Annotated in this window: 51 protein-coding genes (2 of these 51 cut by a window edge); 31 read left to right on the top strand and 20 right to left on the bottom strand. The window is 66.7% G+C overall.

Annotated elements, in window-relative coordinates; translation table 11 throughout:
* The 9 genes from QKY98_RS12965 to QKY98_RS12925 all read left to right on the top strand — a co-directional run.
* A protein-coding gene (locus QKY98_RS12965; protein ID WP_007159514.1) for a KpsF/GutQ family sugar-phosphate isomerase crosses the window boundary here: on the top strand, nt 1-657 show its 3' portion. Its footprint begins 318 nt before the window's first position; the window shows 657 of its 975 coding nt (coding positions 319-975); the start codon falls outside the window, past its left edge; the stop codon is at nt 655-657.
* Nucleotides 658-741: 84 nt separating this feature from the next.
* The gene (gene lptC, locus QKY98_RS12960) at nt 742-1314 is read left to right on the top strand and encodes an LPS export ABC transporter periplasmic protein LptC (protein ID WP_007159515.1); all 573 of its coding nucleotides are present in this window, start codon (nt 742-744) and stop codon (nt 1312-1314) included.
* Nucleotides 1301-1843 (top strand): lipopolysaccharide transport periplasmic protein LptA, encoded by a 543-nt coding sequence (gene lptA / locus QKY98_RS12955; RefSeq protein WP_007159516.1) that lies wholly within the window; start codon nt 1301-1303, stop codon nt 1841-1843. The genes lptC and lptA overlap by 14 nt, the downstream gene beginning before the upstream one ends.
* Complete coding sequence (lptB, locus tag QKY98_RS12950) at nt 1840-2568, top strand: LPS export ABC transporter ATP-binding protein (RefSeq protein ID WP_027597094.1); 729 nt, start codon at nt 1840-1842, stop codon at nt 2566-2568. Before lptA ends, lptB begins: the two co-directional genes overlap by 4 nt.
* A gap of 102 nt (nt 2569-2670) precedes the next feature.
* Nucleotides 2671-4170 carry an RNA polymerase factor sigma-54 gene (locus QKY98_RS12945; RefSeq protein ID WP_007159518.1) on the top strand — a complete coding sequence of 500 codons (1500 nt, stop codon included), beginning with the start codon at nt 2671-2673 and terminating at the stop codon, nt 4168-4170.
* An 89-nt stretch (nt 4171-4259) separates the two neighbouring features.
* Complete coding sequence (gene hpf, locus QKY98_RS12940; protein ID WP_007159519.1) at nt 4260-4568, top strand: ribosome hibernation-promoting factor, HPF/YfiA family; 309 nt, start codon at nt 4260-4262, stop codon at nt 4566-4568.
* 18 nt (nt 4569-4586) lie between these two features.
* Entirely contained in the window at nt 4587-5051 is a 465-nt protein-coding gene (ptsN, locus tag QKY98_RS12935; RefSeq protein ID WP_007159520.1) for a PTS IIA-like nitrogen regulatory protein PtsN, read from the top strand.
* 1 nt (nt 5052) lies between these two features.
* Nucleotides 5053-5907 carry an RNase adapter RapZ gene (gene rapZ, locus QKY98_RS12930; protein WP_007159521.1) on the top strand — a complete coding sequence of 285 codons (855 nt, stop codon included), beginning with the start codon at nt 5053-5055 and terminating at the stop codon, nt 5905-5907.
* A 31-nt stretch (nt 5908-5938) separates the two neighbouring features.
* Nucleotides 5939-6211 carry an HPr family phosphocarrier protein gene (locus QKY98_RS12925; protein WP_007159522.1) on the top strand — a complete coding sequence of 91 codons (273 nt, stop codon included), beginning with the start codon at nt 5939-5941 and terminating at the stop codon, nt 6209-6211.
* A 72-nt stretch (nt 6212-6283) separates the two neighbouring features.
* Here QKY98_RS12925 and QKY98_RS12920 read toward each other — a convergent pair whose 3' ends face one another.
* On the bottom strand, nt 6284-6898 hold the full coding sequence (locus QKY98_RS12920) for a superoxide dismutase (protein WP_007159523.1): 615 nt from the start codon (nt 6896-6898) through the stop codon (nt 6284-6286).
* Nucleotides 6899-7121: 223 nt separating this feature from the next.
* Nucleotides 7122-8471, bottom strand: coding sequence for a metalloprotease PmbA (pmbA, locus tag QKY98_RS12915; RefSeq protein WP_284671022.1), 1350 nt, complete (start codon nt 8469-8471; stop codon nt 7122-7124).
* 92 nt (nt 8472-8563) lie between these two features.
* Here pmbA and yjgA point away from each other — a divergent pair, with 92 nt between their 5' ends.
* On the top strand, nt 8564-9088 hold the full coding sequence (gene yjgA / locus QKY98_RS12910; RefSeq protein ID WP_007159525.1) for a ribosome biogenesis factor YjgA: 525 nt from the start codon (nt 8564-8566) through the stop codon (nt 9086-9088).
* A gap of 35 nt (nt 9089-9123) precedes the next feature.
* On the opposite strand, the gene tldD is transcribed toward yjgA, so the two are convergent.
* The 8 genes from tldD to mreB all read right to left on the bottom strand — a co-directional run bounded on the left by tldD (nt 9124) and on the right by mreB (nt 20430).
* The gene (tldD, locus tag QKY98_RS12905) at nt 9124-10569 is read right to left on the bottom strand and encodes a metalloprotease TldD (RefSeq protein WP_007159526.1); all 1446 of its coding nucleotides are present in this window, start codon (nt 10567-10569) and stop codon (nt 9124-9126) included.
* A 111-nt stretch (nt 10570-10680) separates the two neighbouring features.
* Nucleotides 10681-11520, bottom strand: coding sequence for a carbon-nitrogen hydrolase family protein (locus QKY98_RS12900; RefSeq protein WP_267398121.1), 840 nt, complete (start codon nt 11518-11520; stop codon nt 10681-10683).
* Nucleotides 11521-11578: 58 nt separating this feature from the next.
* Nucleotides 11579-15415, bottom strand: coding sequence for a YhdP family protein (locus QKY98_RS12895; protein WP_284671021.1), 3837 nt, complete (start codon nt 15413-15415; stop codon nt 11579-11581).
* Nucleotides 15416-15427: 12 nt separating this feature from the next.
* Nucleotides 15428-16882 carry a ribonuclease G gene (rng, locus tag QKY98_RS12890; protein ID WP_007159529.1) on the bottom strand — a complete coding sequence of 485 codons (1455 nt, stop codon included), beginning with the start codon at nt 16880-16882 and terminating at the stop codon, nt 15428-15430.
* A 55-nt stretch (nt 16883-16937) separates the two neighbouring features.
* Nucleotides 16938-17546, bottom strand: a complete 609-nt coding sequence (locus QKY98_RS12885; protein ID WP_027597099.1) for a Maf family protein — start codon at nt 17544-17546, stop codon at nt 16938-16940.
* Between the two features lie 62 nt (nt 17547-17608).
* Nucleotides 17609-18097 carry a rod shape-determining protein MreD gene (mreD, locus tag QKY98_RS12880; RefSeq protein ID WP_007159531.1) on the bottom strand — a complete coding sequence of 163 codons (489 nt, stop codon included), beginning with the start codon at nt 18095-18097 and terminating at the stop codon, nt 17609-17611.
* Nucleotides 18097-19305 carry a rod shape-determining protein MreC gene (mreC, locus tag QKY98_RS12875; protein ID WP_144946913.1) on the bottom strand — a complete coding sequence of 403 codons (1209 nt, stop codon included), beginning with the start codon at nt 19303-19305 and terminating at the stop codon, nt 18097-18099. The genes mreD and mreC overlap by 1 nt, the downstream gene beginning before the upstream one ends.
* A gap of 87 nt (nt 19306-19392) precedes the next feature.
* Nucleotides 19393-20430, bottom strand: coding sequence for a rod shape-determining protein MreB (gene mreB / locus QKY98_RS12870; protein ID WP_007159533.1), 1038 nt, complete (start codon nt 20428-20430; stop codon nt 19393-19395).
* A gap of 232 nt (nt 20431-20662) precedes the next feature.
* On the opposite strand from mreB, the gene gatC reads away from it, so the two are divergent.
* From gatC to QKY98_RS12850, 4 genes are all read left to right on the top strand, one after another.
* Complete coding sequence (gatC, locus tag QKY98_RS12865) at nt 20663-20950, top strand: Asp-tRNA(Asn)/Glu-tRNA(Gln) amidotransferase subunit GatC (protein ID WP_027597101.1); 288 nt, start codon at nt 20663-20665, stop codon at nt 20948-20950.
* An 8-nt stretch (nt 20951-20958) separates the two neighbouring features.
* Complete coding sequence (gene gatA / locus QKY98_RS12860) at nt 20959-22410, top strand: Asp-tRNA(Asn)/Glu-tRNA(Gln) amidotransferase subunit GatA (RefSeq protein WP_044341479.1); 1452 nt, start codon at nt 20959-20961, stop codon at nt 22408-22410.
* Between the two features lie 14 nt (nt 22411-22424).
* Nucleotides 22425-23873, top strand: coding sequence for an Asp-tRNA(Asn)/Glu-tRNA(Gln) amidotransferase subunit GatB (gene gatB / locus QKY98_RS12855; protein ID WP_027602558.1), 1449 nt, complete (start codon nt 22425-22427; stop codon nt 23871-23873).
* A gap of 89 nt (nt 23874-23962) precedes the next feature.
* Nucleotides 23963-24361, top strand: coding sequence for a septal ring lytic transglycosylase RlpA family protein (locus QKY98_RS12850; protein ID WP_115945906.1), 399 nt, complete (start codon nt 23963-23965; stop codon nt 24359-24361).
* A gap of 8 nt (nt 24362-24369) precedes the next feature.
* Here the strand turns inward: QKY98_RS12850 and QKY98_RS12845 are convergent, their stop codons facing one another.
* The 6 genes from QKY98_RS12845 to QKY98_RS12820 form a co-directional block, all read right to left on the bottom strand.
* A complete protein-coding gene (locus tag QKY98_RS12845; protein ID WP_231500972.1) occupies nt 24370-25389 on the bottom strand; it encodes an alginate lyase family protein in 1020 nt (339 codons plus the stop codon).
* A gap of 224 nt (nt 25390-25613) precedes the next feature.
* On the bottom strand, nt 25614-26525 hold the full coding sequence (gene kdgD / locus QKY98_RS12840) for a 5-dehydro-4-deoxyglucarate dehydratase (protein WP_007159539.1): 912 nt from the start codon (nt 26523-26525) through the stop codon (nt 25614-25616).
* A 133-nt stretch (nt 26526-26658) separates the two neighbouring features.
* Complete coding sequence (locus QKY98_RS12835) at nt 26659-27411, bottom strand: FadR/GntR family transcriptional regulator (protein ID WP_027597104.1); 753 nt, start codon at nt 27409-27411, stop codon at nt 26659-26661.
* Between the two features lie 83 nt (nt 27412-27494).
* Entirely contained in the window at nt 27495-29228 is a 1734-nt protein-coding gene (locus QKY98_RS12830; RefSeq protein WP_267398129.1) for an ABC transporter ATP-binding protein/permease, read from the bottom strand.
* 123 nt (nt 29229-29351) lie between these two features.
* The gene (locus QKY98_RS12825) at nt 29352-29912 is read right to left on the bottom strand and encodes a response regulator transcription factor (protein ID WP_007159542.1); all 561 of its coding nucleotides are present in this window, start codon (nt 29910-29912) and stop codon (nt 29352-29354) included.
* 16 nt (nt 29913-29928) lie between these two features.
* Nucleotides 29929-31188, bottom strand: coding sequence for an ATP-binding protein (locus QKY98_RS12820; protein ID WP_284671020.1), 1260 nt, complete (start codon nt 31186-31188; stop codon nt 29929-29931).
* Nucleotides 31189-31364: 176 nt separating this feature from the next.
* Here QKY98_RS12820 and QKY98_RS12815 point away from each other — a divergent pair, with 176 nt between their 5' ends.
* The 11 genes from QKY98_RS12815 (at nt 31365) to QKY98_RS12765 (ending at nt 44580) form a co-directional block, all read left to right on the top strand.
* Nucleotides 31365-32072 (top strand): SIMPL domain-containing protein, encoded by a 708-nt coding sequence (locus QKY98_RS12815; protein ID WP_007159544.1) that lies wholly within the window; start codon nt 31365-31367, stop codon nt 32070-32072.
* A gap of 246 nt (nt 32073-32318) precedes the next feature.
* Entirely contained in the window at nt 32319-33917 is a 1599-nt protein-coding gene (locus QKY98_RS12810) for an ABC transporter substrate-binding protein (protein WP_007159545.1), read from the top strand.
* Nucleotides 33918-33987: 70 nt separating this feature from the next.
* Nucleotides 33988-35586: an ABC transporter substrate-binding protein gene (locus QKY98_RS12805; RefSeq protein ID WP_284671019.1), complete on the top strand. Its 1599-nt coding sequence runs from the start codon at nt 33988-33990 to the stop codon at nt 35584-35586.
* A 42-nt stretch (nt 35587-35628) separates the two neighbouring features.
* Complete coding sequence (locus QKY98_RS12800) at nt 35629-37221, top strand: ABC transporter substrate-binding protein (RefSeq protein WP_077171853.1); 1593 nt, start codon at nt 35629-35631, stop codon at nt 37219-37221.
* A 144-nt stretch (nt 37222-37365) separates the two neighbouring features.
* On the top strand, nt 37366-38784 hold the full coding sequence (locus QKY98_RS12795; protein WP_027602554.1) for an OprD family outer membrane porin: 1419 nt from the start codon (nt 37366-37368) through the stop codon (nt 38782-38784).
* Nucleotides 38785-39144: 360 nt separating this feature from the next.
* Nucleotides 39145-40155, top strand: a complete 1011-nt coding sequence (locus tag QKY98_RS12790) for an ABC transporter permease subunit (RefSeq protein WP_007159549.1) — start codon at nt 39145-39147, stop codon at nt 40153-40155.
* A gap of 22 nt (nt 40156-40177) precedes the next feature.
* Nucleotides 40178-41089: an ABC transporter permease subunit gene (locus QKY98_RS12785; RefSeq protein WP_027602553.1), complete on the top strand. Its 912-nt coding sequence runs from the start codon at nt 40178-40180 to the stop codon at nt 41087-41089.
* On the top strand, nt 41086-42117 hold the full coding sequence (locus QKY98_RS12780; protein ID WP_144960077.1) for an ABC transporter ATP-binding protein: 1032 nt from the start codon (nt 41086-41088) through the stop codon (nt 42115-42117). The genes QKY98_RS12785 and QKY98_RS12780 overlap by 4 nt, the downstream gene beginning before the upstream one ends.
* Nucleotides 42104-43129, top strand: coding sequence for a peptide ABC transporter ATP-binding protein (locus QKY98_RS12775; RefSeq protein WP_284671018.1), 1026 nt, complete (start codon nt 42104-42106; stop codon nt 43127-43129). Before QKY98_RS12780 ends, QKY98_RS12775 begins: the two co-directional genes overlap by 14 nt.
* Nucleotides 43130-43343: 214 nt before the next feature.
* Nucleotides 43344-43763 carry a GNAT family acetyltransferase gene (locus QKY98_RS12770; RefSeq protein ID WP_284671017.1) on the top strand — a complete coding sequence of 140 codons (420 nt, stop codon included), beginning with the start codon at nt 43344-43346 and terminating at the stop codon, nt 43761-43763.
* Nucleotides 43764-44109: 346 nt separating this feature from the next.
* Nucleotides 44110-44580 (top strand): helix-turn-helix domain-containing protein, encoded by a 471-nt coding sequence (locus tag QKY98_RS12765; RefSeq protein WP_027597112.1) that lies wholly within the window; start codon nt 44110-44112, stop codon nt 44578-44580.
* A gap of 232 nt (nt 44581-44812) precedes the next feature.
* Here the strand turns inward: QKY98_RS12765 and QKY98_RS12760 are convergent, their stop codons facing one another.
* Nucleotides 44813-45931, bottom strand: a complete 1119-nt coding sequence (locus QKY98_RS12760) for a hypothetical protein (protein ID WP_223855415.1) — start codon at nt 45929-45931, stop codon at nt 44813-44815.
* A gap of 142 nt (nt 45932-46073) precedes the next feature.
* On the opposite strand from QKY98_RS12760, the gene QKY98_RS12755 reads away from it, so the two are divergent.
* The 5 genes from QKY98_RS12755 to QKY98_RS12735 all read left to right on the top strand — a co-directional run bounded on the left by QKY98_RS12755 (nt 46074) and on the right by QKY98_RS12735 (nt 51137).
* Entirely contained in the window at nt 46074-46379 is a 306-nt protein-coding gene (locus QKY98_RS12755) for a nucleotide pyrophosphohydrolase (RefSeq protein WP_007159555.1), read from the top strand.
* Nucleotides 46376-47131: a methyltransferase domain-containing protein gene (locus tag QKY98_RS12750; protein WP_027602550.1), complete on the top strand. Its 756-nt coding sequence runs from the start codon at nt 46376-46378 to the stop codon at nt 47129-47131. The genes QKY98_RS12755 and QKY98_RS12750 overlap by 4 nt, the downstream gene beginning before the upstream one ends.
* Before the next feature lie 47 nt (nt 47132-47178).
* A complete protein-coding gene (locus QKY98_RS12745; RefSeq protein WP_027597114.1) occupies nt 47179-47790 on the top strand; it encodes a DUF4136 domain-containing protein in 612 nt (203 codons plus the stop codon).
* Nucleotides 47791-47851: 61 nt separating this feature from the next.
* Entirely contained in the window at nt 47852-48436 is a 585-nt protein-coding gene (locus QKY98_RS12740) for a DUF4136 domain-containing protein (RefSeq protein ID WP_284671016.1), read from the top strand.
* A gap of 160 nt (nt 48437-48596) precedes the next feature.
* Nucleotides 48597-51137 (top strand): bifunctional diguanylate cyclase/phosphodiesterase, encoded by a 2541-nt coding sequence (locus QKY98_RS12735; protein WP_284671015.1) that lies wholly within the window; start codon nt 48597-48599, stop codon nt 51135-51137.
* A gap of 4 nt (nt 51138-51141) precedes the next feature.
* Here QKY98_RS12735 and QKY98_RS12730 read toward each other — a convergent pair whose 3' ends face one another.
* From QKY98_RS12730 to nirB, 3 genes are all read right to left on the bottom strand, one after another.
* Entirely contained in the window at nt 51142-51351 is a 210-nt protein-coding gene (locus QKY98_RS12730; protein ID WP_007159560.1) for a hypothetical protein, read from the bottom strand.
* A gap of 263 nt (nt 51352-51614) precedes the next feature.
* Nucleotides 51615-51971, bottom strand: a complete 357-nt coding sequence (gene nirD, locus QKY98_RS12725; RefSeq protein ID WP_027602546.1) for a nitrite reductase small subunit NirD — start codon at nt 51969-51971, stop codon at nt 51615-51617.
* Nucleotides 51972-51973: 2 nt separating this feature from the next.
* The gene (gene nirB, locus QKY98_RS12720) at nt 51974-54523 is read right to left on the bottom strand and encodes a nitrite reductase large subunit NirB (protein WP_284671014.1); all 2550 of its coding nucleotides are present in this window, start codon (nt 54521-54523) and stop codon (nt 51974-51976) included.
* A 581-nt stretch (nt 54524-55104) separates the two neighbouring features.
* Between nirB and QKY98_RS12715 the strand changes: the two genes are divergently transcribed.
* Nucleotides 55105-56807, top strand: partial view of a bifunctional nitrate reductase/sulfite reductase flavoprotein subunit alpha gene (locus QKY98_RS12715; protein ID WP_284671013.1) — the 5' end (the start) only. It continues 2329 nt past the right edge of the window; only the first 1703 of its 4032 coding nucleotides appear in the window; its start codon is at nt 55105-55107; the stop codon falls past the right edge of the window.

Genomic DNA, 56807 nt, shown 5'->3' with positions numbered 1-56807 from the left:
ATCCTGACCCTGCTGCCGCTGATCAAGCGCCTGGGCGTCCCGCTGATCAGCTTTGCCGGCAATCCCGCCTCGCCCCTGGCCAAGGCCGCGGACGTCAATCTGGACACCAGCGTCGCCACCGAGGCCTGCCCGCTCAATCTGGCACCCACCTCCTCCACCACCGTCGCCCTGGTACTGGGCGATGCCCTGGCCATCGCGCTGCTCGAGGCGCGCGGCTTCACCGCCGAGGATTTCGCCTTTTCCCACCCGGGTGGCGCCCTCGGCCGGCGCCTGCTGCTCAAGGTGGAGAACGTCATGCATGCCGGCGCCGACCTGCCGCAGGTCGGCGAGGACACCCTGGTCTCCGACGCCCTGCTGGAGATGTCGCGCAAGGGCCTGGGCATGACCAGCGTGCTGGCCGCCGATGGCCGTCTCGCCGGCATCTTCACCGACGGCGACCTGCGTCGCGCCCTGGATCGTGGCATCGACGTGCGCACCACGGCGATCGCAACCGTGATGACCCGCGGCGGTCGAACCGCCAGGGCGCAGATGCTCGCCGCCGAGGCGCTGAAGATCATGGAGGAGCACAAGATCAACGCCCTGGTGGTGATCGATGACGAGCGCCGCCCGATCGGCGCCCTCAACATGGGTGACCTGCTACGCGCCGGGGTGCTGTAGGCCGGGTTATACTGCTCGACTAAATGCGCCGACATCTCGTGTTCAACCCGCCGCCCCCTGGTGCGGCCCACCACAGGTACCCTCATGTTTCGCAGCTTGCGCCGCCCCGTGCTGTTGGTCCTGATCGCCGCCGCGCTCATCGCGATCGGCTACTGGAACATCCTGCCGCAGCGCTTCGTCGATGCCCCGGCCTCGTCGACCCCGCAAGACAGCGCCATCGACGGCTATGCCCTCAATACCCGGACGATTCAGTATCGCCTGGACGGCAAGATCCAGTACGAACTCAAGGCCGAGCGCAGCGAACACGTCAAGGCGACCGACGTCACCCTGGTGACCCGCCCCGACATGCTGGCCTTTCGCGGTACCGACTATCCCTGGCACATTCGCAGTGCCCGCGCCGAGGTCGCCCCCGGTGGCAGTCAGGCGGAGCTGATCGATGACGTGCGCGTCGAGCGTACCGATGAGAAAGGCCGCCCGGTGGTGTTGACCACCACCCGCATGACCGTCTTTCCTGACAAACAATATGCGCAAACCGAGCAAGCCGTTAGAATCGAGGCCGCCAATGGGGTGACCACGGCCAATGGCATGAAAGCGTATCTAGAAGACGGCAGAATGCTCCTGCTGTCCAACGTAAGAGGCCAGCATGAGGTTCGTTAAAACCCTCCCCTTCCTGTTCACCCTCGGCGCCACCTTTGGCAGTGCCGCGGCTTGGGCCCTGCCGACCGATCGCACCCAGCCGATCCGCGTGCAGGCCGATAGCGCCGAGCTCGATGACAAGCAGGGCGTGGCCGTGTACCGCGGAGACGTGGTCATCACCCAGGGCAGCATGAAGATCACCGGCAACACGGTGACCCTGACCCAGGACAACCAGGGCAACATCAAGGTCGCCACCGCAGTGGGCAAACCGGCCTACTACGAGCAGAAGCCCTCGGCGGACAAGGACATCGTCAAGGCCTATGGTCTGACGATCCAGTATTTCGCCCAGGAAAATCGCATCATCCTGATCGATCAGGCCAAGGTGGTCCAACAGGGCAACACCTTCGAAGGCGAGAAGATCGTCTACGACACCCAGCGCCAGATCGTCAACGCCGGGCGTGCCAACGGCAGCAAGGTCACCACGCCGCGGCCGCGGATCGACATGGTCATCCAGCCCAAGGATCAGCAGCAGTCGGGGCAGGGACAATGACGGTTACGCTCAAAGCCCAGCATCTGGCCAAGAGCTACAAGGGTCGTCAGGTCGTTCGCGACGTCAGCGTCAGCATCGACAGCGGGCAGATCGTCGGCCTGCTCGGTCCGAACGGCGCCGGCAAGACCACCTGCTTCTACATGATCGTCGGCCTGGTCAAGGCCGATCAGGGTCGCGTGCTGATCGACGACCAGGACGTCACCGCCCTGCCCATGCATGGCCGTGCCCGTGCCGGGATCGGCTACCTGCCCCAGGAAGCCTCGATCTTTCGCAAGCTGACCGTGGCCGACAACATCCTCGGCATCCTGGAAACCCGCAAGGACCTAGACAAGGCCGGCCGCCTACGCGAACTGGAGAGCCTGCTGCAGGAATTCCACATCACCCACATCCGCGACAACCGCGGCATGAGCCTGTCGGGTGGCGAGCGGCGCCGTGTCGAGATCGCCCGCGCCCTGGCCACCGCGCCCAAGTTCATCCTGCTGGACGAACCCTTCGCCGGCGTGGACCCCATCTCGGTGGGCGACATCAAGCAGATCATTCGTCACCTCAAGGCCAAGGGCATCGGTGTCCTCATCACCGACCACAATGTCCGGGAAACCCTGACCATCTGCGAGACGGCCTATATCGTCAACGATGGCCAGCTCATCGCCGAGGGTACCGCCGAGGAAGTCCTCGCCAACGAGCTGGTGAAGGAAGTCTATCTGGGCCACGAATTCCGCCTCTAGGCAAACCCGGGGAAACAAGGCATATAATTTGCTAACGCTCGCAGGGTTCGCGAGGTTCGGTGGCGCTGTTCGCGTCGGTAGACAAGGTGTATTTCCGCAGCCATGAAACCATCGCTAGTCCTCAAGATGGGCCAGCAGCTGACGATGACGCCGCAGCTGCAACAAGCCATACGTCTGCTCCAGCTCTCGACGCTCGACCTGCAGCAGGAGATCCAGGAAGCCCTGGAATCCAATCCGATGCTGGAACGCCAGGAAGAAGGTGAAGACTTCGACCAGAGCGACGCCTCGGGCGAAGGCGACGAGCTGGCGAATCCCGGCGGTACCGAAATCAACTTCAAGGAAACCTCGGTCGCCACCAACGAGATGGCCGACGAGTCCGAGTGGAGCGAACGCATCCCCAGCGACAGTGAGCTGCCGGTGGATACCGCCTGGGAAGACATCTACCAGACCAGCGCCAGCAGCCTGCCCAGCAACGACGACGACGAGTGGGACTTCACCACCCGCACCTCGGCCGGCGAAAGCCTGCAGACCCACCTGCTCTGGCAGCTCAACCTGGCGCCCATGTCGGATCTCGACCGCCTGATCGCCCTGGCGATCATCGACGGCATCGACACCGATGGCTATCTGCAGGAAAGCCTGGAAGACATCCATGCCTCTCTCGATCCCGAGCTGGAAGTCGATCTCGACGAAGTCGAGGTGGTGCTCCGACGCGTCCAGCAATTCGAGCCGGCCGGCGTCGCCGCGCGCAATCTGCGCGAGTGCCTGCTGATCCAGCTGGCCCAGCTGCCGGCTAACCTCCCCCTGCTCGGCGAGGCCAAGCGCCTGGTGGGCGACTACCTGGATCTGCTCGGCAGTCGCGACTATGCGCAGCTGATGCGCCGCATGAAGATCAAGGAAGACGAACTTAAGCCCGTCATCGAACTGATCCAGACCCTGCACCCGCGCCCCGGCTCGCAGATCGAGTCCGGCGAGGCCGAATACGTGGTACCGGACGTCATCGTGCGCAAGCACAACGAGCGCTGGCTGGTGGAGCTCAACCAGGAAGCCGTGCCGCGCCTGCGGGTCAATCCCCAGTACGCCGGCTTCGTCAAGCGCGCCGACAGCAGCGCCGACAACACCTACATGCGCAACCAGCTGCAGGAAGCGCGCTGGTTCATCAAGAGCTTGCAAAGCCGCAACGAGACCCTGATGAAGGTGGCGACCCAGATCGTCGAGCACCAGCGGGGCTTTCTCGAATACGGTGAAGAGGCCATGAAGCCGCTGGTCCTGCACGACATCGCCGAGGCGGTGGGCATGCACGAGTCGACCATCTCCCGGGTGACCACCCAGAAGTTCATGCACACCCCGCGTGGCATCTACGAACTCAAGTACTTCTTCTCCAGCCACGTCAGCACCGCCGAGGGGGGCGAATGTTCCTCCACCGCGATCCGCGCGATCATCAAGAAATTGGTGGCGGCGGAAAACGCGAAAAAGCCGTTGAGTGACAGCAAGATCGCTGGTTTACTGGAATCGCAAGGTATACAAGTCGCTCGTCGCACGGTGGCTAAGTATCGGGAATCCCTGGGTATCGCTCCGTCCAGCGAACGCAAGCGTCTCATCTGACGCGTCCTGATGTGACCGTGCCTCGATCGACCCTTGTCATGTCGGCGAGCAGCTTCGCCGATCGTAGCCCGGCAATAAGGAGAAGCGGTATGCAAGTCAACATCAGTGGCCATCAGCTTGAAGTGACAGAAGCCCTGCGTGACTACATCGGCGAGAAACTCGCCCGCCTCGAACGGCACTTCGACCGTATTACCAACGTCCAGGTGATCCTGGAAGTGGACAAGCTCAAGCAGAAAGCCGAAGCCACCCTGCACGTCGCCGGCGCCGCAGTGGTCGCCAATGCCGAGCACGACGACATGTATGCCGCCATTGATCTCCTGGCCGACAAGCTCGACCGCCAACTGATTAAACACAAGGAAAAATCGATCGAACGCCAGCAGGGCGTCGGCGTCCGCTGAGGTTTCGATCGCCGCTTTATGATCAGACTCGAAAACATCCTGACCCCCGGCCGCACCCAGACGGGTGCGCCGGGCGGCAGCAAAGCCGCTGTACTGGAACGCATCGCCGAGCTGGCCGCGCAGGAACTGCCCGGCCACGACGCCGCGCACATCCACGAATGCCTGATGGCGCGCGAGCGTTTGGGCTCCACTGGTTTCGGCAATGGCATCGCCATTCCCCACTGCCGCCTGGCGGGTCTGCAGCAACCGCTGTGCGTGCTCTTCCACCTGCAGCAACCAGTGGACTTCGATTCCCTCGACGGCGCGCCGGTAGACCTGGTGTTCGTCCTGCTGGTCCCGGAAGCCGCCACCGAACAGCACCTCACCCTGCTGCGCCAGATCGCCGGCATCCTGGATCGCGCCGACATCCGCGAGCGGCTGCGCAAGGCCAAGGATAGCCAGGCGCTCTATCAGATCGTCGTCGAGGCCCAGAGCGGACACTGACATGCACCTCATCATCGTGAGCGGACGTTCCGGGTCGGGCAAGAGTACTGCGCTCAACGTGCTTGAGGACAATGGCTTCTATTGCATCGACAACCTGCCGGCCAGTCTGCTGCCCGATCTGGCCCAGCATGCCCTGACCGACATGGAGCGGCCCCAGCCCAAGGTCGCTCTGTCCATCGATGCCCGCAATCTGCCCAGCCAGTTGCAACGCTTTCCCGAATTGCTCGAACAGGTACGCAGCCGCAACATCCGCTGCGACATCCTCTATCTGGACGCCGATGACCAGACGCTGCTCAAGCGCTTTTCCGAGACGCGTCGCCGGCATCCGCTGTCCAACCAGGAAAGATCCCTGGCCGAGGCCATTCACGACGAGCAGGTGCTGCTGTCGCCCATCGCCGACCTCTCCGACCTGAAGATCGACACCACTCACCTGAATCTCTATCAGCTGCGCGACATCCTCAAGTTGCGCCTGCTGAACGCCCCAGAGCCCGGCACCGCCTATCTGGTGGAATCCTTCGGCTTCAAGCGGGGCCTGCCGGTGGACGCGGACATGGTGTTCGACGTGCGCTTTCTGCCCAATCCCTACTGGAAACCGGACCTGCGCGACTTTTCCGGACTGGATGCCCCGGTGCGGGACTATCTCGAGCAACAGCCCGAGGTAGAGACCCTGTACAATGACATCCGCGATTACCTGGTGAAGTGGTTGCCGCGTTTTGCCGCCAACAACAGGTCCTATGTGACCGTGGCCATTGGTTGTACCGGTGGTCATCACCGCTCGGTCTATCTGGCCGATCGCCTGGGTCGCGAACTCAAGAACCTGCTCAAGAACGTCCAGATCCGTCACCGCGATCTCTGACGCCCGTTTTGTTTCGACAAGGACAGACTCAATGCCTGCCCAACAGATCACCATCATCAACAAGCTGGGCCTGCACGCCCGTGCGGCGGCCAAATTCGTCGGCGTGGCCGGCCGCTATCCCGCCAGCGTCCGCGTCGGCCGCAGTGGCGAATCGCCGGTCGATGGCAAGAGCATCATGGCGGTCATGATGCTGGCCGCCGGCAAGGGCACGGTCCTGCAGCTGGAAACCGAGGGTGAGCAGAGCGACGAGGCCATGCGCGCCCTGGTCGAGCTGATCAACAACTACTTCGACGAGGGCGAGTGACAGGCCCCCTGCGCCCGTCGCAGCTCCGATAAAAAAAGCCGCCCGAGGGCGGCTTTTTCATTGGGCGTCGACTCAGGCGTTCAGCGCCGCTTCGTAGCGACGGGACACTTCCGGCCAGTTGATGACGTTGAAGAAGGCACCGATGTACTCGGGACGACGGTTCTGGTAGCGCAGGTAGTAGGCGTGCTCCCAGACGTCCAGGCCGAGGATCGGGGTGTTGCCGGTCATCAGCGGGCTGTCCTGGTTGCCGGTGCTCTCGACCACCAGCTTCTTCTCGGGGGTGACGCTCAGCCAGGCCCAGCCGCTGCCGAAGCGGGTCAGGGCAGCCTTGGTGAAGGCTTCCTTGAAGGCGTCGAAGCCGCCCAGCTGGGACTCGATGGCTTCGGCCAGGGCGCCTTCGGGCTTGCCGCCGGCATTGGGGGCCATCACGGTCCAGAACAGGCTGTGGTTGGCATGGCCGCCACCGTTGTTCTGCACGGCGCCGCGCTTGTCCTGGGGCAGCTTGTCCAGCTGGCGAACCACGTCTTCGGCGGACAGGTTGGCGAACTCGGTGCCTTCCAGCGCCGCGTTCAGGTTGTTGATGTAGGTCTGGTGGTGCTTAGTATGGTGGATTTCCATGGTCTGGGCATCGACGTGCGGTTCCAGCGCGTCGTAGGCGTAGGGCAGCTGAGGCAGAGTATGCGGCATGCGGATTGTCTCCATGGTGGCTTTGGTATGGACCCACCGCCCTTGGGCGATGGGGTGTACGGCTGGTGCGCCACGGCGCACCGTCTGAAGCCTTGGCCGTCCGGTCAGCGGATTCGACCGCACGGCTATGTCCTAGTGCATTGCTAGGATACTAACGAGTAACGGGGTGGGCTGTCTCCCGTTCGACAGGATTTTCCTCATCGCGACGGCTTCCACCGCGCTTCTAGCTGCCCGCCAGGGTCATGCCATCGATCAGGACCGAACCGGTGCGCAGACTGCCGCGGCGTTCCACGTCGCTGCCCACCGCCAGGATCTGGCGGAACATGTCGCCCAGCCGCCCGGCGATGGTGACCTCCTGGACCGGAAACTGGATCTCGCCATTCTCGATCCAGAAGCCGCCGGCGCCCCGGGAATAGTCACCGGTGACCAGGTTGGTGCCCTGCCCCATCATTTCCGTGACCAAAAAGCCCGTGCCCATCTGCCGGATCAGCTCGGCCTGGTCGGCCGTGCCATGGCTGACGTGCAGGTTGTGCACGCCGCCGGCATTGGCGGTGCTTTGCAGGCCCAGCTTGCGCGCGGAATAGCTGCCGAGCATATAGGACACCAGTTGGCCGTTCTCGACGAAGGGCTTGGCGTAGGTGGCCAGGCCTTCGCCGTCGAAGGCGGCGCTGCCCAAGGCGCGTGGCAGGTGCGGCCGCTCGTCCAGGGTCAGCCAGTCGGGAAACACCTGCTGGCCCAGGGCGCCTTCGAGGAAGGACGACTTGCGATAGAGGTTGCCGCCGGAAATGGCGGCGAGAAAGGTACCGAACAGGCCGGCGGCCATTTCCGGCGAAAACAACACCGGGACCTTGGCGGTGGGCACCGGCCTGGCCCCCAGGCGACTCACGGCGCGCTCGGCGGCGCGGCGACCGATCTCCTCGGCGCTCATCAGCTCGTGACCGATCCGATTGACGTCGTAGTAGTAGTCGCGCTGCATGGCCTCGCCGCTGCCGGCGATCATCACGCAGCTCAGGCTGTGCCGGGTGCTGGCATAGCCGCCGACGAAGCCGTGGCTGTTGCCGTACACCCGGCAGCTCTGGTGGGTGTTGAGGGTGGTGCCGTCGGCATTGCCGATGCGGCTGTCGGCGGCGTAGGCCGCGGCTTCGCAGGCCAGCGCCTGCTCGATGGCCTGCTCGGGGGTGATGTCCCAGGGATGATAGAGGTCGAGATCGGGCAGTTCGCCGCGCGCCATCAGTTCGGCGTCGGCCAGACCCGCGCAGGGATCCTCGGAGGTGTGCTTGGCGATGGCCAGGGCCGCGGCCACGGTTTCGCGGATCGCCTCGGGACCGGTGGCGGAGGTACTGGCCGAGCCCTTGCGCTGACCGGCATAGAGGGTGATGCCGAAGCCCTGGTCGCGATTGAATTCGACGGTTTCCACCTCGCCCTTGCGGACCGAGGTGGACAGACCCTGGTCGACCGAGACGGCCACTTCACCGGCACTGGCGCCCTGGCGCCGGGCCTCGGCCAGGATGGCCTCGACCTGTTCGCGCAATTCGGGGAGCGCAGCGGGACCCACGGCGGCGTTGCGATTCATGACGTTCTCCTTACGGACGGCGCCGGCCAGGCCGGACAACCGTGCGGCAACTCGTTATGATGGCGCCCATTCTTAGCTGGACCCCATAGTTCATGGTTGATTCTTACGACGACGACGCGCCGCTGGGCGAAAAGAGCAAGACACAGGTCAAGCGCGAGCTGCATGCGCTGCAGGATCTGGGCGAACGCCTGGCCGGGCTGCCAGCCGAGCAGCTGGACCGCCTGCCGCTGACCGATCCGCTGCGCAAGGCCCTGGCCGAGGCGCCCAAGCACAAGACGCACATCGCGCGCAAAAGGCATGTCCAGTACCTGGGCAAGCTGATGCGCGACCAGGACCTGGAAGCCATCCTGGTGCTGGTCGACCAGATGGACACCTCGACACGGCAGTACAACGAGCGCTTCCACGCCCTGGAGCGCTGGCGCGACCGGCTGATCGCCGAAGGCGACCAGGCGTTGGAGGCCTTCGTGGCGCTTTACCCGGAGACCGACCGCCAGCACCTGCGCGGCCTGGTGCGGCATGCCCAGCACGAAGCGGCGCACAACAAGCCGCCGGCGGCGGCGCGCAAGGTCTTCAAGTACATCCGCACCCTCGACGAAACCCAGCGCGGTCTGCGCTAGGTTTCCGTCCGCGATGGCCACGGCCGGCGCCCGCATCAGGCGCCGGTGCCGCCCACGGTGATGGCATCGATCTTCAGCGTCGGCTGCCCCACACCCACCGGTAGTGACTGGCCGTCCTTGCCACAGGTCCCTACCCCCGCATCCAGCGCCAGGTCGTTGCCGACCATGGACACCCGGTTCATGACCTCGGGGCCGTTGCCGATCAGGGTGGCGCCCTTCACCGGGCGTCCGAGCTTGCCGTTCTCGATGAGGTAGGCCTCGTTGGTGGTGAAGACGAACTTGCCGCTGGTGATGTCCACCTGACCGCCGCCCAGGCTGGCGCAATAGATGCCCTTCTCCACCGAGGCGATGATCTCGGCCGGATCGCTCTGGCCGGCCAGCATGTAGGTGTTGGTCATGCGCGGCATCGGCAGGTGGGCGTAGGATTCACGGCGGCCATTGCCGGTGGGCGCCACGCCCATCAGCCGAGCATTGAGCTTGTCCTGCATGTAGCCCTTGAGGATGCCGTTCTCGATCAGCACGTTGTAGCCGCTGGGCGTGCCCTCGTCGTCGATGGATAGCGAGCCGCGGCGATCCGGCAGGGTGCCGTCGTCGACGATGGTGCACAGCGAGGACGCCACCTGGCGACCGAGCTGGCCGCTGTAGTTGGAGCTGCCCTTGCGGTTGAAATCGCCTTCCAGGCCATGGCCGACCGCCTCGTGCAGCAGCACGCCGGACCAGCCGGCGCCCAGCACCACCGGCAGGGTGCCCGCCGGGGCCGCGGTGGCTTCGAGGTTGACCAGCGCCTGGCGCACCGCCTCGCGGGCGTAGCCCAGGGCACGGTCATCACGCTGGAAATAACGGTAGTCGCAGCGACCGCCGCCGCCGCTATTGCCGCGCTCGCGGCGGCCGTTCTGCTCGACGATGACGCTGACGCCCAGGCGCACCAGTGGGCGCACATCGGCTGCCAGGGTGCCGTCGACCGCGGCCACCAGGGTGCGCTCCCAGACCCCGGCCAGGCTGATGGTGACCTGCTGGATACGCGGATCCAGGGCACGGGTCGCCTCGTCCAGCTGCTTCAGGAAGGCGACCTTGGTGGCGCGATCCAGCACGTCCAGCGGATTGTCCTGGCCATAGAGACGCTGCGCCGGCTCCACCGCGCGAAACGCCTGGACCTGACCCTCGGCGCCGCTGCGGGAAATGGACCGCGCGGCCTGGGCGGCCAGATCCAGGGCCTCGCCGGTGATGGCGTTGCTATAGGCGAAGCCGGTCTTCTCGCCGGACAGTGCGCGCACGCCAACGCCCTGGTCGAGGTGGAAGCCGCCTTCCTTGACGATGCCGTCTTCCAGCAGCCAGGATTCGGAGACGATGCTCTGGAAATACAGGTCGGCGGCGTCAATGCCGGGACCGGCCAGACGCTGCAGCACGGGTTGCAGATCGTCCACCGCGAGTCCGCCGGGACCCAGCAGGGCCGAGCCGACGCTATTCAAGTAATCACTCATGGAAACTCCAGACGACGCCACAGTGGGCGTCGGAACGATGAAAGGGTCGCGACCTGGCCTCTAGCCTACTCGCGGAAGTCTCGGTGCCCTGATGCAAAAGACCAATGGTGGTCATTGCCGTTCGGCCAGGCGCGCCGGCAGGAAGCGGCGGTGCCGGGTCACCGGCATCCGCTGACGCAACGCCGCCTGGCGCTCGGCATCGCGCTCGATGAGCAGCACCGCCTCGCCGCTGGCCTGGACGGCGAGCACCTCGCCCCAGGGATCCACTGCCATGGCGTGCCCCCAGGTGCTGCGGCCATTGGCATGGACCCCGCCCTGGGCGGCGCCCAGCAGATAACTCTGAGTCTCCACCGCCCGGGCGCGCAGCAGCAGCTCCCAGTGGGCCTGGCCGGTGGGCACGGTAAAGGCCGAGGGCGCGCTGATCAGCTCCGCCCCGGCGGCGCGCAGGGCGCCGTAGAGTTCGGGAAAGCGCAGGTCGTAGCAGACGCTCAGGCCCAGGCGGCCGACCGGGGTGTCCACCACCGTGAGGGTCTCGCCGGCGGCATAGTGGTCGGATTCGCGATAGCTGCCCTGGCTGTCGCTGACGTCGGCATCGAAGAGGTGCAGCTTGTCGTAGCGGGCGACGCGGCGGCCCTGGTCGTCATACAGCAGCGAACAGGCGCAGGGCTTGCCCTCGGTGGCGCCGTCAGGCAGCAGCGGCAGGGTCCCGGCGAGCACCCAGAGCCCCAGCTCGCGCGCCCGGCTGGACAGCCAGGGCAGGATCTCGCCCTGACCGAGCGCCTCGGCCCGCGCCAGCTCGGCGGGCGCCGGATGGCCGATGGCGACGAAGTTTTCCGGCAGCACCACCAGGCGCGCGCCCGCCCCGGCAGCGCGTTCGAGCAGGCGCTCGGCGGCGCGCAGATTGGCCGTCACCGCGGGGCCGCTGACCATCTGCAGGATGGCTATGGACATGCAGGCACTCCAGAAGGGAGCGTCCATCCTAAGCAGCGGGGCGGTCGCAGGGCAATGCTCAATCGCGCTTGCCCGTGGTCATGGTCGGATTCTGCCAGGGGCCTTCGATGTGATAGTTGATGCTGGCCATGCGGGTGATGCGATCACCGATCAGCCGATCGACGATGAACAGCGCGCCACCGATGGCCGGGGCCCCGGCGATCAGCGCGGCCAGCGGCAGGGAGTTGCTGACCGGCAAGCCGACCTTGAGATTGGCGTCGACGCGGTTGCTGGCCATGTCCAGCAGGCCCTGCAGACTCATCTCGGCACCCGGCCCGCTGAGGCTGATGGGCTTGCGGGTACGGAAGGCGCCCTGCTGGGCGTCGAGCACGCCGGTGATGCTGTCGTAGCTCAGGCCCTTGCCGAACAGATCGGAGAAATCCAGTCGCAGGCGGCGGCGGATGGATTCGAAGTTGAGCAGGCCGAAGATGCGCAGCGCCGAAGCCGTGCCCTCCACCTGGCGCAACTGGCCGTCGTTGAAGCGGGCATCGAGGCTGCCATTGAGGCGGGCCAGGGCGACATAGGCCGGCGAGCCGGGCCAGTCGACCCGGGCATCCAGGCGGAAATCGCGACTGGTGACGCTGGAGGCGAAATTCCAGCCCAGCAGGATATCGGCGATGTTGCCGCCCGCGAGACGCCCCTGGTAGTAGCTGTGGGTCGTCCCCGGCGCCCCTTCCCAGCGCAGGGCGCCCTGCACCTTGAGGCCGCGCAGGTCGAGATCCAGGGCGTTGAAATTGGCGCCTGACGGCGAGGGCCTGAGCTGCAGGCGCTGGGCGCCGACCAGCCTGCCGCCCAGCTCCAGACGGTCGATGGCCAGATTCAGCGCCGGCAGGGCGCGCGGATCGACGTCGGCCAGGGGATCGGGACGCGGCGCAGCGCTTTCCACCGAGGGATCCGCCGGCGTCTGGGGAATGCGCAGGTGCTGCAGGTTGATGTCGATCGGCTGGCCGGTCTGGCGCGGAATGCGTACCTGGCCGGCGATGGTCTGACTGGCCAGGCCGAGTTGCCAGGCATTGCCCTGGGGTTCATAGGTGAGGCGCAGGTTGTCGATCTGCTGACCGAACGCCAGGAAACGACCGAAGCCGAGATCGCCCCGCCCGAGGCTGGAGATGTCCAGGGTGTTGCCACCGCCCTGCCCTGCGCCAGCACTGCCACCGCCACTGGCCTTGCCATAGCGCTGATAGACGTCCTGCCAGGCCGCCAGGTCGAATTCCGCCAGTTGGCCGCGCAGGTCGTAGCCGGCCGCCGTGGGCAGATTGGCGGTGCCGCCGCCCAGCACGATCTCGCCGCGGCCCTTGGCGATGGCCTTGGGGTCGAGCATCAGCACGGCATCCGCGAGGCCCTTGTAGGTCGCCTCCACCCGCCGCTCGCCGTCGTTGAGCGCCAGGCTGAAGAAGCCTTCGCGCGACTCGTCGGCCTTCTTGCCGAAGGGGGCCGGCAGGTCGACGGTCACTCCGCGCAGATCCGATGTGACCGCCAGCTCACTGTGCTCGGCCAGGATCAGACCGAGGCGATAGCCGAGCAGGCCGCGCGCCGGGATGGGTCGGCCTTCGCTGCCCAGCCAGCGTGCCAACTGGTCGACGTCGACGCGGCCATCCACTACCAGCCGCGTGCGGGGATCGTCGGGTTTGCCTTCGGCCAGGGCCTGGCCGCGGATGGGCTGGTCGAAGACCCGCGCCTGGATGTCGGGGGCGCTGAGGCCGCTGCGGGTGTCGTAGCGAAAGCTGCCGCGCAGGTCGGTGAGGGTCAGCTGGGGATCGGCCAGATCCAGACGCGCCTTGTCCGGTGTCAGCTCGACCACCACCACCGGTGGCTGTCCCTTGGCCAGGGGAATGTCCAGATTCAGGCTGCTGTTGGCGAGCGCACCCTCGCCCTTCCAGCCGGCGAACACCTTGGCGGTCGGCAGTGGCGTGTCCTGGAGGATCTTCAAGCCATCGCGCACGCTGCTGTCGAGTCGCGCGCCGAGCCGCAGGTGCGGCGCGCTGCCATCGTGCAGCAGCGGGATGCGCGCCTCGACGTCCCGGACCCGGGTGTCGAGGATGCGTCCTTCGGGAACCTGCACCTTGACCCCGTCGCTTTCGATAAAGACATCGCCGCGGGCCTCGCGCAGGGCGGGCCAGCCGGGCTGATAGGCCAGTTGTGCGTCGTGCACCCGGAAGAACAGGCTCATGGTGCGCGAATGCGCCGGCGAGCCGTGGCGCAGCGAGCCCTGGTACTGGTAGATCCCCTCGTCGATGCGACCACCGACGATGGCAGTGGTCAGCCACTGGGCCAGCTCCGGACTGAAATCCGTGGCCGGCAGCTTGGTCGGCAGGTACTTGCGGGTGTAGCTGGCGTCGCCATCCTTGAGGCCGACGCGCAGGTCCATGTAGCTGTCCACCTCCGGATGCAGGCCAAGCTGGATATGCATGTCGCCACTGGCGGCGCCTTCCGGCCCGGTGACCTGCATCAGGGCACTGCCCAGGGTGAAGCGCTGGTCGTCGAGACTCCAGGTCAGCCGTGCCCTGGCGGTGCGATAGCGCCAGGGTTCGGGAAAGAGATCGTTCAGGTGCAGCATGAAATCGGTAGTGTCCAGGCGCAGCTCGCCGCCGCCCAGGCTGCCGCTCAGGCTGCCGGTAACGCCCTCGGCGGCCGGCGCACCGTGATAGGCGGCGAAGCCCACCCGCTCCAGGTTGGCCGCATAGGAAAGGCGCTCGCGCAACGGCTTCTGCGGATAGAAGTCGGCGTTGAGATTGCGCAACTGGCCATGGGGCGCCAGGGCCTGGAGCGCCTGGGCGACGGGTGCCGGCAGGGGCGCCAGATCCCGAGCCAGCCGGGCAGCCTGCCTGAGATCCAGCTGGTCGCCGCGCACCTGCAGGTGCTGGGCGGCGCTGTCATAGCCCAGGCCATAGCGGGCCTCCAGCGGCTTGCCATCGAGCTGGGCCTTGAGCGCCAGGGACCCCTGGTACTGGCTGGCGTCGCCGGCCTGCTGGTCGGCGTCCAGGGTCAGGGCCTGCAGGCGCACCGGAGGATGGTCGGCATAGGCGAGCGTCAGGTCATCCGCCTTCAGCCGCAGGTGGGAACGCTGCAGCCGCCCTTCGCCCCAGGCGAACCACAGCTCGCCTTCCGCCTGGGCACGCCGCAGTTGCCACTGCCGGGTCAGGGCCGCCGGCACCCAGCGGGACCAGTCGCTGGCGGGCAGGCTGAGATAGCCTTCGAGGGTGCTGGCGCGCCAGTCATCGGGACGGGGCGTGGCGGTGAAGTGCGCCGCGACCGTGCCGCCATCGGGCAGCCGGAATCGGGTCGCCAGTTCCAGGGCGCCACCGAGCTGCCGGGACAGACTGGCCTCGGCGTACCTCAGGGTCACCGGCGAACCCTGCTGGGGAATCAGGCTGAGCTGGCTGTCCAGCAGACTGGCATGGCCCAGACGCGCCAGGCCATCGAGCAGCGGACCCGGATCGAAGGGCTTGGCCTCCGGTGCCCGGGGCGGCAGGCCGCGCAGTTGCCAGTGTCCCTGAGGGTTTTCCTGCAACACCAGATGGACGCCATCGACCTGCACGGACTTGAGTCGCAGCTGGCGGTGCCAGAGGCTGCCGAAGACATCCGGCACCACCTGGAGATGATCCAGCTGCACCGTGCCTTCGCCGCGACCCAGGGACAGGTCGCGCAGGATCAGCACCGGATTCCAGCGGGCCCAGCGCCCTTCGAGCCGGCCCAGGCGCACCGGTTCGCCGAGCGCCGCCGCGGCGCGCGCCTCGACCTCGTTGCGGTATTCGCTGACCCAGGGCATGAGCAGCCGACCCAGGCCCAGGTAGAGCGTCACCAGAACGAGCGCCAGCAGCGCCAGACCCAGCGCGCCGCGTTTGAGCAAGGCCATCAAGACGCGGACCTAGAGCAGCACGACATCGTACTGCTCCTGGGAATACATGGTCTCCACCTGGAATTTGACGGTGCGGCCGATGAAGGCTTCGAGGTCGGCGACGTTGCCCGACTCCTCGTCCAGCAGTCGATCCACCACTTTCTGGTTGGCCAGCACCAGATAGGAATTGGCCTGGTAGGCCCGCGCCTCGCGCAGGATCTCGCGGAAGATCTCGTAGCAGATGGTTTCCGCGGTGCGCAGGATGCCGCGGCCCTGGCAGTTGGCGCAGGGCTCGCAGAGGACCTGGGACAGGCTCTCGCGGGTGCGCTTGCGGGTCATCTGCAGCAGGCCCAGTTCGGTGATGCCGATGATGTTGGTCTTGGCATGGTCGCGTTCGAGCTGCTTTTCCAGGGTGCGGATCACCTGGCGCTGGTGCTCTTCGTCTTCCATGTCGATGAAGTCGATGATGATGATGCCGCCGAGATTGCGCAGCCGCAGCTGGCGGGCGATGGCGGTGGCCGCCTCCAGATTGGTCTTGAAGATGGTCTCTTCCAGATTGCGATGGCCGACGAAGGCGCCGGTGTTGACGTCGATGGTGGTCATCGCCTCGGTGGGATCGATCACCAGATAGCCCCCGGACTTGAGCAGCACCTTGCGCTCCAGGGCCTTCTGGATCTCGTCTTCCACGCCATAGAGGTCGAAGATCGGCCGCTCCCCTGGATAGTGCTCCAGCCGCGCCGCCACCTCGGGCATCAGCTCTTCGACGAACTGGCCGATGCGCTGGAAATTCTCGCGACTGTCGACGCGGATCTTTTCCGTGCGCGGCCCGACCAGATCGCGCAGGGCGCGCAGGGCCAGGGTCAGGTCTTCGTAGATGGGCACCGGCGTGGGTCCCTGGAGATTGCCGGAGATCTGCTGCCAGAGCCGCCGCAGGTAGCGGATGTCGGCGAGGATGTCTTCTTCGCGCGCCGCCTCGGCAGCGGTGCGCAGGATGAAGCCGCCCTCGTGCTCGATGCCCTCGCTCTCCACGCAGCGCGCCATGATCGCCTTGAGCCGCTCGCGCTCGGCTTCGTCCTCGATCTTCAGCGAGATGCCGACGTGGGAGGTGCGCGGCATATAGACCAGGTAGCGCGAGGGGATCGACAGATGGGTGGTGAGGCGGGCGCCCTTGGTGCCTATGGGGTCCTTGGTGACCTGGACCACCAGCGTCTGGCCTTCGCGCACCAGGGCGTTGATGCTTTCCACCGCCGCGCCTTCGCGCTGAGAGATCTCGGCGGCATGGATGAAGGCCGCGCGGGCCAGGCCGATGTCGACGAAGGCCGCCTGCATGCCCGGCAGCACCCGCACCACCCGCCCGCGATAGATGTTGCCGACGATGCCGCGCCTGAGGGTGCGCTCGACGTGCACCTCCTGCAGCACACCGTTTTCCACGACGGCGACACGGGACTCCATGGGAGTGATGTTGATGAGGATCTCTTCGCTCATGGAGGACTCTTGGACGACGTGGAAGGGCGGAAGGGAGGCCGAGGCGCCGGGCGCCTCAGGACTGGGCGGTCGGCCGTCCGACAGACCGCCAACAAGGGATGGCGAAAGCGCTCAGCAGTTCCGCGGTCTCGCACAGCGGCAGCCCTACGACGGCGCTGTAGCTGCCGTGCAGGCTGCGCACGAAGACTGCGCCGGCGCCCTGGATGGCGTAGCTGCCGGCCTTGTCCGCCGGCTCGCCGGTGTCCCAGTAGCGCTCGGCCTCGCCGGGCGCCAGGGGGCGGAATTCCACCTCGGCGGACACCACGCGACTCAGGCAGCGCTCGCCATCGGCGACGGCGACGCCGGTCACCACCCGATGCCGGCGCCCGCTGAGCGCCGCGAGCATGGCCAGGGCGTCGGCGCGATCCCGGGGCTTGCCGAGCAGCCGGTCATCGAGCACCACGCAGGTGTCGGCGCCCAGCACGCAGCCACTGGAGGCACCGGCCAGCACCTGCCAGCCCATCGCCGCCTTGGCCCGCGCCAGGCGCTCGACATAGGCGTCTGCGGCTTCCCCCGGATGCGGGGTTTCGTCCACGGTTGCGGCGACCTTCTGGAAGCCCACGCCGATCTGTTCGAGCAGTTCGGCGCGGCGGGGCGAAGCGGAGGCAAGGTAGAGCTGTGGCATCGACAACAACCAGACGACAGGGGATGACGGGAGAATGCCAGCCTGTCGCAGGTGAAACCAGCTTAGTTGACGCCGAATCTGAGGCGCAGCCCGCGGAGCAGCAGATAGATCCACGGCCAGAGCAGCGCGCTGACCAGCGAGGGCGTGAGAAACACCAGGGTCGGCGGCCGGCTGCCGGCCAGGGCGTTGAGCCACAGCGCCAGCAACTGGGCGATGCCATAGACCACCAGCAGCACGAAGCTCTGCTGCCAGATGGGAAAGGCCCGCAACCGCTGCGCCAGGGAACGCACGAGAAAGACCACCAGGCTCAGCACCAGGGCGGTCTGGCCGAGCAGACTGCCGTAGAGCACGTCTTCGGCGATGCCCATCACCCAGGCGGTGAGCAGGCCGACGCGGTGCGGCAGGGTCAGGGTCCAGAAGGTCAGCAGCATGGCCAGCCACAGCGGCCGACCGATCTCCATGAACTCGGGCATGGGCACCACGGACAGCAGCAACCCGACCAACAGGGTGAGCCAGATCACCCACCCGTTGTGGCCGATGCGCAGCGCCATCAACGATCACCCTCGTCGGGCAATTCCGGCGCGGGTTGCTGGAGCCGGCGCTGCGACTGGCTAGCGCCTGGCGCTGGCTGAGCGGGCGTGGCAGTCGCGCCCTGGGCCGCCGGCCTGGCCGGCGTCGCCGGATGCGCCGAGCTGCCGTTGGCGGGCGGCTTGGTCGGCGTGGCGGGATGAGCCGAACTGCCGCCCTGCCCCGCCGGTGGCTTGGTCGGGGTCGCGCTGCGACTGCCGCTGCTGGCCGCGGGCGCCGGGGTGGCGTTGGCGGCCGCCGGTTGAGCGGCCGAGGCGCCGGCCGGCGGCGGATTCGCCGGGGCAGCCGGGCGCTGGGCCGCGTGGCGATCGGCGGCTTCCTGGGCCTCGGCGGCGTCATTGGCGCGCTGTTCGGGCGTGCGGGTGTCGCTGAACACCAGCAGCATGTAGCGACTGCGATTGAGCTTGGCGGTGGGAATGGCGCGCACCACGGCGAAGGGTTGCCCCGAGTCGTGGATCACCTTGGACACGGTCGCCACCGGGTAGCCGGCCGGGAAGCGCTGCCCCAGGCCGGAGCTCACCAGCAGGTCGCCTTCCTTGATGTCGGCGGTGTCGGCCACATAGCGCAATTCCAGGCGCTCGGGATTGCCGGTGCCCACGGCGATGGCGCGCAGGCCGTTGCGATTGACCTGCACCGGAATGCTGTGGGTCACGTCGGTGAGCAGCAGCACCCGCGCCGAATAGGGCATCACCTCCACCACCTGCCCCATCAGGCCGCTGGCGTCGAGCACCGGCTGGCCGACGAAGACGCCGTCCTTCGCGCCCTTGTCGATGATGATGCGATGGGTATAGGGATTGGGGTCGACGCCGATCAGCTCGCCGACCAGCACCTTGTCGTCCACCAGGGCGGCGGAATTGAGCAGTTCGCGCAGGCGCACGTTCTGTTCGGTGAGGGCGGCGAGTTTCTGCAGACGGCGCTGCAGCAGCAGCTGCTCGGCCTTGAGTCGCTCGTTTTCCGCCATCAGCTCGGTGCGGCTGGAAAACTGATCGCTGACGCCTTCCCAGGCGCGCAGGGGAAAGCCCGCCACCTCATAGAGGGGCGAGAGGACCAGCGCCAGTTCGCTGCGTACCGGTTTCAGGTAGTCGAAGCGCGCGTCGGTGACCATGACACCCACCGAAAGGGCGGCCAGGATCAGCAGACGAATGCCCAGCGCCGGGCTTTTGCTGAAAATCGGCTTGATGGTGAGTTCCTCGCAGAACGCGCCCGGCGCTCCGGCCGCCAGGGGCAGCCGGAGCGGGGCCTGTAGCCTGGAACTGCCTTATTCGGTGGACAGCAGGTCCATGGCGTGGCGATCCATCATGTCCAGCGCCTTGCCGCCGCCACGGGCCACGCAGGTCAGCGGGTCTTCGGCGACGATCACCGGCAGCCCGGTTTCCAGCGACAGCAGCTTGTCCAGATCGCGCAGCAGGGCGCCACCACCGGTCAGCACCAGGCCGCGCTCGGCGATGTCGGAAGCCAGCTCCGGCGGCGACTGCTCCAGGCAACTCTTGACCGCCTGGACGATGGTCGCCAGGGATTCCTGCATGGCTTCGAGCACCTCGTTGGAATTGAGGGTGAAGCTGCGCGGTACGCCTTCGGCCAGGTTGCGGCCACGGACGTCGATCTCGCGGACCTCGCCGCCCGGGTAGGCGGTGCCGATTTCCTGCTTGATGCGCTCGGCGGTGGATTCGCCGATCAGGCTGCCGTAGTTGCGGCGCACATAGGTGACGATGGCTTCGTCGAAGCGATCGCCGCCGACGCGGACGGATTCGGCATAGACCACGCCATTCAGCGAGATCAGGGCGATCTCGGTGGTGCCGCCACCGATGTCGACGACCATGGAGCCATGGGCTTCCTCGACCGGCAGACCGGCGCCGATGGCCGCGGCCATCGGCTCCTCGATCAGGAACACCTCACGGGCACCCGCGCCCAGCGCGGATTCGCGAATGGCGCGACGCTCGACCTGGGTCGACTTGCAGGGCACGCAGATCAGCACCCGCGGACTGGGCTGCAGGAAGCTGTTCTCGTGCACCTTGTTGATGAAGTATTGCAACATCTTTTCGCAGACGCTGAAGTCGGCGATGACGCCGTCCTTCATCGGGCGAATGGCGGAGATGTTGCCCGGCGTCCGGCCGAGCATGCGCTTGGCGTCGGTACCGACGGCGACGACGCTCTTCTGGTTGCCGTGGGTACGGATGGCGACGACCGACGGCTCGTTGAGCACGATGCCACGCTCGCGGACATAAATAAGGGTGTTGGCGGTTCCCAGGTCGATCGACAGATCGCTGGAGAACATGCCACGCAATTTCTTGAACATGAGGTGACCCTAGGCGGTGACAAGCAGGCACGCGACAGGACAAACGTGCGGGTAAAAAAGTGCGGCAGACTCTATCAATCGCAGGGATTTAGGGCAAGGCGCCGATATGCTAGATTGAGAGCTTTTCCGGGCCGTTAAGCCCCTGTTCAACGCGGCGCCCGACCCGCCCAGCCCGTCTCCAGCATACGCGGCCACCGACCGGGTCACGCCGCCTTCCTGCTTGGAGAAGCCGATGGCGCTCGAACGCACCGACGTCGAAAAGATCGCTCACCTGGCCCGCCTGGGTCTCGATGAAGCGGATCTCGCCGCTACCACCGCCACCCTCAACGACATCCTCGGCCTCGTCGACCAGATGCAGGCCGTGGACACCACGGGTATCGATCCCCTCGCCCACCCGCTGGAAGCCACCCAGCGTCTGCGCCCCGACCAGGCCACCGAAGGCGACCGGCGCGAGGCCTACCAGGCCATCGCCCCGGCCGTGGAAGCCGGCCTGTACCTGGTCCCCAAGGTGATCGAGTGAGACACGACATGCATCAGCTGACCCTGACCGAAATCGCCGCCGCCCTGGCCGCGAAGGATTTTTCCGCCGAGGAACTGACCCGCGGCCTGCTGCAGCGTATCGAGCAGCTCGACCCGCAGCTCAACAGCTTCATCACCGTGACCGCCGACGCGGCCCTGGCCCAGGCGCGGGCCGCCGACGCCCGACGCGCCGCTGGCGAGAATGGCGCCCTGCTCGGTGCGCCCCTCGCCCACAAGGACCTGTTCTGCACCCAGGGGGTGCTCACCAGCTGCGGTTCGAAGATCCTCACCGGCTTTAAGGCACCCTATGACGCCACCGTGGTGGAGCGCCTGGCCGCGGCCGGTACCGTCTCCCTGGGCAAGCTGAACATGGACGAATTCGCCATGGGTTCGGCCAACGAGTCCAGCCACTACGGCCCGGTGAAGAATCCCTGGGACCTCACCCGGGTCCCGGGCGGCTCCTCCGGCGGTTCCGCCGCGGCCGTGGCCGCGCGCCTGCTGCCGGCCGCCACCGGCACCGACACCGGCGGCTCGATTCGCCAGCCGGCGGCCCTGACCAACCTCACCGGCATCAAGCCCACCTACGGCCGCGTCTCGCGCTGGGGCATGATCGCCTACGCTTCCAGCCTCGACCAGGGCGGCCCCCTGGCGCGCACCGCCGAGGACTGCGCCCTGCTGCTGCAGGCCATGGCCGGTTTCGACCCCAAGGACTCCACCAGCGTCGACCAGCCGGTGGACGACTATCGCGCCGCCCTGCAGCAGCCGTTGAGTGGCCTGCGCATCGGCCTGCCGCGGGAATACTTCGGTGCCGGCCTGGACGCCCGCATCGGCGACAAGGTGCTGGCCGTGGTCGAGGAGCTGAAGAAGCTCGGCGCCACCGTCAAGGACATCTCGCTGCCCACCCTGCAGCACGCGATTCCGGCCTATTACGTCATCGCCCCGGCCGAAGCCAGCTCCAACCTGTCGCGCTTCGACGGCGTACGCTTCGGCTATCGCTGCGAGAATCCGGTCAACCTGGAAGATCTCTACAAGAGATCCCGTGGCGAAGGCTTCGGTGCGGAAGTGAAGCGCCGCATCATGGTCGGCACCTATGCCCTGTCGGCCGGCTACTACGACGCCTACTACCTCAAGGCCCAGCGCATCCGCCGGCTGATCAAGAACGACTTCGTCGCGGCCTTCGCCGAGGTCGACGTCATTCTCGGCCCGACCACGCCGAACCTGGCATGGAAACTCGGCGAGAAGAGCAACGACCCGGTCTCCGCCTATCTCGAAGACCTCTACACCATCGCCGCCAACCTCGCCGGCATCCCCGGCCTGTCGATGCCGGCCGGCTTCGTCGACGGCCTGCCAGTGGGCGTGCAGCTGCTCGGCAACTATTTCCAGGAAGGCCGGCTACTCAACGTCGCCCACCAGTACCAGCAGGTCAGCGACTGGCATCGCCAGGCGCCGAGCGGCTTCTGAGGAAGGATAGAGACATGCAATGGGAAACCGTGATCGGGCTTGAGATCCACGCTCAGCTCAGCACCCAATCGAAGATTTTCTCCGGCAGCGCCACCAGTTTCGGCGCCGAGCCCAATGCCCACGCCAGCCTGGTCGACCTGGGCATGCCCGGCACCCTGCCGGTGCTCAACGCCGAGGCGGTGCGCATGGCCTGCAAGTTCGGCCTGGCCATCGACGCCGAGATCGCCGAACGCAACGTCTTCGCGCGCAAGAACTACTTCTATCCGGACCTGCCCAAGGGCTACCAGACCAGCCAGATGGATCATCCCATCGTCGGCAAGGGCCACCTGGACATCACCCTCGAAGACGGCACCGTCAAGCGCATCGGCATCACCCGCGCGCACCTGGAAGAAGACGCCGGCAAGAGCCTGCACGAAGACTTCCACGGCATGAGCGGCATCGACCTGAACCGCGCCGGCACGCCGCTGCTGGAGATCGTCTCCGAGCCGGACATCCGCAGCGCCAAGGAAGCCGTGGCCTATGTGAAGGCCATCCATGCCCTGGTGCGCTACCTGGGCATCTGCGACGGCAACATGGCCGAGGGTTCGCTGCGTTGCGACTGCAACGTCTCGGTGCGCCCCAAGGGCCAGGAAGCCTTCGGCACCCGCGCCGAGATCAAGAACGTCAACTCCTTCCGCTTCATCGAGAAGGCCATCAACCACGAGGTCCAGCGCCAGATCGAATTGATCGAGGACGGCGGCACCGTGGTGCAGGAAACCCGCCTGTACGATCCCAACAAGGACGAGACCCGCTCCATGCGGAGCAAGGAAGAAGCCAACGACTACCGTTACTTCCCCTGCCCCGACCTCTTGCCGGTAGTGATCGAGCCGGCCTTCCTGGCCGAGGTGCGCAGCCAGCTGCCCGAGCTGCCGACCGAGAAGCGCGATCGCTTCCAGAGCGAGTACGGGCTGTCGGTCTACGACGCCAGCGTGCTGTCCGCCAGCCGCGAACAGGCCGACTACTTCGAGGAAGTCCAGCGGGTGAGCGGCGACGCCAAGCTGGCCGCCAACTGGGTGATGGGCGAACTGTCGAGCCTGCTCAACAAGCAGGACCTGGACATCGCCCAGGCGCCGGTGAGCGCGGCCCAACTGGGCGGCCTGATTCTGCGCATCAAGGACGACACCATCTCCGGCAAGATCGCCAAGATGGTGTTCGAGGCGCTGGCCGCCGGCGAAGGCGCGAGCGCCGACGCCATCATCGAAGCCAAGGGCCTCAAGCAGGTTACCGACAGCGGCGCCATCGAGGCCATGCTGGACGAGGTCCTGGCGGCCAACGCCGCCCAGGTCGAGCAATACCGCGCCAGCGACGAAGCCAAGCGCGGCAAGATGTTCGGCTTCTTCGTCGGCCAGGCCATGAAGGCCTCCAAGGGCAAGGCCAACCCCGGCCAGGTCAACCAGCTGCTCAAGCAGAAACTGGAAGGCTGACGGCGGTCGCACGGGGTAACGGAGCGGGGCTGACAGTCCCGCTCCGACCCCTTAAGCTGCTGCCGGTCGTTTTGCCAGGAGGCATCGAGATGCATCGGATCCACCGTGCCGGACTGCTGTCGCTGGTCCTGCTGTTCGCCGGTTGCGCCAGTCATGAAAGCTTCCCGCCCACGCTGTCCTCCAGTGCTGCCCATGACTATCAGGACACCGGCATGGCGTCCTTCTACTCCAAGTGGCACGCCGGGCGCCGCACCGCCAGCGGCGAGAAATACGATCCCGGGGCCCTGACCGCGGCCCATCGCACCCTGCCCTTCGGCACCCGGGTCCAGGTCACCAACCTGGCCAACGGTCGCAGCGTGGTGGTGCGCATCAACGATCGGGGGCCGACGGTCCGCCGCCGGCTGATCGACCTGTCGCGCAGTGCGGCCGATCGTCTCGACATGGTGGCCGACGGGACCTCCCGGGTCAGCATCCGCAGCCTCGACTGATACGGGCGCTAGCCCTGACAGGCCGGGGCAAAGGCCCACAGCAGCCGTGGCGGCGCCGCGGCGAGCTGTCGGGCGATGGAGGCATAGCGCGGATCGAGCAGACTGGCCGACCAGTACAGGTTTCTGGCGTTCTGCGGATCCCAGCGCCCCGCATAGCCGGGCAGACCGGCCTCGGCGCGTTGCACATCGAAATGTACTGTCGTCTTGCGGAATTCCTCATGACTGCGCTGGCCTTGCGCATAGGGCAGCAGCCAGTCGAGCGCCCTGGCCAGGGTCTGACCGTCTCGACCCCGCAAGTGCAGCCAGTCCTCGCCGCGCCCCTGGGCCACCGCCGCCGCCAGCACCAGGGGTTCGAGGTCGTAGACGACATAGTGCAGGGCATCGCGCTCGCCGAAGTCCAGCACCTCGCCATCGGGCTTGAGATTGACCGACAGCTGCGCCACGAAGGCCGCCCGCGCCCGGGCGAACAGCGCCGGGTCATCCAGGGCACCCGCCGCCAGGGTCGCCAGCTTGATCCTGTGACTCTGCCAGTTGTTGCTCCAGACGCCACGGGCATCCCCACGATGCGCTTCCATCTGCTGCAGATAGCCCTCGGCCAGGGTCTCGATGAACGCGCGGGTGCGCTGGGCCGTGGCCAGGGGCAGGTCCGCCGCGGTCAGCCGATAGGCGAGGATGAGACCGCCCAGGTTGGTTTCGTCGATGGGCTGGAAGCTGGGCCGATACCCTGGCAGCCAGGCATCGAGATAGCGGGCCAGACGTGCCAGGGCCGCGGCATCGCGACTGTCCCGCCAGGCCAGCGCCAGATCGAGCATGTAGCCGAAGTCGCGCACCGCCGCGGCGGATTGATCGTGGATGCCGGTGTGCGGCAGGGTCCCCGCGGTATGGATCACCGGCAGCGCCTGGGGCTCCGGCGCCGGAGGCCGGCTGACCGCCAGTGCCAGCGCCGCGGCCGAGGGTGGCGTCGCGGCCAGGCAGGTCGAATGCCCGGGTGCTGCGGCCAGGGCGAGATACAGCAAGGCAGCGCTCATGGCGGGAATCCCCTGGCTAGCGGTAGCACGACTGGGCTGGTATCCCCCCAGCCTGGCACCCGCGCCTTAGCAACGCCTTAAGTCAGCCGCCCAGGGTAGCCCTCTGACGCTGGCGTCCTGCCAGCCGCCAGGAAAACCAGCCAAAAAAAAGCCCGCGACCAAGCGACTGGCCGCGGGTTGTGCAACGGGGGAGAGGCGCCGGAGCCCCTCTCGAAAAGCGGATCTTACTGGGGACCGAGCTTGTCCATCAGGGCGGCGAGCTTTTCGTACTCGTCCTGCTTGAGATCCGTCAGCGGGGTGCGCACGGGGCCGGCGTCGTAGCCGGCGATACGGGCGCCCGCCTTGACGATGCTGACGGCGTAGCCGGCGCAACGGTTGCGGATTTCCAGGTACGGCAGGAAGAAGTCGTCGATCAGCTTGCCGACCGCCTGGTGATCGTCACGGGCGATGGCTTCGTAGAACTGCACGGCGGTCTTGGGAATGAAGTTGAACACGGCCGAGGAATAGACCGGCACGCCCAGCGCCTTGTAGGCGGCGGCATAGACTTCCGCGGTGGGCAGGCCACCCAGGTAGCTGAAGCGATCGCCCAGGCGACGGCGAATGGCGACCATGAGTTCGATGTCACCCAGGCCGTCCTTGTAGCCGATCAGGTTCGGGCAGCGCTCGGCCAGTTGCTCCAGGTGATGGGGCTGCAGGCGGCAGACGTTGCGGTTGTAGACCACCACGCCGATCTTGACCGACTTGCAGACGGCTTCGACATGGGCGGCCACGCCGTCCTGGCTGGCTTCGGTCAGGTAGTGCGGCAGCAGCAGCAGACCCTTGGCGCCCAGCCGTTCGGCCTCCTGGGCATAGGCGATGGCCTGGCGGGTGGAGCCACCGACACCGGCGAGAATCGGCACACTGCCCTGGCAAGTGTCCACCGCGGTCTTGATGATGCCGCTGTATTCGCTGGCTTCCAGCGAGAAGAATTCACCGGTGCCGCCAGCGGCGAACAGTGCGGTCGCACCGTAGGGGGCCAGCCACTCCAGGCGCTTGGCATAGGTGTCGGGGCGGAAGTCGCCGTTGGCATCGAAGTCGGTCAGCGGAAAGGACAGCAGACCGGAAGAGAGGACGTGTTTGAGTTCTTGTGGAGTCATCTTGAGTGCCTCGGCATAGGTTGGACTGGGGTGCGGCAGGTCCGCTACCCGTTGTAAGTCATCGTACAACCTCCTTTGTGGAAGGGGCAAGCCCCAACCAGAAAAATGCCTATCGCGACGTCAAAGCCCTGCTTCAGACCTCTTCCGCCTGGCGTTCCATTTCTTCATGGGCGCGTCTGAGCCGCTCGCGACTGTTGCTCAGGTGCAGGCGCATGGCCGAACGAGCCGCCTCGAGGTTGCCGTCTTCGATGGCCTGGACAATGGCTTCGTGCTCGGCATCCAACCGCTTCTGATAGAGCTGCTGGTCGTCGTGGGCGAGATAGGCGGAATTGAGCCGGGTGCGCGGAATCAGCACCGTGCCCAGGTAGCTCATGATGTCGCTGAAATAGCGATTGCCGGTGGAACTGGCGATCAGCAAGTGCAATTCCAGATCCGCGCTCACCGCGCGATCGGGCTGCTCGACGCCGGTGCGCATGGCTTCCAGCAGCGCCCACATGGCCTGCAGTTGCTCGGCCGAGCGGCGCTGGGCGGCCAGGCCGGCGGCCTCGACTTCCAGGCTGATGCGCAATTCGAGCATCGCCAGGACGTCCTTGAGGGTGGTGATGGTGGCCGGATCGATCGGCAATGGCGACTCGGGGCGCCGCTCCAGCACGAAGGTGCCGATGCCGTGGCGCGTTTCCACGTAACCCCCGGCCTGCAGCCGGGAAATGGCCTCGCGCACCACGGTGCGACTCACGCCCTGGGCCTGCATGATGGCCGACTCGGTGGGGAGCTTGTCGCCAGGCTGGAATTGGCCGTCGCCGATCTGCTGAATAAGCACTCCGACGACCTCTTCTGCCAGGCTGCGGGGTCTTTTTCGGGGGCGGGATACGGTAGCTGCTGACATGGATTCTCGTACCGATTGAAGGGACTCTGGAATCATAGCACCCCCCTTCCCGAAAACGCCCGATTTAGACCGCTTAGTCCATATCAGAGACCCTCGCCAACCGCTCTAGGACGCAGTTCTTGGCCCTCCAGCAGCAGGTGGCGGCGATGGTAGGCGCGCAGGCTCGGACGATGGCCGACACTGACCAGGGTGAGACCCGGATTTTCCGCCAGCAGACGCTCATAGAGCGCACGCTCGTCCGCTTCGCTGAGCGCCGAGCTGGCTTCGTCGAGAAACAGCCAGTCGGGGGCATAGAGCAGCGCCCGCGCCAGGGCTACCCGCTGCTGCTCGCCGGGCGACAGGGTGCGTTCCCAGTGGCGGGCTTCATCCAGGTGCTCGCGCAGGTGATCGAGACGGCACTGCTGCAGCACCTCGGCCAGCCGCTCGTTGGAATAGGCATCCGCTGGCTGCGGATAGGCCAGGGCTTCGCGCAGGGTGCCGATGGGCAGATAGGGTTGTTGCGGCAGGAACAGCTGACGCCCCGGCGGAACGCCGATCCCGCCCTGCCCTTGCCGCCAGAGTCCGGCCAGGGCCCGCAGCAGGGTGCTCTTGCCACTGCCCGAGGCGCCTTCGATCAGCAGGTGTTCGCCACGGGCGATACGCAGATCGGTGGGATGCAGCAGCAACCGGCCGGCGGCACCCAGGGAAAGACCTTCCAGGACCAGGTCGCTGCTACTGGCATGGGGCACCAGGATGTCGGTCTCCTGGCTGAATTCGGCCATGGTCTCGCGAAAGGTCAGCAGACGATCGGACACGGCGCGCCAGCCGGCCAGGCTGACGTAGGCGTCGACGAACCAGCTGAGACTTTCCTGGACATTGCCGAAGGCCGAGTTGATCTGCATCAGATCGCCGAGCTGGATCTTGCCGGAAAAATAGCGCGGCGCCGCCAGGACGAAGCCGGCGATGATGGCGATCTGGCTGTAGCCAGCGGTGAAGAACGTCAGCCGCTTGGTGTAGTTCATCACCAGGTGGTAGTTGCCCCAGACATAGCCGAAGCGATCCAGCAGACGGCGGTGCTCGTTGGCCTCACCGCGGAACAGCGCCACGCTCTCGGCCTTCTCGCGGACGCGGATCAGGCCGAAGCGCAGGTCGGCTTCATAGCGTTGCTGCTGGTTGTAGAGACCGATCAGCCGACGGCCGATCAGATGGGTCAGCCAGGTGCCGACGGTGGCGTAGATCAGGGCCGCCCAGAACATGTAGGCCGGGATGGTGATGCCGAACAGGGTGATGTCGCCGGAGATGCCGAACAGGATGACGCTGAAGGACACCAGGCTGACCACGGTGCGGATGAAGCCCAGCCCGAGGCTCAGGGTGGTTTCGGCGAAGTCGCGGATGTCTTCGGTGAGGCGCTGGTCGGGGTTGTCGGCACCGCCTTCGCGTTCCAGCTGATAGTAGTTGCGGTCGGACAGCCAGAGACCGAAGTGCTTTTCGGTCAGCCAGCGCCGCCAGTTGATGGTCAGCGCCTGGGTCAGGTACAGCCGGTAAACGGCCAGCAGGATGGCGGTGGCGGCCAGCCCGCAGAAATACAGCATCAGCCGGATGAAGGCGGCCAGATCGCGATTCTGCAGGGCGTCGTAGAAGTAGCGATACCAGGTGTTCAGGGCCACCGACAGGCCGACCCCGGCCAGCGACAGGGCGATGACCACGGACAGCAGGAGCCAGGCCTTGCCTTTCTCTTCACTGCGCCAGTAGGGGGTGATCAGGGCCCAGACGCGGGCCAGGAAATGCCCACGGGAAGCCCCGTAGACGGAGGGCACGGGTACGGCGGATTCGGACATGCTCGGACTCTCAAGGACTGCTCAACGAGACGCCTGCACAGCCTATGCCGGAAAGCCTGAACGAATTCTGACTGAAACAATGTAACAGTTTGTCGCCCACGGCGATCGTGGGCGATGCCAGCCTCAGCGGCGCACCGGGCGCTTCTGCAGCTTGCGCTGCAGGGTACGGCGGTGCATGCCCAGCGCCCGCGCGGTCGCCGAGATGTTGCCTTCGTGCTCGGACAGTACCCGCTGGATGTGCTCCCACTGCAGGCGATCCACCGACATGGGATTGTCCGGCACCAGGGTGTCGAGATCGGCGTGCTGGGCGAGCAGACCGGCCAGGACGTCGTCGGCATCCGCCGGCTTGCACAGGTAGTTGGTGGCGCCGCGCTTGATGGCCTCCACCGCGGTGGCGATGCTGGAATAGCCGGTGAGGATCACCACGCGCATCTCCGGGTGCAGCTCCAGCAGCTGGGGCAGCAGCACCAGCCCCGAGTCCCCTTCCATCTTGAGGTCGAGCACGGCGTAGTCCGGCAGGTCTTCCTTGGCCAGTTGCAGGCCTTCCTCGGCGCTGTCGGCGATGGACACGCGCAAGCCGCGGCGATCCATGGCGCGTGCCATCACCCGGGTAAAGGTGGGATCGTCGTCGACCAGCAGGATGTGGGGCTGGTCGTCGAAACCGCTGTTGAGGTCGTCAGTCATAGAATTCTCCAGGCATTCACGCCAGGGCGTAGTGCCGCGGCAGGCGCAATTCGGTCAGGGTGCCGCCTTCTCCGTGATTGTAGAGCTTCACCGTGCCGCCGGCGCGGGTGACGCTGGCCTGGCTGAGAAACAGGCCCAGTCCGAAGCCCTTGCCCTTGGTGGTGAAGAAGGGCTTGCCGAGCTGTTCGGCGATGGCCAGGGGTACGCCGGCACCGTGATCGCGGATCGACAGGCACAGCTCGCGCGCATCCCAGTGCAGACGGATGGCCAGGTTTTCCGGGCAGGCATCGGCGGCATTGTTGAGTAGATTCAGCAGTGCCTGGGTAAGTTCGACCGGCGGGGTCAGGCGCGGTGGCGTGCCCAGACTGACCACCTCGAAGCTGTAGGTGGCTTCCGGTCGCATCAGGTGCCAGCGATCCATGGTCGCCTCCAGCCACTCCACGGCGGTCTGCTCCTGCACCGTCTGGCGGCGGTCCGCCTCGGCCGCGCGCACCAGTTGCTGCAGGGTCTGCTTGCACTGGCCGACCTGGGCCTGCAACAGCGCCAGGTCCTCGCTCAGGGTCGGCTGACCGGCGTACTCCTGCTGCAGCTCCTTGAGCAGCACGCTCATGGTGGACAGCGGCGTGCTCAACTCGTGGGCCGCGCCGGCGGCCTGGGTGGCCACGGCCAGCAGCTGCTGATCGCGCATGGCCTGTTCGCGGCGCTGGGCCTGCAGGCTCTCCTGCTCGCGCAGGGCGGTGGCCATGCGCGCGACGAACAGGGTGATGACCGCGGCGGACAGGGCGAAGCTCAGCCACATGCCGTAGCTGAGCACCGCGCCGTCGTTGGCCACCAGCAGGTGCAGCGGCTCGTAGGACAGCAGCATCAGCGAGAAGACCGCCAGGGTCAGGGCCGCCAGGATCAGGGTATAGAGCCAGGGCAGCGTGGCCGCGGCGATGGTCAGGGGCACCAGGTAATAGGAGGCGAAGGGGTTGGTCGGACCGCCGGCGAAATACAGCAGGGCACTGTGGATGGCCAGGTCGCAGCCCAGATGGGCGGCGTATTCCTGCTCGGTGACCGGCCAGGGGCGGGTCAGCCGCAGGGCGGCGAACAGGCAGAGTACGGCCGAGACGCCCAGGGTGATGGCCAGGGCCGTCCAGGGCAGCTGGACGATGCCCGACAGCCGGGCGATGCCCACCGAGCCGGCCTGCGCGGCCAGCACCAGCACGCGGATGATGACCAGGCGCCCGAGATTCTGGCGATTGGCGGACAACCATTGAACAGGCAAGGAGAACATGCGAGGTTCCAGGCGCAAGAAACGATCGAGACGACAGCCCCGCGGGGCTGCCGGTCAGAGCAGACTTGGCATTATAGCGATGGGTATCCGCCCGCAGCCGCCGACGCGGCAAAGCGACGCACCATCCGCCAGGTCCGCGGTCACACCGCTTTCGGACTGCCAATCAGGAGAACACCATGACCTTTCCCCTACGCCCGCTCGTGCTGGGCGCCGCGCTGTTCAGCACCCTGCTCGCCACCGGCGTCCAGGCCGATGAGCCGCGCTACAACCAGATCAGCCTGAGGGCCGAGGTCAGCCGCGAGGTCCCGCGCGACCGCATGCAGGTCATGCTCTACACCGAAAGCCAGGGCCAGGATCCGGCGGCCCTGGCCAGCGACACCACCAAGACCCTCAACGCCGCCCTGGAGCAGGCGCGCAAGGTCAAGGGGGTGGACGTTTCCCTGGGCAATCGCAACACCTATCCGGTCTATGAAGACCAGGGCCGCGCCATCAACGCCTGGCGCGAGCGCGGTGAACTGCGCCTGGAAAGCGCCGACTTCGCCGCCCTGTCCAAGCTGACCGGCGAACTGCTGGGCAGCCTGAAGATGGGCAACCTGCAATTCACCATCGCCGATGGTACCCGCAAGCAGCAGGAGGATGCCCTGTTCAAGGACGCCGTGGCCGCCTTCAAGGCGCGCGCCCAGCTGGCCACCGAAGCCCTGGGTGGCTCGGGCTATCGCATCGTCAGCCTGGACCTGGGCACCAGCGGCGTACCCCAGCCGCTGCCGATGCTGCGCATGTCGGCGATGAAGGCCGCCAGCGATGCCGTGACCCCGGATGTCGCCCCCGGCACCACCACCGTCGAAGTGACCGCGGGCGGTACCATCGAAGTACAGATGCCCTGATCTAGTGCAGAAAAGTAACAACGCTGTTTCGGTGCGCACTTTTGGTGCGCACCGACTTCCTGCCGCGACACCTTGTCTTACATCTTTGCGACATCTGTTTTGTGTTTGGGTCGCCTGGGGTCAATAGCTCGCCTGAGCTATGGACATGGGCACAGGCTGTGCATGTGGGCTCATCTGTCCACAAGACATCGGCATTCTGTTTCGCAACGCCACATCGTGTTGCGCCGTCCCCGACATGAGGTCTCCATGCACAAGAACGTACTCGCTGCCCTCTTCGCTTCCGGTCTGCTGGCCGGCGCACCCCTGGCCCAGGCGACCAACCTGGTGTTCTGCTCCGAAGGCAGCCCGGCCGGCTTCGATCCGGCGCAATACACCACCGGCACCGACTTCGATGCGTCGGCGGAAACCATCTTCAACAAGCTGACCCAGTTCGAGCGCGGCGGTACCCAGGTCAAGCCGGGTCTGGCGGAAAGCTGGGACATCAGCGAAGACGGCAAGGTCTACACCTTCCACCTGCGCAAGGGCGTGAAATTCCACACCACGGACTACTTCAAGCCGACCCGCGAATTCAATGCCGATGACGTCCTGTTCACCTTCCAGCGCATGCTGGACAAGAACAATCCGTTCCGGAAGGCCTACCCCACCGAATTCCCCTACTTCACCGACATGGGCCTCGACCAGAACATCGCCAAGGTGGAAAAGGTCGACGACTACACGGTGCGCATGACCCTCAACGAAGTGGACGCCGCCTTCCTGCAGAATCTGGCGATGCCCTTCCCGTCGATCCAGTCGGCCGAATACGCCGACAAGCTGCTCAAGGCCGGCAAGGCGGCCGAGATCAACCAGAAGCCGATCGGCACCGGTCCCTTCGTCTTCAGCCGCTACCAGAAGGATGCGGTGATCCGCTACAAGGCCAACCCGGACTACTGGGACAAGGTCGATGGACCCAAGGTGGACAACCTGATCTTCTCCATCAACACCGATCCTTCGGTGCGGATGCAGAAGCTCAAGGCCGGCGAGTGCCAGATCACCGTCTATCCGCGTCCGGCGGACCTGGACGGGCTGAAGAAGGACCCGAATCTCAAGCTGCCGTCGCAGCCGGGCTTCAACCTGGGCTACATCTCCTACAACGTCGAGCACGGCGAGCTGGCCAAGCTCAAGGTACGCCAGGCGATGGACATGGCGGTCAACAAGGAAGCCATCATCAACGCCGTCTACCAGGGCGCCGGCCAGGTAGCCGTCAACAGCATGCCGCCGACCCAGTGGTCCTATGACAAATCCATCAAGGACGCGCCCTACGATCCGGAAAAGGCCAAGGCCCTGCTCAAGGAAGCCGGCTTCAAGGAAGGCACCGAGCTCACCCTCTGGGCCATGCCGGTGCAGCGTCCCTACAACCCCAATGCGCGCCTGATGGCGGAGATGCTGCAGCAGGACTGGGCCAAGATCGGCGTCAAGACCAAGATCGTCAGCTACGAATGGGGCGAGTACATCAAGCGTTCCAAGAGTGGCGAGCAGGACATCATGCTGATCGGCTGGAGCGGCGACAACGGCGACCCGGACAACTGGCTGGCGACCCTCTTCGGCTGCAAGGCCATCGGTGGTAACAACTTCTCCCGCTGGTGCTACCAGCCGTTCGAGGACCTGGTGGTCAAGGCCAAGCGCGTGACCGACCAGGGCGAGCGCACCAAGCTCTACGAACAGGCCCAGCAGGTGCTCAAGCAGCAGGTACCCATGACGCCCATCGCGCACTCCACGGTCTACATGCCGATGCGCAAGGAAGTCCAGGACTACAAGATCAGCCCCTTCGGGTTGAACGAGTTCTACGGCGTCAGCGTCAGCAAGTGAAGCCTCTTGGCCAGGGTCGGGAGCTAGACTCCCGACCCTGGCCGTTCATTTGACTGATGGAGTGAGACCCATGCGCCTTCCCTACGCCTACTCGTTGCTGGCGGCGAGCCTGCTCGCCTGTGCTCCGCTCGCCCAGGCGGCGAGCAACCTCGTCTATTGCTCGGAAGCCAGCCCGGCCGGTTTCGATCCGGCGCAATACACCTCGGGCACCGAATTCGATGCCTCGGCCGAAACGGTCTTCAACCGCCTGGTGCAGTTCCAGCGTGGCGGCACCACTCTCGAGCCGGGCCTGGCGACCCAATGGGACGTGAGCGCGGATGGCAAGACCTATACCTTCCACCTGCGCCAGGGCGTGAAATTCCATACCACCGACTACTTCAAGCCCACGCGCGACTTCAACGCCGACGACGTGGTCTTCACCTTCCAGCGCATGCTCGACAAGGAGCAGCCGTTCCGTAACGCCTATCCCACGGAATTCCCCTACTTAACCGACATGGGGCTGGACCAGAACATCGCCAAGGTGGCCAAGGTCGACGACCACACCGTGGTCTTCACCCTGAACAACGTCGACGCCGCCTTTGCCGCCGACCTGGCCATGAGCTTCGCCTCCATCCAGTCGGCGGAGTACGCCGCGCAATTGCTCAAGGCGGGCAAGCCCGAGCTGCTCAACCAGCAGCCCATCGGCACCGGCCCCTTCGTCTTCAGCCGCTACCAGAAGGATGCGGTGATCCGCTTCAAGGGCAATCCGGACTACTGGAAGCCCGAGGACGTCAAGCTCGACAACCTGATCTTCGCCATCACCCCCGATGCCGCCACCCGCCTGCAGAAGCTCAAGGCCAACGAATGCCAGGTGAGCGGCTATGCGCGTCCGGCGGACCTGGTGGAGATGAAGCAGGATCCGCAGCTCAAGGTGCTGCAGCAGCCGGGCTTCAACGTCGGCTTCCTCGCCTACAACGTCCAGCATCCGCCGCTGGACAAGCCCGAGGTGCGGCGTGCCCTGGACATGGCCATCAACAAGCAGGCCATCGTCGACACCGTGTTCCAGGGCGCCGGCCAGGTCGCGCAGAACGTGATCCCGCCGAATCAGTGGTCCTACGACAAGAACATCAAGGGCGCGCCCTACGACCCGGAAAAGGCCAAGGCCCTGCTCAAGCAGGCTGGGATCAAGGACGGCACCGAGATCGCGCTCTGGGCCATGACGGTGCAGCGCGCCTCCAACCCCAACGCCCGCCAGTCGGCGCAGATGATCCAGCAGGATTGGGCCAAGGTCGGCATCAAGGCCAAGATCGTCAGCTACGAATGGGGTGAGTACATCAAGAGAGCCAAGGCTGGCGAACACGATGTGCTGACCTATGGCTGGACCGGCGACAACGGCGATCCCGACAACTGGCTGGGCGTGCTCTATGGCTGCAGCGCCATCGGCGGCAGCAACTATGCGCGCTGGTGCGACAAGAGCTACGACGCCCTCATCCAGAAGGCCAAGACCAGCAACGATCGCGCCGAACGCACCCGTCTCTACGAGCAGGCGCAACAGCTCATTCGCCAGCAGATGCCGGTGAGCCCCATGGCCCACTCGGTGGTGTCCCAGCCCATGCGCAAAGAAGTGCAGGGCTTCAAGATCAACCCCTTCGGCGTCACCGGTTTCTATGGCGTAAGCCTCGACCGCTGACCCTGTCCGGCCCGCCTCGCGGGCCTTCACGAGGAGCCTTCCGTGTCCAAACCGCTATTCTCGCTGTCTCTCGCCGCCCTCCTCTGCCTGACGGCCAATGCCGCCCTGGCACGCCCCCTGGTGGTCTGCACCGAGGCCAATCCGGAAGGCTTCGATCCGGGTCGCTACACTTCCGGCTATACCTTCAACGCCTCGGCCACCCCGCTGTACAACCGCCTGGTGGAATTCAAGCAGGGCACCGCCGAGCTGGAGCCGGGCCTGGCCGAAAGCTGGGAGGTCTCCCCCGATGGCCTGCAGTACACCTTCACCCTGCGCCAGGGGGTGAAATTCCACACCACCGACTACTTCAAGCCCACGCGCGATTTCAACGCCGACGACGTGGTGTTCAGCTTCGAGCGCATGCTCGACAAGAACAATCCCTGGTACAACCTCTCCCCGAGCGGCTATCCCTATGCCGCCGCCATGGAGATGGGCACCCTGATCAAGTCCATCGACAAGGTGGACGACAGCCACGTGCGCTTCACCCTCAACCAGCCCGAGGCGCCCTTCCTCGCCGACCTGGCCATGGCCTTCGGCTCGATCCTGTCCAAGGAATACGCCGACAGCCTGCTGGCCAGCAAGAAGACCGACGACATCAACCAGAAGCCCATCGGCACCGGTCCCTTCGTCTTCCAGCGTTATGCCAAGGATTCCAACACCCGCTACAAGGTCAATCCGGACTACTTCGGCAAGAAGCCGCAGATGGACGGCCTGGTGCTGGCGGTGACCCTGGATCCCAATGTGCGCATCCAGCGGGTGCGCAACAACGAGTGCCAGATCGGCCTGACGGTCAAGCCGCAGGACGTGCCGATGCTCAAGCAGGACAAGAGCCTCAAGCTGGCCCAGGTGGAAAGCCAGACCACCTCCTACCTGGCGATGAACACCAAGCACAAGGCGCTGAGCGACGTGCGGGTGCGCCAGGCCATCGCCATGGCCTTCGATCAGCAGAACTACCTGAAGACGGTGTTCGGCGAAGGCGGCGCCAAGGCGGCGATCAATCCCTATCCCTCTTCGCTGCTGGGCTACGCCAAGGACATCAAGCCCTGGCCCCATGACGTGGAGAAGGCCAAGGCGCTGCTCAAGGAAGCCGGCTATCCCGATGGCTTCACCCTCAAGTACTACATCAGCACCGGCACCGGCCCGGGCGGCAGTCCGGCGCTGGTGGCCCAGCTGATCCAGGGCGACCTCGCCAAGATCGGCATCAAGGCCGAGATCACCCAGTTCGAGTGGGGCGAATTCGTCAAGCGCACCAAGGCCGGCGAGCACGACCTGATGATGATGAGCTGGACCGGCGACAACGGGGACCCGGACAACTTCCTCACCAACAACCTGAGCTGCGCCGCGGTGCAGGGCGGCGAGAACCGCGCCTTCTGGTGCGACAAGGCCTTCAACGACGCCATCGAAAAGGCCAAGCGCATCAACGACCCGGCTCAGCGTACCGCCCTCTACGAACAGGCCCAGCAGATCTTCCACCAGCAGATGCCCTGGATTCCGCTGGCGCATCCGCTGTTCACCGACGTCCTGCAACCCAAGGTGCAGGGCTATGTGCAGAGTCCGCTGGGGGTCTACGACTTCTCCACGGTGACCCTCGACTGATCGGCACCTGATGCCGTAAGCGACCGGGCCCGGGCGGCCCGCCCCTCGACCTATCCCACCTCGCGCCGTGTTTCGGCGCGACGGGTTCGGTCGTGCCGGAAACGCCCAAAAAAACAGAAAAACGACCGCTTTGGAGCACAGCCGATGACCAACGTCCACCGTGGAGGCCTCGCCCTCTCGCTACTCACCCTGGCCCTGACCGCCCACGCCCAGTCCCCGGCGCCGGAAGATCCCAGCTACGCCAACGAGGTCCAGACCCTGCCCAACGTGCAGAAGCCGGTGAAGGGCCAGGAAGGCGCCAAGGGCTTCTTCGCCGACGACAGCCTGACCCTGGCCACGCGCAACTTCTTCGCCCGCGAGACCAGCTCCGATCCGATCTTCAGCTACACCAAGAACGGTACCCGGGTGCGCACCCACTCGCGCAATACCTGGGTCCAGGCCACGGCGCTCAAGTACAGCTCCGGCTACACCCAGGGCCCGGTGGGTTTCGGCATCGACGTGGCCGGCTATCAGGCCACCAACCTGGAGCGGGGCAAGGGTCAGATCGGTGGCGGCGGCAACCGCACCCTGGCCAACGCCGAGGGCGAGGGCCATGCAGAGTGGTCCAAGCTGGGCATCGCCGACGCGCGCTTCCGCGTCTCCAACACCGAACTCAAGATCGGTCGTTTCATGCTCGACACCCCGGTGATCAGCTACAACGACAACCGGCCCTTCCCCTCCGGCTTCGACGGCTTCGCCCTGACCAGCGATGAATGGGACAACCTCTCGCTGCAGGGTGGCAGCTTTACCCGGGTCAGTCCGCGGACCGGTGCCGGCGACGAGAAGTGGACCACCGAGTACGGCACCCGCGAGGTCACCGCCGACCGCCTGAGCTTTCTCGGTGGCAACTACAAGCTGCCCCAGGGCTGGGAAGTCAGCGTCTACGGCGCCAACTTCGAAGACGTCTGGAACCAGTACTTCCTGAGCGTGACCCAGGCCGGCGGCTCGCTCGACACCTTTGCCTGGAAGGCGGTGGCCAACGCCTATCGCACCGTCGACGCCGGCAGCGCCAAGGCCGGCGACATCGACAACACCGCCTGGAGCCTGGCGTTCACCGGCAGCCACCAGGCCCACAGCCTGACCCTGGCCTACCAGCAGATCGACGGCAACGAGTACTTCGATTACGCCCACGAAACCGCGGCCATCTACCTGGCCAACTCCCTGGTCTCGGACTACAACGGCCCCAACGAGAAGTCGCTGCAGATCCGCTACGAAACCGACTGGAGCTACTTCGGCGTGCCCGGCCTGAGCACCGGCGTCTGGTACGCCAAGGGTTGGGACATCGACGGCACCCACTACGACGCCGGCGCCGGCAAGTACGCCAACTATGCCGAGGTCCTGCAGCAGGATGGCGAGAAGCACCACGAGATCGGCCTGGTCACCACCTACAAGGTGCAGCAGGGCACGCTCAAGGACAGTCGCTTCCGCCTGTTGCTGACCGATCACCGCGCCAGCCAGAACCAGGTCGACGGCAACGTCAAGGAGCTGCGTCTGGTCTCCACCCTGCCGTTCAACCTGCTGTGATGACGAAACCCGGCGGATTTCGTGCAGCGCCCGGCATCTCGCCGGGATCGCGTCGCGAACACCGGCGAAGCCCTGGCCATGTCGAGGATATCGACGGCCGTGGCAACGTGGTAGTCTGCCGGGTTTGGAGCGCTGGCCCAGAGCGCTCTTCGAACCTATTCGTAGGACCGAACGAGCCTGCCGCTGGCAGGCCGCGTTCGTCGCGGACCAGGACGGTCCGCGCAGGGATGAATCCGGACCCACAAGGTCTGAGAGTCAGATCAAAAGCCTGCGGGCTTTTGAGCGGGCTTTCACTTAAAAACGCGGCCGGGCACGTACTCGCGCCGTCTTGATCAGCCTCAAGAGGAGATACCCCCTCCGATGCTCGCCTTCATCGCCCGTCGCTTCGGGCTGCTGATACCGACGTTCTTTGGCGTCACCCTGCTGACCTTCGCCCTGATCCGCCTCATCCCCGGCGATCCGGTGGAAGTCATGATGGGCGAACGCCGCGTCGATCCGCAGATGCACGCCGAAGCCATGCACCGCCTGGGCCTCGACAAGCCCCTGTACCAGCAGTATTTCGACTACATCGGCAATCTCGCCCAGGGCAACCTCGGCGAATCCCTGCGCAGCCGCGTCGGGGTCTGGGACGAATTCCTGACCCTGTTCCCGGCCACCCTGGAACTCTCGGTGGCGGCCATGCTGTTCGCCACGGTGTTCGGCGTGCTGGCCGGCATCATCGCCGCCCTCAGGCGCGGCTCCACGGTCGACCACGGGGTGATGGGCGTGGCCCTAACCGGCTACTCCATGCCGATCTTCTGGTGGGGCCTGCTGCTGATCATGCTGTTCTCGGTGCAGCTCGGCTGGACCCCGGTCTCCGGTCGTCTGGACCTGCTCTACGACATCCCGCCGCGCACCGGCTTCATGCTCATCGACACCCTGCTCTCCGACGAGCCCGGCGCCTTCGTTGATGCCCTCAAGCACCTGATCCTGCCGGCCATCGTGGTGGGCACCATTCCCCTGGCGGTGATCGCGCGCATGACCCGCTCGGCCATGCTCGAAGTGCTGCGCGAAGACTATGTGCGCACCGCTCGCGCCAAGGGCCTGTCGCCCAAGCGGGTGGTCTTCGTCCACGCCCTGCGCAACGCCCTGATCCCGGTGCTGACCGTGCTCGGCCTGCAGGTCGGTAGCCTGCTCTCCGGCGCGGTGCTCACCGAGACCATCTTTTCCTGGCCCGGCATCGGCAAGTGGCTGATCGAGGCCATCGGCGCCCGGGACTACCCGGTGGTGCAGAACGGCATCCTGCTGATCGCCACCCTGGTCATCCTGGTCAATTTCGTCGTGGACATCCTCTACGGCCTGGTCAATCCGCGCATCCGCCACCAGCGTTGATGCGCCCATACGGACAGAGCCTATGACAACGGTAAATACCCCGGCCGCTCAAGACCCGAGCGCCCTCTACCCCTCCCCCTTCAAGGAGTTCTGGCACGCCTTCGCCCGCAACAAGGGCGCCCTCGGCGGGCTGATCTTCATGGTCATCGTGGTGTTCTGCGCGCTCTTCGCGCCCTGGGTCGCCCCCCATGCGCCCAGCGAGCAATTCCGCGACTTCATGCTCACCCCGCCACTATGGCTGGATGGCGGCAACAGCCAGTTCCCGCTGGGCACCGACGAGCTGGGGCGTGACCTGCTCAGCCGACTGATCCACGGCGCCCGGCTGTCGCTGCTGATCGGCCTGGCCTCGGTGGTCTTCTCGCTGATCCCCGGCATCCTGCTCGGCCTGGTCGCCGGCTTCTCGCCCAATCGCGCCGGTCCGGTGATCATGCGCCTGATGGACATCATGCTGGCGCTGCCCTCGCTGCTGCTGGCCGTGGCCATCGTCGCCATCCTCGGCCCAGGCCTGATCAACACCGTGGTGGCCATCGCCATCGTCTCGCTGCCGTCCTATGTGCGCCTGACCCGCGCCGCGGTGATGGGCGAACTGCACCGCGACTACGTCACCGCCTCGCGGCTGGCCGGCGCCGGCACCCTGCGGCTGATGTTCGTCAGCGTGCTGCCCAACTGCATGGCGCCGCTGATCGTCCAGGCCACCCTGAGCTTTTCTTCGGCGATCCTCGATGCCGCCGCCCTGGGCTTCCTCGGCCTCGGCGTGCAGCCGCCCACTCCCGAGTGGGGCACCATGCTGGCCTCGGCCCGTGACTACATCGAGCGCGCCTGGTGGGTGGTGACCCTGCCGGGTCTCGCCATCCTCTTCACCGTGCTGGCCATCAACCTGATGGGCGACGGCCTGCGCGATGCCCTCGATCCGCGTCTGAAGGTGCAGTCATGAGCCTCCTCGAAATCCAGAACCTCTCGGTGCGCTTCGGCGGCGCCGACGCCCCGCCGGTGGTGGAAGGCCTCGATCTCACGGTGGATCAGGGCGAAATCGTCGCCATCGTCGGTGAGTCCGGCTCCGGCAAGTCGGTGACCATGATGGCCGTGATGGGCCTGATCGATCACCCCGGCCGCATCACCGCCGACCGCCTGGCCTTCGACGGCCAGGACCTGCTCAGCCTCAAGGGTCGCCGCCGGCGCCACCTGATCGGCAAGGAGCTGTCGATGGTCTTCCAGGACCCGATGACGGCGCTCAACCCCAGCTACACCGTGGGCTTCCAGCTGGAAGAGGTGATCCGCCAGCATCTGGGCCTCAAGGGTCGCGCCGCTCGCCAGCGCGCTCTGGAATTGCTGGAAAAGGTCGAGATCCCGGCCGCGGCCAGTCGCCTCGGCGCCTATCCGCACCAGCTGTCCGGGGGCATGAGCCAGCGCGTCGCCATCGCCATGGCCATCGCCGCCGAGCCGCGCCTGCTGATCGCCGACGAACCCACCACCGCCCTGGACGTGACCATCCAGGCGCAGATCATGGAGCTCTTGGTCAATCTGCAGCGCGACGAGGGCATGGGCCTGATCCTCATCACCCACGACCTCGCCGTGGTGGCCGAGACCGCCCAGCGCGTGGTGGTGATGTACGCCGGCCAGGCGGTGGAGAAAGGCGTGGTGCCGACGCTGTTCGACGCCCCCGCCCACCCCTATACCGAAGCCCTGCTGGCGGCCATCCCCGAGCACAGCCAGACGGATCGCCTGCACACCCTGCCCGGCATCGTCCCCGGTCGCTATGACCGGCCGGCCGGCTGCCTGCTCAGTCCGCGCTGCCCCTATGTGCAGCCGCGCTGCCAGGAGCGCCCGGCGCTGGAGCCCTATGACCGCGGCGCGGTGCGCTGCTTCTTCCCGCGCAACGTCGCCCCGGGCGAAGCCCCCCAGGTGCTGCCCGAACATCAACGCCCCAGCCAGTTGCCGGAGGATCGCCATGGAGCCGTCTGAAGCCACCGTCCTCGCCCGCTCCACCACCCCGGAGCAGGCGCCCGAGCACCTCGTGCTCGAAGCCAAGGGCCTGACCCAGCACTATCAAATCTCCCGCGGGCTGTTCAAGGACAGCGCCACGGTCAAGGCGCTCAACGGCGTCTCCTTCGACCTCCAGGCCGGGCGCACCCTGGCCGTGGTGGGCGAGTCGGGCTGTGGCAAGTCCACCCTGGCCCGTGCCCTGACGCTGATCGAGCAGCCCACCGCCGGCAGCCTGGTCATCGGCGGCCAGGACGTGGCCCAGGCCGACGCCGCCCGCCGCAAGGAGCTGCGCCGCGAGGTGCAGATGGTGTTCCAGAATCCCTACGCCTCGCTCAATCCGCGGCGCAAGATCGGCGACCAGCTGGCCGAGCCGCTGCAGATCAACACCAGCCTGTCGCGCACCGAAAGGCGCGAGAAGGTGCAGGCGATGATGCAGCAGGTGGGCTTGCGGCCCGAGCACTACCAGCGCTATCCGCACATGTTCTCCGGCGGCCAGCGCCAGCGCATCGCCGTGGCCCGCGCCATGATGCTGCAGCCCAAGGTGCTGGTGGCGGACGAGCCGACCTCGGCGCTGGACGTGTCCATCCAGGCGCAGGTGCTCAACCTGTTCATGGATCTGCAGCAGCAGTACCGCACGGCCTATGTGTTCATCTCCCACAATCTCTCGGTGGTGCGCCACATCGCCGACGAGGTGATGGTGATGTACCTGGGCTGCATCGTCGAAAAGACCAGTCGCGACCTGCTGTTCGAGCGGCCCCTGCATCCCTATACCCAGATGCTGCTGTCGGCCACCCCGAGTCTGCACCCGGACCCGAGCAAGCCGCGCATCCGCATCCAGGGCGAACTGCCCAATCCGCTGGATCCGCCACCCGGTTGCGTCTTCCACCGCCGCTGCCCCTATGCGACGGAAAAGTGCAAGACCGAGGTCCCGGCGCTGCGTAACGTGGAAGCCCGCCAGGTGGCCTGCCACTATGCGGAGAATTTTCTGTAGGCCAACGGCGCCGTTGGGCTTCACTGGCGCTCAATCCAACCTACTCACTGACGCTGGTACGTAGCAGCAACTCTCTTATCGCGGCCATGGGCCGCTCCTACATGGTGATCAGAACCCGTAGGAGCGGCCCATGGCCGCGATAGAGCCGTTAAAGCCAGCAGCATCCTCGAACGCACCTGTTATCTTTGGGCTTCATCCCGCTGCCAGACTCCCAATGTACATCCGCCCCTTCCAGCCCGCCGACACCGAGGCCGTGGTCAGCCTCTGGCAGGCTTGCGGTCTGACCCGTCCCTGGAACGATCCCTACCGCGACATCCAGCGCAAGCTCGCCGAGCAACCCGAGTTGTTTTTGGTGGGCGACGTGGACGGTGTCCTCATGGCCAGCGCCATGGTCGGCACCGATGGCCATCGCGGCTGGCTCTACTACCTCGCGGTGGCTCCCGCCCACCAGCGGCGCGGTCATGCCCGGCGACTGGTGGCGACCGCCGAACAGCTGCTCACCGAGCGCGGCTGCCCCAAGCTGCAGCTGATGGTGCGCCGGGACAATGCGGCGATCCTCGGCTTCTATGCGGCCTTGGGTTATGTGGAGGCCGAGGTCGTCACCCTGGGCAAACGGCTGATCGCCGACGACTAGAGTGGAAGGCGGCGAAGCCCTGTCCGCTGCCGATACTCAATGCCCAATGGAAAACGCTTCGCGGTTTTCCACGCTACGGACTGACAGCTGACTGCAGGGTGGGTAACGGCGCAGCCTTACCCACGCGCAGCCGAACCTGTTGTGGAAACCCTGGACGGTTTCCACCAGGTATAGCCGGTGTAGAGTGGACGGATCCTCTGAGGAGACGGGCTTCCGAATCCCCCTGCCGGCGAGGCCGTCAGGTCCCTGTCGTCTCCCTGTCAGGCTGCTGTCGGGTTGCCGTCGTGTCGGACAGAGGGGTCTGCGGCTAGGCTTTCCCTCGTCCCTCATCGCTGGAGAAATCGAGATGCAACTGCCCAACAGGATCAAGGAACACCGCCTGGCGCGAGCCTGGTCGCAAGAGCAGCTGGCCGAACTCGCGGGCATCAGCACCCGTACGGTGCAACGCCTCGAAAATGGCGAACAGGCCAGTCTGGAGACGCTGAGCGCCCTGGCCGCCGTCCTGGAGATCAGGGTGAGCGATCTGACCGAGCAAACCTCCCAGGAAGCAGGATCCGCCGCAGACGAGCGGATCGCCAATGCTCGTGAACAGGTGGCCGCCGAGATCGGCTTCTATTGGCAGGTGCTGCGAGGCCTGGTCATCTGCATCTTTCTCTATGTGCTCAATCGGGAGACCTCGCCCGACAGCCACTGGTCCTGGTGGGTCGCCGCCATCTGGGGAGTTCTGCTGCTGGGCCGCGGCATCCAGACCTTCTTCCTGCGCGACCGAATCGCCCTCTGGCAGCACGCCCGGCTGCAAAAGCTGCTACGCAAGTAGCAAAGGCCGGCGATCGGCACCCACCTCCCCGCGGCCTCGGGCCATAGCGCGGCCATCCGGCCATCGGACTACCGAGCCAGGTGGCGATCCTGGACTTCAACAGGCTCAGCGCCAACCCACGAGCGTGCCACCCGCTGCCGTAGGTTGGGCTGAGACGGCTTCATCGTCGAAGCCCAACATCCCAGACCTTTTCCTTGCTGTCGGGCTTCGCTGGGCTCAACCCAACCTGCGTTTAGCGTGGCAGCAGCCCCACCAACGGCCCCGGATGCTTGCGGACCTCGGCGTAGGGCACCAGGGTGCCGCCGGGTTCGTCGCAGTTGCGGGCGGCGCGGAAGAAGGTCGGACCGAGGTAGAGACCCTTGGGCGTCAGGTACCAGGGCGCGAATTGCCAGACGTCGGCGCTGCGATAATCGCAGCCGTCGCCATCGGCCGGCGCCTGCATCAGCTCTGGATACAGGCGGGTGAACAGCCCGATCACCCAGGGCGCCAGGGTCTGTTCCCGATAGTCCGCCAAGGCCTGGGAATAACGATCCTCCGGCTGCGGGCGGATTGGGAGGCCGTGACCCAGCCAGAGAACGTCTTCCAGCGCCAGCTCCTGGCCGGTCTGAAGATCCAGGGTCAGGGGCGCGCTGCCGAAATCCGGGTGGGCCGCGCCGCTGCAGCTGTACTGGCTGAACAGATTGACGCTGAGCACCCGCTCGGTGAGCAACTGCGGGGTCACCTGCAGGCTGTGCTCGCCGTCAGGACCGATGCAGCTCAGATGAGCGTCCACCTCCGCCCAGAGGCGGTCGCGCAGCACGGCATTGGCCGCCTCGCTGGCGCCCTCCACGGTAAACAGCTGCATGCCCGAGACCGGCTCGCGCCACCCGCGCAGCTCACGCCCCATGAAGGTCTGGCGCTCGCCCGGTTCCAGCTGGAGTCCCTGCAGACGGCGATATTCGTAGGGGTCGTCCCGGCGCAGTTGCTGCCGATAGCGATCGTCCGCGGCGGGCTGCGCCAGGTGCAGCGGGGCCAGGGCGAGGGGCAGGGTCTTGCCGGCCCCGCTCCAGCTGCCGGTCCAGCGACCGTCGGTGCCGCGCGTCAGCGACCAGCTGGCCTTGGCGCCCTCCTGCCAGGGCGCGCCCTCCTCCAGCTCCAGCCGGTCGCCCGGCTGGGCCGGACCGCTCAGGCGCAGGTCGCGGCGATAGCGGTCGTAGAAATAGCGCCCATAGGCTTCGTCATTGGCGGTGGGATCGAGCTCCACCACCACCCGGGCCTGGCCCAGGGTGCCTTCCAGCAGCAGCTTTTCCGCATGGGCGACGCCGGTGGTCAGCAGCAGGGCCAACCCCAGTCCGGACAGACAAGCTTTCATCAGGGCTCCCGCAGCCAGCGAATCGGTGTTGCGCCCAGGGTAGAGCAGCGGCGCGAGACTGTCTCGCGGGTCGGCGGACGAGCCACTGCCGCCTGCGCGTTCAGCCATGGGAGAATGGCGTTTTTTCGACCCCCGGACGCCCATGGACCTCCCCGCCCTGCTCACCCGCCTGCACGCGATCCGCGATGCCAACGCCTGGCGGCGCTATCACAACCCCAAGAATCTGGCGATGGCCGCCAGCGTCGAGATGGCCGAACTGGTGGAGATCTTCCAGTGGAAGAGCGATGTCGAAGCCCGCGCCCTGAGCGCCGCCGAGCGCGAACACGCCGGCCAGGAAATCGCCGATGTGCTGCTCTATCTGCTGCAACTGGGCAGCGAACTGGAGCTGGATGTGGAACAGGCGGTGCTGGCCAAGCTGGCCGATAACGAGAGGCGCTTCCTGCCGTGAGCGATACCTTCTTCGACGACCGCGCCACCCGCTTCGCCGCCAACATCTATGGCGGCACCAAGGGCGCCATCCGCCTGGCCGTATTGCAGGCGGATCTGACCGAGGTGCTGCCGCAACGCCCGCTGCGGGTGCTGGACATCGGCGCCGGGCTCGGCCACATGAGTCTCTGGCTGGCGCAACAGGGCCATGCGGTGACCCTGGCCGAACCCTCGGCGCCCATGCTGGCGGGGGCCCAGGAGGCCTTCGCCGCCGCCGGCCTCGACGCCGCCTGGCTGGCGCTGCCCTGGCAGGAGCTGCCCTTCTTCGCCGAACCCTTCGATCTGGTGCTCTGCCACGCGGTGCTGGAATGGCTGGAGACGCCCACGGCGATCCTGCCGACCCTGCAACGCTGCCTGGCGCCGGACGGCTGGCTGTCGCTGGCCTTCTACAACCGCGACGCCCTGATCTATCGCAATCTGCTCAAGGGGCACTTTCGCAAACTCCGGCAGGGTGAATACGCCGGCGCGGGCCAACGCGGCCTCACCCCGCAACAACCGCTGGACCCGCGCGAGGTCGAGGCCTGGCTGGCGCCGGACTGGCGGATCCAGGCGCGCAGTGGCGTACGGGTCTTCCATGACTACATGCCGCCGGAATTCCAGGCGCGCGCTGCGGGCGAGGAGCTGGTGGCCATGGAACTGGCCCATCGACGGCACCCGGCCTTCGCCGGTCTCGGCCGCTATCTGCATTGGCTCTGCCAAGCTAAGGCAGGATGACCCCGGGCGCGGTATGCTCTGGCCAGCATTCCTTCGAGGAACCGGTCATGCGTCGCCCCCTGCTCTGCCTGTCGCTCACGCTGCTCGCCCTGGCCGGTTGCCAGACGCCCAATCCCTATGTCGCCAGCAGCCTGCCCGAAGCCTCGGTGCCGGTGCTGCCGCAGCAGGATCCGGCGGCCTATCCGCCGGCACCGCGTGACTGGAGTCGCTATCGCACCTGGCGCTGGGCCCCCGGCGCCGCCGTGGTCAGCGGCGGCCTGGATGGCCAGACCGTGCAGCAGGCGGTGGCCGACGGTCTTGACCAGCGTGGGCTGCGACCGGCCCTTGGCGGTGCCCGCGCCGATCTGCAGGTGCGGGCCCGCCTTACCCAGCAGCAGCGCAGCGAGCAGTACACCGACTACTACGACACGGGCTATGGCTACGGCGGCTACGGGCCCTATGGCTACGGCCCGGGCTATGGCGCCAGCGTCGGCCAGGCGCGGACCCGCACCCGGACCTTTCTGGTCGACGTGCTGGAGGTGGAATTGCTCGATCCCGCCACCGGCCGCGTGCTCTGGCATTCGGCCGCCGAACAGGCCAGCGGCGGCAATAGCGGCGAACGCGCGCGTACCCTGAGGGATACCACCCGCCGCCTGCTGGCCAACTATCCGCCCAACTGACGCGATAAGTCGCCCTTAAGCCAGTCCAAGCAGACTAGTCTCCTGACCCAGAGGATCGCCCATGAAACGTTGCCTCCTGCTGCTTGCGGTCCTCTTGCTGGCGGCCTGCGCCGAGCGCGGCCCGCGCAACCTGGACTATGACGCCAGCCGCGACTTCGCCGCCTATCGCAGCTGGGGTTGGGCCGATCCCGCCATCGAGTACCGCCCCAACGATCCGCGGGTACGTAGCGATCTCACCGAACAGCGCCTGCGCGATTCGGTCAGCAGCGGGCTCGACCAGCGCGGGCTGCGTCCCTCACCGACCGGCGCGCGCCCGGACCTGAAGATCAAGCTCTATGTGATCCTCGATCAGCGCCAGCAGAGCTTCAGCTATGCCGATCCATACTGGGGCCCGGGCTGGGGTGGCCCCTGGGGCTCCGCCTGGGGTCCCGGTCCCTGGGGGCCGAGCTATGTGCGCACCCAGACCGTCACCTACCCGGTGATGACGGTGCAACTCGACATGCTCGATGGCCGTGACGGCAAACTGGTCTGGCGCGCCAGCGAAGAGCGCCTGCTGGACGACCAGAACGCCACCCCGGCCCAGCGCAGCGCCGCCTTCAGCCGGCTGATCGGCGACCTGCTCGTCAGCTATCCGCCGCGGCCTTGAGCGGTTGACCGTCCGGGCGGCTCTTGGCTGCCCCCGGTCCGACGCTGAGCAGACGGCCGCTGGGCGGTAACGGATAATGGCGTCTGGCCAGGTACCCCGCGCGTCGTCTGTAGCCCGCTTGCGGGGAACCTGACTGTCTCCAGCGCCGCCCAGGTTGATCATGACGTCCACGCCCATCGCCACCCGCCGCAGCCACAATCTGCTGCTGCGCCTCTTTCCGGTCATCTGCGCCCTGCCGATCCTGCTCGGCCTCGGCTGCTACCTGCTGATCAGGACCGCCACCAGCCAGGACGCCGACGTCCAGCAACGCGCCCGCACCTATATCGAGCGCACCCTGGTGCAGGTGGAAAACGAAATCGGCCACAACATCATCAACTACGCCAAGTGGGGCGAGGCCTACAAGCACCTGCACCTGACGGTCGATCTGTTCTGGGCCAACGACGAGCGCAACGTCGGCGACATCCCCTATGAGCTCTACGGCTACAACGGGGTCTTCGTACTGGATCCGCAGGACCGGACCGTCTACGCGGTGATCGATGGCCGGCCGACCGAGCGCGCGGCGGCGCAATGGCTCGAAGGCGATCTGGCCGGTCTGCTGGCGGAGACCCGCCAGCGCCCCGGCGAGACCGAAAGCCTGGTCCGGGTGCTGAGCGTGGGCGGCGTCCCGGCGCTGGTCGCCGCGGCCACCATAACGCCGGGCGCGAGCTACAGCGTGGCCCCTGGCCCCGGCGCGCCCTCGGTGATGCTGTTCGTCAACGTGCTCGATCCGGACACCCTGGCCCATCTCAGCGACACCTATGGCCTGCCGCGACTCGAGGCGTCGCGGGCACCCCTCGCCGATCACCAATACCTGCAGTTTCTGGATTCGCCGCTGCTGCTCAACTGGCAACCGCCGCAACCCGGTGCCCAGCTCCTGCGCCGCACCCTGCCGATCTTTCTGGCCGGGGTGCTGCTGCTCGGGCTGGTGCTGGCCCTGCTGATCCGTCATGCGCTGAATTCGGCCCGCCAGCTCGACCGGCAATTCGATGCCTTGGTCGCCAGCCAGGCCGAACTGAGCCGCAGCGAAAGCCGCTTTCGCGAACTCGCCGAGGCCGCCTCCGACTGGCTCTGGGAAAGCGACGCCGCAGGCCGTATCACCTATCTCTCCGAACGCTTCGCCCGCATCACCGGCCATGCGCCCGGCAGCTGGCTCGGCCGGCCGCTCACGGAGCTGTTCAGCAGCGAGACCACCCGCCTGGCCAACTGGCTCCAGAACAACGTTCACCAGCGCGACGAGCGTCAGGTGCTGCGCTGCCACTACCGCGACCGCCAGGGTCACGCCCGGGTCTGCGAGATCACCGCCCGGCCGCTGCCCGAGGGCGCCGGCTTTCGCGGTACCGCCAGCGACATCACCGCCGCGGTCAATGCCCAGGCGGAAATCGAACACCTGTCGCAACACGACAGCCTGACCGGCCTGGCCAATCGGCTGCAATTGCAGCACTACCTGGCACGCAAACTGGCGCAATCCAGAACGCCGCTGACGCTGCTCAGCCTGGACCTGGATCGCTTCAAGCCGGTCAACGACAGCCTCGGCCATGCCGCCGGCGATCGGGTGCTGCAGGAAATCGCCCGGCGCCTGCAGGCCAGTCTGAGGCCCGGCGGCCTGGTGGCGCGCCTGGGTGGCGACGAATTCATCGTGGTGTTGCTCGGTCACCTGGACGTGGCGACGGTCGACCAGATCTGTGCCCGCCTGGTAAACGCCATCGGCCGGCCGATTCTGCTGGAGGAGCAGTCGGTCAGCGTCGGCACCAGCATTGGCATCGCCCAGGCCCCGGGCCAGGCCACCCAGGTCGAGGACCTGCTGCGTCTGGCGGATATCGCGCTCTACCAGGCCAAGGCCGCGGGTCGCAACGGCTGGTGCTTTCATGCGCCGGCGATGGACGCCCAGCTCAGCCAGCGGCGCGATCTGGAGCAGGAATTGCGCCAGGCGCTGGCGCTCGACCAATTGCGCCTGGGCTACCTACCGCGCCGAGGCATCTCCACGGGTGACCTGAGCGGCGTCGAGGTCCAGCTGCACTGGGCCCATCCACTGCGCGGTCTGCTGCCGCCCGCCGCCTTCCTGCCGCTGGCCGAGGAGACCGGACTCAGCGTTGCCCTAGGCCTGTGGCTGCTGGACGACGCCTGTCGCACCGCCGCGGCCTGGCCCGTGCCGCTGCGGCTGGTCATCAGTCTGTCGGCGCGTCAGTGCGCCGATGCCGAGGCCCTGGTGGAGGCGGTCGCCAGCGCCCTGCAGACGAGTGGTCTGGCAGCGGGACGCCTGGAGCTGCAAGTGCCCGAGGCCTTGTTGCAGGCGGAAGACGTGTCTCTCACTCAGCTGCAGGCGCTCAAGGCCCTGGGCGTGCGCCTGAGCCTGGCCGACTTCGGCAGCGGCTCCGGCGGCCTCGAGGCGCTGCGCCAGTCCGTGCTGGATGGCATCAGTCTGGATAGCCGTCTCGTCGCTCGTCTGGAAGACCAGCCTGCCGATGCCGCCATCGCCCAGGCCCTGATCGGCCTCGGACGGACCCTGGGCCTGCGGGTGGCGGCGACGGGCGTGGAGACGCCGGTCCAGCTGGACTGGCTGCGGGCGCAGCACTGCGACGAGGTCCAGGGCCCGCTGTTCGGCCCGGTCCTGGCGGTCAACGACCTGGCGTTGCTACTGGCTACCGAACAGCGGCCGGGATGACGACCTAGAGGCGCTCCAGCCACCCCAGATCGCCCCCGCGGGCCGGTACCGGATAGCAGCCATAGGGCGCATAGCCATGGGTACAGACCGGATCGGCGCGCAGCGTGGGTTCGCCCACCGGTTGCGCGCGCCAGCCCTCCAGCAGGGCGATGGCGGCCAGGGCCAGAAGCAGGGCGATGAACAGCGCGGAGCGAATTGTTCTTGTCAGGCGCATGGTGACCTCCCGCGAGGCGATTGCCAGGATCGGCAGACAGCGTCCCCGCTCCTTGAGTATCGACCCTTGGAAGTCATTTCGCCGCCCCGCGCAGCTCCCGATTGCGCAAAGCTGCACTGCGGTGGGTGCAACAGTGGGCTAGGGCGAAGGGTGGAGATCCCGGACAAGGCTGCGCCGTTGTCCAGGCTACGCGCCAAGCCCCGCCCCACTCTAGACCGCCCCCTCTCCCGCCGGGAGAGGGTTGGGGTGAGGGTCGAGCCGCGTCAGGCGATCTCCACCTGCTCGCCGTTCAGCCGCACCGCCCAGGTGGGCAGGGCCTGCTCGGGGTACTCCAGGCAGCCACCGTCCGCCAGGCGGAAGTGCTGCTTGTACAGCGGCGAGGCGATCACCAGATCCGGGCCCAGCTGGCCGACGATGCCGCGGCCGATGACGTTGGCGCCGGACTTGGGGTCGCGGTTGCCCACGGCGAAGACCTTCTGCTCGGTGTTGGGCAGGTAGAACAGCGCCACCTGCTCGCCCTCGTGCAGGGCCACCACGCCGGACTGGGGCACCAGGTCGGCCAGGCTGCACAGGGGTTGCCAGCGGGGTTCCAGGGCACGCGCGGTAGTGGTCTGGGTCATGGTCAGGCCTCCTCGGTCAGGTTGATCAGGTGCAGTTCGCCGTGGCGCGCCGGCCGACGCTGGCCACGCTCCTTGACGAAATGGATGTCCGGGTCGCTGCCGCGCTGGTTGACGAAGGTACGGAAGCGCTTGAGCTTGTCCGGGTCGTTCAGGGCGTTGGCCCATTCGCATTCGTAGCGATCCACCACCAGCTGCATCTGGGCTTCCAACTCGGCGCTCAGGCCCAGGCTGTCGTCGATGATCACCTGCTTGAGGTAGTCCAGCCCGCCTTCCAGGGACTCGCGCCACACCGAGGTGCGCTGCAGGCGGTCGGCGGTGCGGATGTAGAACATCAGCAGGCGGTCGATGTAGCGGATCAGCGTCTCGTCGTCGAGGTCGGTGGCGAACAGCTCGGCGTGGCGCGGGCGCATGCCGCCATTGCCGCAGACATAGAGGTTCCAACCGTTCTCGGTGGCGATCACGCCGATGTCCTTGCTCTGGGCCTCGGCGCACTCGCGGGTGCAGCCGCTGACCGCGAACTTGAGCTTGTGCGGGGCGCGCAGGCCCTTGTAGCGGTGCTCGATGTCCAGCGCCATCTTGACGCTGTCCTGCACCCCGTAGCGGCACCAGGTACTGCCGACGCAGCTCTTCACCGTGCGGGTCGACTTGCCGTAGGCATGGCCGGTCTCGAAGCCGGCGGCGATCAGCTCCCCCCAGATGTCCGGCAGCTCGTGTAGCTGGGCGCCGAAGAGGTCGATGCGCTGGCCGCCGGTGATCTTGGTGTAGAGGTCGTATTTCTTCGCCACCTGGCCGATGGCGATCAGGCCTTCCGGACTGATCTCGCCACCCGGGATGCGCGGCACCACCGAGTAGGTGCCGTTCTTCTGCATGTTGGCCATGAAGGTATCGTTGGTGTCCTGCAGCGGCACCAGGTGCGGATCGGTGATGGAGCCATTCCAGCAGGACGCCAGGATGGAGCCTACCGCCGGCTTGCAGATGTCGCAGCCATGGTGCCCGCGCCCATGCCGCGCCAGGAGCTCTTCGAAGCTCTCGATACCCTCCACCCGCACCAGGTGATAGAGCTCCTGGCGGGTATGGGCGAAGTGTTCGCAGAGACTCTTGTCGACCTCGACGCCCCGGGCGATCAGCTCGTGCTCGAAGACCTGCTTGACCAGCGCCGCGCAGCCGCCGCAACCGGTGCCGGCCTTGGTGCAGCTCTTGATGCCGGCCAGGTCCGTGCAACCGGCGTCGATGGCGGCGCAGACCGCGGCCTTGGTGACGTTGTGGCAGGAGCAGAGGGTGGCGGTGGCCGGCAAGGCATCGGCGCCCAGGGTCGGGGCGCCATCGCCCACCGGCATGATCAGGCTGGCCGGATCCTGGGGCAGCGGGATGCCATTCTGGGCGTATTGCAGCAGGGTGTCGTAGTAGCTGTTGTCGCCCACCAGCACGGCGCCGAGGACGTGCTTGCCATCGGCGGACACCACCAGGCGGCGGTAGCTGGCGCTGGCTTCGTCGATGTAGCGATAGCTGCGCGCGCCGGGCGTGGCGCCGTGGGCATCACCGATGGAGCCCACGTCCACGCCCAGCAGCTTGAGCTTGGTGGACATGTCGGCGCCGGTGAAGGGCGTGGCCTGACCGTGGCAGAGGGTGGCGGCCACCAGGCGCGCCATCTGGTAGCCCGGGGCGACCAGGCCGAAGATGCTGCCGCTCCAGGCGGCGCACTCGCCGATGGCATGGATGAAGGGGTCGCTGGTCAGGCAGCCGTTGTCCACGGCCACCCCGCCGCGGGCGCCGAGTTCCAGGCCGCAGCCGCGGGCCAGGGCGTCCTGAGGGCGGATGCCGGCGGAAAACAGGATCAGGTCGGTCTCGAGGAAATCCTCGCCGGCGAAGTTCATGCGGTAGCGATACTCGCTGCCGGCGGTGATGTTCTGGGTGGCCTTGGACAGGTGCACGCCCACGCCCAGGTCCTCGATGCGCTGGCGCAAGGCGGCGCCGCCGAGGTCGTCCAGCTGTACCGGCATCAGCCGCGGGGCGAATTCCACCACGTGGGCTTCCAGGCCGAGGGATTTCAGCGCATTGGCCGCCTCCAGGCCGAGCAGGCCACCGCCCACCACCACGCCGCGGCGCGCCCGGGCGGCGGCCAGGCGGATGGTGTCCAGGTCGTCCAGGGTGCGATAGACCAGGCGCGAATCCCCTTCGGCACCCTCGATGGGCGGCACGAAGGGATAGGAACCGGTGGCCAGCACCAGGCGGTCGTAGCCAAAGGCGCCCTCGGGTGTCAGCACCTCGCGCTGTTCGCGGTCGATGGCGGTCACCGCGCAGCCCAGGTGCAGCACCAGGCCGGGCACGGCATAGAGACCGGCTTCGCTCATGGCCAGGGATTCGGCATCGCGACCGGCGAAGTACTCGGAGAGATGGACCCGGTCATAGGCGCGCTGGCGCTCTTCGCCGAAGACATGGATCTCGTAGTGGTCCAGGGCGCCGGCCGCCAGCAGCTGCTCGACGAGGTGATGGCCGACCATGCCGTTGCCGACGACGATCAGGCGTTCTTTGCGGGTCACGATGCTGTTCATGGAGGCTATCCCCCGGCCGAGGCCAATCAGGTTGATTCGCGGCAAATAAAAAGGCGCCTGAAACCTTGCGGTCTCAGGCGCCTTTGCCTGTTCTAGTAGGGAGGAGCCCTTGGCTCTGCTCCGTGCCCGTCGCCTGCAGTGGCTGTCGATCGCCGTTGATCGACCGGGCGACCCGAATGGGCGGGTCTGCCAGAGCTTTTGCATCGGTTGTGCCAGTTTCATCGGCTCGCCCGCAGATCGGCCACTGGCGCGGGCTGCAGCCCGCCAAGCGGCTTGCCGGCGCCGGTCCGGACGGCTGCCGACTGGAACCACAACGGTGCAAGGCAGGGTCGGCCTGCCCTGTCCCGGCGCATCTCGACCGCCAGGGCAGCGACCCCGCCAGGCGCCACCGCCACCCCGCCAGGCCAACAGTCATGCGCTCCCCGCGCGCACCGGACCAAGCTGGCGCGAGCCTTGCTAATTCCCTGGCATGGAGCGGTCAACGTCGATCGCCCCCTTCACGACAAAGGCGCCGTGTTCGCCTCCCTCCGGGGAGCGCGACCGGCGCCTTTTCGCTTTCTGGTTTTCGAAGGATCCTTGCCATGACCACTACCCACCTCAAGAGCGTCTGCCCCTACTGCGGCGTCGGCTGCGGGATCGTCATGCAGGTGGAAGACGGTCGGGTCACCAAGGTCAGCGGCGATCGCGACCACCCCGCCAACCGCGGCCGCCTCTGCACCAAGGGCAGCACCAGCCACCAGGCGCTGGTGGACAGCGGACGCATGGAGCAGGCCTATGTCCGCCACGACCGCTCCCACGAACCGGTGCAGACCGGGCTGGAGCAGGCCGTCGCCGTCACCGCCGAGCGCCTGCGCGCCATCCTCGACCGCGACGGACCCGACGCCATCGCCTTCTATGTGTCCGGGCAGATGTCACTGGAGGCCCAGTACCTGGCGAGCAAGCTGGCGCGGGGCTTCATCGGCACCAACCAGCTCGAATCCAATTCCCGCCTGTGCATGGCCAGTGCCGGCACCGGCTACAAGCTGTCCCTCGGCGCCGACGGTCCGCCCGGTTCCTATGACGACCTCGACCGCGCCGACCTCTTCCTGGTCAGCGGCGCCAACATGGCCGACTGCCACCCCATCCTCTTCCTGCGGCTGCTGGACCGGATCAAGCGCGGCGCCCGGCTGATCGTCGTCGATCCCCGGCGCACCGCCACCGCCGAGAAGGCCGATCTCTTCCTGCAACTGCGTCCGGGCACCGATCTGCTGCTGCTCAATGGCCTCTTGCATCTGCTGCACGCCGAGGGCTATCTGGACGAAGCCTTCATCGCCGCCCATACCGAGGGCTGGGCGGCCATGCCGGCCTTTCTCGCCGACTACAGCCCGGCGCGCGTGGCCGCCGGGACGGGGCTGGCCGAGACGGACATCCGCACCGCGGCGCGCTGGATCGGCGAGGCCGGTGAATGGACCAGTCTCTGGACCATGGGCCTGAACCAGAGCACCCACGGCACCTGGAGCACCAACGCCCTGTGCAACCTGCACCTGGCCACCGGCAAGATCTGCCGCCCCGGCAGCGGCCCCTTCTCCCTGACCGGCCAGCCCAATGCCATGGGCGGACGCGAGATGGGGTACATGGGGCCCGGCCTGCCCGGCCAGCGCAGCCTGCTGTCCGCCGCCGACCGCGACTTCGTCGAGCGTGCCTGGAAGATTCCGGAAGGCACCCTGCACACCCGCCTGGGCCAGGGCACCGTCGCCCTATTCGAGGACCTGGCCGCCGGCACCGTGAAGGCCTGCTGGATCATCTGCACCAATCCGGTGGCCAGCGTGGCCAATCGCGACACGGTCATCCGCGGGCTGCAGGCCGCCGAACTGGTGATCACCCAGGACGCCTATCTCGACACCGAGACCAACAGATACGCCGACATCCTCCTGCCCGGCGCGCTCTGGGCCGAGGCCGACGGAGTGATGATCAACTCCGAGCGCAACCTGACCCTGGCCCCCCAGGCCGTCACCCCGCCCGGCGCGGCCCGCGCCGACTGGCAAATCATCGCCGACGTGGCCTGCGCCCTGGGCTATGGCGAACACTTCACCTACGCCTCGGCCGCCGAGGTGTTCGACGAGATCAGGCAGTTCCACAACCCCCAGACCGGCTACGACATCCGTGGCGCCAGCCATGCCCGGTTGCGCGAGACGCCGCTGCAATGGCCCTGCCCCAGCGCAGCGAGCGATCCGCGCCAGCCGATCCGCTATCGCAACGACGGCCGCAGCCAGACCCTGCGCCTGGATGAGACCGGCGAACCCAC

The organism is Pseudomonas sp. HR1, from assembly GCF_030175875.1.
Lineage (GTDB): Bacteria > Pseudomonadota > Gammaproteobacteria > Pseudomonadales > Pseudomonadaceae > Chryseomonas > Chryseomonas oryzihabitans.
This window is presented reverse-complemented; position numbering and strand designations above follow the sequence as displayed.

What these genes read in the sequence shown, in the direction of transcription:
- lptA (WP_007159516.1), top strand. Translation starts at nt 1,301, where the DNA reads ATGAGGTTCGTTAAAACCCTCCCCTTCCTGTTCACCCTCGGCGCCACC.
- QKY98_RS12920 (WP_007159523.1), bottom strand. Translation starts at nt 6,898, where the DNA reads ATGCCGCATACTCTGCCTCAGCTGCCCTACGCCTACGACGCGCTGGAA.
- nirD (WP_027602546.1), bottom strand. Translation starts at nt 51,971, where the DNA reads ATGACCCAGACCACTACCGCGCGTGCCCTGGAACCCCGCTGGCAACCC.
- pmbA (WP_284671022.1), bottom strand. Translation starts at nt 8,471, where the DNA reads ATGAATCGCAACGCCGCCGTGGGTCCCGCTGCGCTCCCCGAATTGCGC.
- yjgA (WP_007159525.1), top strand. Translation starts at nt 8,564, where the DNA reads ATGGTTGATTCTTACGACGACGACGCGCCGCTGGGCGAAAAGAGCAAG.
- QKY98_RS12790 (WP_007159549.1), top strand. Translation starts at nt 39,145, where the DNA reads ATGCTCGCCTTCATCGCCCGTCGCTTCGGGCTGCTGATACCGACGTTC.
- QKY98_RS12900 (WP_267398121.1), bottom strand. Translation starts at nt 11,520, where the DNA reads ATGTCCATAGCCATCCTGCAGATGGTCAGCGGCCCCGCGGTGACGGCC.
- rapZ (WP_007159521.1), top strand. Translation starts at nt 5,053, where the DNA reads ATGCACCTCATCATCGTGAGCGGACGTTCCGGGTCGGGCAAGAGTACT.
- QKY98_RS12835 (WP_027597104.1), bottom strand. Translation starts at nt 27,411, where the DNA reads ATGTCAGCAGCTACCGTATCCCGCCCCCGAAAAAGACCCCGCAGCCTG.
- nirB (WP_284671014.1), bottom strand. Translation starts at nt 54,523, where the DNA reads ATGAACAGCATCGTGACCCGCAAAGAACGCCTGATCGTCGTCGGCAAC.
- lptC (WP_007159515.1), top strand. Translation starts at nt 742, where the DNA reads ATGTTTCGCAGCTTGCGCCGCCCCGTGCTGTTGGTCCTGATCGCCGCC.
- QKY98_RS12885 (WP_027597099.1), bottom strand. Translation starts at nt 17,546, where the DNA reads ATGCCACAGCTCTACCTTGCCTCCGCTTCGCCCCGCCGCGCCGAACTG.
- QKY98_RS12765 (WP_027597112.1), top strand. Translation starts at nt 44,110, where the DNA reads ATGCAACTGCCCAACAGGATCAAGGAACACCGCCTGGCGCGAGCCTGG.
- QKY98_RS12740 (WP_284671016.1), top strand. Translation starts at nt 47,852, where the DNA reads ATGAAACGTTGCCTCCTGCTGCTTGCGGTCCTCTTGCTGGCGGCCTGC.
- QKY98_RS12810 (WP_007159545.1), top strand. Translation starts at nt 32,319, where the DNA reads ATGCACAAGAACGTACTCGCTGCCCTCTTCGCTTCCGGTCTGCTGGCC.
- QKY98_RS12775 (WP_284671018.1), top strand. Translation starts at nt 42,104, where the DNA reads ATGGAGCCGTCTGAAGCCACCGTCCTCGCCCGCTCCACCACCCCGGAG.
- hpf (WP_007159519.1), top strand. Translation starts at nt 4,260, where the DNA reads ATGCAAGTCAACATCAGTGGCCATCAGCTTGAAGTGACAGAAGCCCTG.
- tldD (WP_007159526.1), bottom strand. Translation starts at nt 10,569, where the DNA reads ATGAGTGATTACTTGAATAGCGTCGGCTCGGCCCTGCTGGGTCCCGGC.
- QKY98_RS12770 (WP_284671017.1), top strand. Translation starts at nt 43,344, where the DNA reads ATGTACATCCGCCCCTTCCAGCCCGCCGACACCGAGGCCGTGGTCAGC.
- gatA (WP_044341479.1), top strand. Translation starts at nt 20,959, where the DNA reads ATGCATCAGCTGACCCTGACCGAAATCGCCGCCGCCCTGGCCGCGAAG.
- mreD (WP_007159531.1), bottom strand. Translation starts at nt 18,097, where the DNA reads ATGGCGCTGCGCATCGGCCACAACGGGTGGGTGATCTGGCTCACCCTG.
- QKY98_RS12785 (WP_027602553.1), top strand. Translation starts at nt 40,178, where the DNA reads ATGACAACGGTAAATACCCCGGCCGCTCAAGACCCGAGCGCCCTCTAC.
- QKY98_RS12850 (WP_115945906.1), top strand. Translation starts at nt 23,963, where the DNA reads ATGCATCGGATCCACCGTGCCGGACTGCTGTCGCTGGTCCTGCTGTTC.
- QKY98_RS12760 (WP_223855415.1), bottom strand. Translation starts at nt 45,931, where the DNA reads ATGAAAGCTTGTCTGTCCGGACTGGGGTTGGCCCTGCTGCTGACCACC.
- QKY98_RS12795 (WP_027602554.1), top strand. Translation starts at nt 37,366, where the DNA reads ATGACCAACGTCCACCGTGGAGGCCTCGCCCTCTCGCTACTCACCCTG.
- QKY98_RS12815 (WP_007159544.1), top strand. Translation starts at nt 31,365, where the DNA reads ATGACCTTTCCCCTACGCCCGCTCGTGCTGGGCGCCGCGCTGTTCAGC.
- mreB (WP_007159533.1), bottom strand. Translation starts at nt 20,430, where the DNA reads ATGTTCAAGAAATTGCGTGGCATGTTCTCCAGCGATCTGTCGATCGAC.
- QKY98_RS12820 (WP_284671020.1), bottom strand. Translation starts at nt 31,188, where the DNA reads ATGTTCTCCTTGCCTGTTCAATGGTTGTCCGCCAATCGCCAGAATCTC.
- QKY98_RS12805 (WP_284671019.1), top strand. Translation starts at nt 33,988, where the DNA reads ATGCGCCTTCCCTACGCCTACTCGTTGCTGGCGGCGAGCCTGCTCGCC.
- QKY98_RS12730 (WP_007159560.1), bottom strand. Translation starts at nt 51,351, where the DNA reads ATGCGCCTGACAAGAACAATTCGCTCCGCGCTGTTCATCGCCCTGCTT.
- QKY98_RS12735 (WP_284671015.1), top strand. Translation starts at nt 48,597, where the DNA reads ATGACGTCCACGCCCATCGCCACCCGCCGCAGCCACAATCTGCTGCTG.
- QKY98_RS12745 (WP_027597114.1), top strand. Translation starts at nt 47,179, where the DNA reads ATGCGTCGCCCCCTGCTCTGCCTGTCGCTCACGCTGCTCGCCCTGGCC.
- rng (WP_007159529.1), bottom strand. Translation starts at nt 16,882, where the DNA reads ATGAGCGAAGAGATCCTCATCAACATCACTCCCATGGAGTCCCGTGTC.
- QKY98_RS12825 (WP_007159542.1), bottom strand. Translation starts at nt 29,912, where the DNA reads ATGACTGACGACCTCAACAGCGGTTTCGACGACCAGCCCCACATCCTG.
- lptB (WP_027597094.1), top strand. Translation starts at nt 1,840, where the DNA reads ATGACGGTTACGCTCAAAGCCCAGCATCTGGCCAAGAGCTACAAGGGT.
- QKY98_RS12945 (WP_007159518.1), top strand. Translation starts at nt 2,671, where the DNA reads ATGAAACCATCGCTAGTCCTCAAGATGGGCCAGCAGCTGACGATGACG.
- kdgD (WP_007159539.1), bottom strand. Translation starts at nt 26,525, where the DNA reads ATGACTCCACAAGAACTCAAACACGTCCTCTCTTCCGGTCTGCTGTCC.
- gatB (WP_027602558.1), top strand. Translation starts at nt 22,425, where the DNA reads ATGCAATGGGAAACCGTGATCGGGCTTGAGATCCACGCTCAGCTCAGC.
- gatC (WP_027597101.1), top strand. Translation starts at nt 20,663, where the DNA reads ATGGCGCTCGAACGCACCGACGTCGAAAAGATCGCTCACCTGGCCCGC.
- ptsN (WP_007159520.1), top strand. Translation starts at nt 4,587, where the DNA reads ATGATCAGACTCGAAAACATCCTGACCCCCGGCCGCACCCAGACGGGT.
- QKY98_RS12755 (WP_007159555.1), top strand. Translation starts at nt 46,074, where the DNA reads ATGGACCTCCCCGCCCTGCTCACCCGCCTGCACGCGATCCGCGATGCC.
- QKY98_RS12895 (WP_284671021.1), bottom strand. Translation starts at nt 15,415, where the DNA reads ATGGCCTTGCTCAAACGCGGCGCGCTGGGTCTGGCGCTGCTGGCGCTC.
- QKY98_RS12780 (WP_144960077.1), top strand. Translation starts at nt 41,086, where the DNA reads ATGAGCCTCCTCGAAATCCAGAACCTCTCGGTGCGCTTCGGCGGCGCC.
- QKY98_RS12845 (WP_231500972.1), bottom strand. Translation starts at nt 25,389, where the DNA reads ATGAGCGCTGCCTTGCTGTATCTCGCCCTGGCCGCAGCACCCGGGCAT.
- QKY98_RS12830 (WP_267398129.1), bottom strand. Translation starts at nt 29,228, where the DNA reads ATGTCCGAATCCGCCGTACCCGTGCCCTCCGTCTACGGGGCTTCCCGT.
- QKY98_RS12925 (WP_007159522.1), top strand. Translation starts at nt 5,939, where the DNA reads ATGCCTGCCCAACAGATCACCATCATCAACAAGCTGGGCCTGCACGCC.